58 protein-coding genes (1 of these 58 cut by a window edge) are annotated in these 55,420 nt (G+C 64.9%); 28 read left to right on the top strand and 30 right to left on the bottom strand.

What is annotated here, in order from left to right; genetic code table 11:
- The 3 genes from ACFQQC_RS18530 to ACFQQC_RS18520 form a co-directional block, all read left to right on the top strand.
- On the top strand, window positions 1-1,064 hold the 3' portion of the coding sequence (locus ACFQQC_RS18530; RefSeq protein WP_376864025.1) for an ATP-binding protein. It extends 70 nt beyond the left edge of the window; only the last 1,064 of its 1,134 coding nucleotides appear in the window; its start codon lies off the left edge, out of view; the stop codon is at window positions 1,062-1,064.
- Between the two features lie 573 nt (window positions 1,065-1,637).
- Window positions 1,638-2,357: a hypothetical protein gene (locus tag ACFQQC_RS18525; protein ID WP_376864024.1), complete on the top strand. Its 720-nt coding sequence runs from the start codon at window positions 1,638-1,640 to the stop codon at window positions 2,355-2,357.
- Between the two features lie 507 nt (window positions 2,358-2,864).
- Window positions 2,865-4,889: a response regulator gene (locus ACFQQC_RS18520; protein ID WP_376864022.1), complete on the top strand. Its 2,025-nt coding sequence runs from the start codon at window positions 2,865-2,867 to the stop codon at window positions 4,887-4,889.
- A gap of 26 nt (window positions 4,890-4,915) precedes the next feature.
- Here the strand turns inward: ACFQQC_RS18520 and ACFQQC_RS18515 are convergent, their stop codons facing one another.
- The 4 genes from ACFQQC_RS18515 to ACFQQC_RS18500 all read right to left on the bottom strand — a co-directional run bounded on the left by ACFQQC_RS18515 (window position 4,916) and on the right by ACFQQC_RS18500 (window position 7,525).
- Complete coding sequence (locus ACFQQC_RS18515; RefSeq protein WP_376864021.1) at window positions 4,916-5,269, bottom strand: hypothetical protein; 354 nt, start codon at window positions 5,267-5,269, stop codon at window positions 4,916-4,918.
- An 852-nt stretch (window positions 5,270-6,121) separates the two neighbouring features.
- A complete protein-coding gene (locus tag ACFQQC_RS18510; protein ID WP_376864020.1) occupies window positions 6,122-6,427 on the bottom strand; it encodes a hypothetical protein in 306 nt (101 codons plus the stop codon).
- A gap of 118 nt (window positions 6,428-6,545) precedes the next feature.
- A complete protein-coding gene (locus ACFQQC_RS18505) occupies window positions 6,546-7,055 on the bottom strand; it encodes a hypothetical protein (protein WP_376864019.1) in 510 nt (169 codons plus the stop codon).
- 224 nt (window positions 7,056-7,279) lie between these two features.
- On the bottom strand, window positions 7,280-7,525 hold the full coding sequence (locus ACFQQC_RS18500) for a hypothetical protein (RefSeq protein ID WP_376864018.1): 246 nt from the start codon (window positions 7,523-7,525) through the stop codon (window positions 7,280-7,282).
- A gap of 530 nt (window positions 7,526-8,055) precedes the next feature.
- On the opposite strand from ACFQQC_RS18500, the gene ACFQQC_RS18495 reads away from it, so the two are divergent.
- On the top strand, window positions 8,056-8,376 hold the full coding sequence (locus ACFQQC_RS18495) for a hypothetical protein (RefSeq protein ID WP_376864017.1): 321 nt from the start codon (window positions 8,056-8,058) through the stop codon (window positions 8,374-8,376).
- Between the two features lie 81 nt (window positions 8,377-8,457).
- On the opposite strand, the gene ACFQQC_RS18490 is transcribed toward ACFQQC_RS18495, so the two are convergent.
- Window positions 8,458-9,978, bottom strand: coding sequence for a peptidase S41 (locus ACFQQC_RS18490; RefSeq protein ID WP_376864016.1), 1,521 nt, complete (start codon window positions 9,976-9,978; stop codon window positions 8,458-8,460).
- 830 nt (window positions 9,979-10,808) lie between these two features.
- Here ACFQQC_RS18490 and ACFQQC_RS18485 point away from each other — a divergent pair.
- The 3 genes from ACFQQC_RS18485 to ACFQQC_RS18475 all read left to right on the top strand — a co-directional run bounded on the left by ACFQQC_RS18485 (window position 10,809) and on the right by ACFQQC_RS18475 (window position 11,898).
- On the top strand, window positions 10,809-11,207 hold the full coding sequence (locus ACFQQC_RS18485; RefSeq protein WP_376864015.1) for a hypothetical protein: 399 nt from the start codon (window positions 10,809-10,811) through the stop codon (window positions 11,205-11,207).
- A gap of 15 nt (window positions 11,208-11,222) precedes the next feature.
- The gene (locus tag ACFQQC_RS18480) at window positions 11,223-11,411 is read left to right on the top strand and encodes a hypothetical protein (protein WP_376864014.1); all 189 of its coding nucleotides are present in this window, start codon (window positions 11,223-11,225) and stop codon (window positions 11,409-11,411) included.
- A gap of 283 nt (window positions 11,412-11,694) precedes the next feature.
- Window positions 11,695-11,898: a hypothetical protein gene (locus ACFQQC_RS18475; protein WP_376864013.1), complete on the top strand. Its 204-nt coding sequence runs from the start codon at window positions 11,695-11,697 to the stop codon at window positions 11,896-11,898.
- Here the strand turns inward: ACFQQC_RS18475 and ACFQQC_RS18470 are convergent.
- The 7 genes from ACFQQC_RS18470 to ACFQQC_RS18440 all read right to left on the bottom strand — a co-directional run bounded on the left by ACFQQC_RS18470 (window position 11,895) and on the right by ACFQQC_RS18440 (window position 16,581).
- On the bottom strand, window positions 11,895-12,302 hold the full coding sequence (locus ACFQQC_RS18470) for a DUF805 domain-containing protein (RefSeq protein ID WP_376864012.1): 408 nt from the start codon (window positions 12,300-12,302) through the stop codon (window positions 11,895-11,897). The two genes, ACFQQC_RS18475 and ACFQQC_RS18470, sit on opposite strands and share 4 nt — an antisense overlap.
- Before the next feature lie 89 nt (window positions 12,303-12,391).
- A complete protein-coding gene (locus tag ACFQQC_RS18465; RefSeq protein ID WP_376864010.1) occupies window positions 12,392-13,201 on the bottom strand; it encodes a hypothetical protein in 810 nt (269 codons plus the stop codon).
- Window positions 13,202-13,303: 102 nt separating this feature from the next.
- The gene (locus tag ACFQQC_RS18460) at window positions 13,304-13,945 is read right to left on the bottom strand and encodes a hypothetical protein (RefSeq protein WP_376864009.1); all 642 of its coding nucleotides are present in this window, start codon (window positions 13,943-13,945) and stop codon (window positions 13,304-13,306) included.
- Window positions 13,942-14,571 carry a hypothetical protein gene (locus ACFQQC_RS18455; RefSeq protein WP_376864008.1) on the bottom strand — a complete coding sequence of 210 codons (630 nt, stop codon included), beginning with the start codon at window positions 14,569-14,571 and terminating at the stop codon, window positions 13,942-13,944. Before ACFQQC_RS18455 ends, ACFQQC_RS18460 begins: the two co-directional genes overlap by 4 nt.
- Entirely contained in the window at window positions 14,571-15,269 is a 699-nt protein-coding gene (locus ACFQQC_RS18450) for a hypothetical protein (protein ID WP_376864007.1), read from the bottom strand. The genes ACFQQC_RS18455 and ACFQQC_RS18450 overlap by 1 nt, the downstream gene beginning before the upstream one ends.
- Window positions 15,270-15,429: 160 nt before the next feature.
- Complete coding sequence (locus tag ACFQQC_RS18445) at window positions 15,430-15,945, bottom strand: hypothetical protein (RefSeq protein ID WP_376864006.1); 516 nt, start codon at window positions 15,943-15,945, stop codon at window positions 15,430-15,432.
- Between the two features lie 9 nt (window positions 15,946-15,954).
- Complete coding sequence (locus ACFQQC_RS18440) at window positions 15,955-16,581, bottom strand: TetR/AcrR family transcriptional regulator (RefSeq protein WP_376864005.1); 627 nt, start codon at window positions 16,579-16,581, stop codon at window positions 15,955-15,957.
- 348 nt (window positions 16,582-16,929) lie between these two features.
- Here ACFQQC_RS18440 and ACFQQC_RS18435 point away from each other — a divergent pair, with 348 nt between their 5' ends.
- Window positions 16,930-17,193: a hypothetical protein gene (locus ACFQQC_RS18435; protein ID WP_376864004.1), complete on the top strand. Its 264-nt coding sequence runs from the start codon at window positions 16,930-16,932 to the stop codon at window positions 17,191-17,193.
- A gap of 450 nt (window positions 17,194-17,643) precedes the next feature.
- On the opposite strand, the gene ACFQQC_RS18430 is transcribed toward ACFQQC_RS18435, so the two are convergent.
- Entirely contained in the window at window positions 17,644-18,537 is an 894-nt protein-coding gene (locus tag ACFQQC_RS18430) for a LysR family transcriptional regulator (RefSeq protein ID WP_376864002.1), read from the bottom strand.
- A 99-nt stretch (window positions 18,538-18,636) separates the two neighbouring features.
- Here ACFQQC_RS18430 and ACFQQC_RS18425 point away from each other — a divergent pair, with 99 nt between their 5' ends.
- The 3 genes from ACFQQC_RS18425 (at window position 18,637) to ACFQQC_RS18415 (ending at window position 21,153) form a co-directional block, all read left to right on the top strand.
- Window positions 18,637-19,518, top strand: coding sequence for an SDR family oxidoreductase (locus tag ACFQQC_RS18425; RefSeq protein ID WP_376864001.1), 882 nt, complete (start codon window positions 18,637-18,639; stop codon window positions 19,516-19,518).
- A gap of 32 nt (window positions 19,519-19,550) precedes the next feature.
- Window positions 19,551-20,024, top strand: coding sequence for an AtaL-like protein (locus tag ACFQQC_RS18420; RefSeq protein WP_376864000.1), 474 nt, complete (start codon window positions 19,551-19,553; stop codon window positions 20,022-20,024).
- A 499-nt stretch (window positions 20,025-20,523) separates the two neighbouring features.
- A complete protein-coding gene (locus ACFQQC_RS18415) occupies window positions 20,524-21,153 on the top strand; it encodes a TetR/AcrR family transcriptional regulator (RefSeq protein ID WP_376863999.1) in 630 nt (209 codons plus the stop codon).
- A 46-nt stretch (window positions 21,154-21,199) separates the two neighbouring features.
- On the opposite strand, the gene ACFQQC_RS18410 is transcribed toward ACFQQC_RS18415, so the two are convergent.
- Complete coding sequence (locus ACFQQC_RS18410) at window positions 21,200-21,646, bottom strand: MaoC family dehydratase (RefSeq protein WP_376863998.1); 447 nt, start codon at window positions 21,644-21,646, stop codon at window positions 21,200-21,202.
- 139 nt (window positions 21,647-21,785) lie between these two features.
- Entirely contained in the window at window positions 21,786-22,388 is a 603-nt protein-coding gene (locus ACFQQC_RS18405) for a TetR/AcrR family transcriptional regulator (RefSeq protein WP_376863997.1), read from the bottom strand.
- A gap of 101 nt (window positions 22,389-22,489) precedes the next feature.
- Here ACFQQC_RS18405 and ACFQQC_RS18400 point away from each other — a divergent pair, with 101 nt between their 5' ends.
- From ACFQQC_RS18400 to ACFQQC_RS18370, 7 genes are read left to right on the top strand one after another with little or no spacing between them, the layout of a single operon-like run.
- A complete protein-coding gene (locus ACFQQC_RS18400; protein ID WP_376863996.1) occupies window positions 22,490-23,278 on the top strand; it encodes an SDR family NAD(P)-dependent oxidoreductase in 789 nt (262 codons plus the stop codon).
- Between the two features lie 37 nt (window positions 23,279-23,315).
- Entirely contained in the window at window positions 23,316-24,407 is a 1,092-nt protein-coding gene (locus ACFQQC_RS18395; protein WP_376863995.1) for an alkene reductase, read from the top strand.
- A gap of 34 nt (window positions 24,408-24,441) precedes the next feature.
- Complete coding sequence (locus tag ACFQQC_RS18390; RefSeq protein ID WP_376863994.1) at window positions 24,442-25,455, top strand: NADP-dependent oxidoreductase; 1,014 nt, start codon at window positions 24,442-24,444, stop codon at window positions 25,453-25,455.
- Window positions 25,452-26,321, top strand: coding sequence for an alpha/beta fold hydrolase (locus ACFQQC_RS18385; RefSeq protein WP_376863993.1), 870 nt, complete (start codon window positions 25,452-25,454; stop codon window positions 26,319-26,321). The genes ACFQQC_RS18390 and ACFQQC_RS18385 overlap by 4 nt, the downstream gene beginning before the upstream one ends.
- 43 nt (window positions 26,322-26,364) lie before the next feature.
- The gene (locus tag ACFQQC_RS18380; protein WP_376863992.1) at window positions 26,365-27,210 is read left to right on the top strand and encodes an alpha/beta fold hydrolase; all 846 of its coding nucleotides are present in this window, start codon (window positions 26,365-26,367) and stop codon (window positions 27,208-27,210) included.
- Window positions 27,207-28,427 carry a multidrug effflux MFS transporter gene (locus ACFQQC_RS18375; protein WP_376863991.1) on the top strand — a complete coding sequence of 407 codons (1,221 nt, stop codon included), beginning with the start codon at window positions 27,207-27,209 and terminating at the stop codon, window positions 28,425-28,427. The genes ACFQQC_RS18380 and ACFQQC_RS18375 overlap by 4 nt, the downstream gene beginning before the upstream one ends.
- On the top strand, window positions 28,424-28,888 hold the full coding sequence (locus ACFQQC_RS18370) for a PaaI family thioesterase (RefSeq protein WP_376863990.1): 465 nt from the start codon (window positions 28,424-28,426) through the stop codon (window positions 28,886-28,888). The genes ACFQQC_RS18375 and ACFQQC_RS18370 overlap by 4 nt, the downstream gene beginning before the upstream one ends.
- Before the next feature lie 396 nt (window positions 28,889-29,284).
- Here ACFQQC_RS18370 and ACFQQC_RS18365 read toward each other — a convergent pair whose 3' ends face one another.
- Window positions 29,285-29,527, bottom strand: a complete 243-nt coding sequence (locus tag ACFQQC_RS18365; protein WP_376863989.1) for a response regulator transcription factor — start codon at window positions 29,525-29,527, stop codon at window positions 29,285-29,287.
- Between the two features lie 506 nt (window positions 29,528-30,033).
- Here ACFQQC_RS18365 and ACFQQC_RS18360 point away from each other — a divergent pair.
- The 4 genes from ACFQQC_RS18360 to ACFQQC_RS18345 all read left to right on the top strand — a co-directional run bounded on the left by ACFQQC_RS18360 (window position 30,034) and on the right by ACFQQC_RS18345 (window position 33,426).
- Complete coding sequence (locus ACFQQC_RS18360; RefSeq protein ID WP_376863988.1) at window positions 30,034-30,522, top strand: RNA polymerase sigma factor; 489 nt, start codon at window positions 30,034-30,036, stop codon at window positions 30,520-30,522.
- A gap of 9 nt (window positions 30,523-30,531) precedes the next feature.
- Window positions 30,532-31,524, top strand: coding sequence for a FecR family protein (locus ACFQQC_RS18355; RefSeq protein ID WP_376863987.1), 993 nt, complete (start codon window positions 30,532-30,534; stop codon window positions 31,522-31,524).
- 85 nt (window positions 31,525-31,609) lie between these two features.
- Window positions 31,610-32,851 (top strand): type IV secretory system conjugative DNA transfer family protein, encoded by a 1,242-nt coding sequence (locus tag ACFQQC_RS18350; RefSeq protein WP_376863986.1) that lies wholly within the window; start codon window positions 31,610-31,612, stop codon window positions 32,849-32,851.
- Between the two features lie 101 nt (window positions 32,852-32,952).
- Window positions 32,953-33,426 carry an LPD7 domain-containing protein gene (locus ACFQQC_RS18345; RefSeq protein ID WP_376863985.1) on the top strand — a complete coding sequence of 158 codons (474 nt, stop codon included), beginning with the start codon at window positions 32,953-32,955 and terminating at the stop codon, window positions 33,424-33,426.
- A 336-nt stretch (window positions 33,427-33,762) separates the two neighbouring features.
- Here ACFQQC_RS18345 and ACFQQC_RS18340 read toward each other — a convergent pair whose 3' ends face one another.
- From ACFQQC_RS18340 to ACFQQC_RS18310, 7 genes are all read right to left on the bottom strand, one after another.
- Entirely contained in the window at window positions 33,763-34,779 is a 1,017-nt protein-coding gene (locus ACFQQC_RS18340; protein WP_376863984.1) for a nucleotidyl transferase AbiEii/AbiGii toxin family protein, read from the bottom strand.
- Window positions 34,772-35,365 (bottom strand): DUF6088 family protein, encoded by a 594-nt coding sequence (locus ACFQQC_RS18335; RefSeq protein ID WP_376863983.1) that lies wholly within the window; start codon window positions 35,363-35,365, stop codon window positions 34,772-34,774. The genes ACFQQC_RS18340 and ACFQQC_RS18335 overlap by 8 nt, the downstream gene beginning before the upstream one ends.
- 78 nt (window positions 35,366-35,443) lie before the next feature.
- A complete protein-coding gene (locus tag ACFQQC_RS18330; protein WP_376863982.1) occupies window positions 35,444-36,439 on the bottom strand; it encodes a relaxase/mobilization nuclease domain-containing protein in 996 nt (331 codons plus the stop codon).
- A complete protein-coding gene (gene mobC, locus ACFQQC_RS18325; protein WP_376863981.1) occupies window positions 36,436-36,957 on the bottom strand; it encodes a plasmid mobilization relaxosome protein MobC in 522 nt (173 codons plus the stop codon). The genes ACFQQC_RS18330 and mobC overlap by 4 nt, the downstream gene beginning before the upstream one ends.
- 163 nt (window positions 36,958-37,120) lie before the next feature.
- On the bottom strand, window positions 37,121-37,849 hold the full coding sequence (locus ACFQQC_RS18320; protein ID WP_376863980.1) for a hypothetical protein: 729 nt from the start codon (window positions 37,847-37,849) through the stop codon (window positions 37,121-37,123).
- Window positions 37,850-37,937: 88 nt separating this feature from the next.
- On the bottom strand, window positions 37,938-39,095 hold the full coding sequence (locus ACFQQC_RS18315; protein ID WP_376863979.1) for a hypothetical protein: 1,158 nt from the start codon (window positions 39,093-39,095) through the stop codon (window positions 37,938-37,940).
- Window positions 39,096-39,106: 11 nt separating this feature from the next.
- Complete coding sequence (locus ACFQQC_RS18310) at window positions 39,107-39,322, bottom strand: hypothetical protein (RefSeq protein ID WP_376863978.1); 216 nt, start codon at window positions 39,320-39,322, stop codon at window positions 39,107-39,109.
- 683 nt (window positions 39,323-40,005) lie between these two features.
- Here ACFQQC_RS18310 and ACFQQC_RS18305 point away from each other — a divergent pair.
- Together ACFQQC_RS18305 and ACFQQC_RS18300 are read left to right on the top strand one after the other, a co-directional pair.
- Entirely contained in the window at window positions 40,006-41,415 is a 1,410-nt protein-coding gene (locus tag ACFQQC_RS18305; protein ID WP_376863977.1) for an HlyD family secretion protein, read from the top strand.
- Window positions 41,412-43,493: a peptidase domain-containing ABC transporter gene (locus tag ACFQQC_RS18300; protein WP_376863976.1), complete on the top strand. Its 2,082-nt coding sequence runs from the start codon at window positions 41,412-41,414 to the stop codon at window positions 43,491-43,493. The genes ACFQQC_RS18305 and ACFQQC_RS18300 overlap by 4 nt, the downstream gene beginning before the upstream one ends.
- A 110-nt stretch (window positions 43,494-43,603) precedes the next feature.
- Here ACFQQC_RS18300 and ACFQQC_RS18295 read toward each other — a convergent pair whose 3' ends face one another.
- Complete coding sequence (locus ACFQQC_RS18295; RefSeq protein WP_376863975.1) at window positions 43,604-43,900, bottom strand: DUF736 domain-containing protein; 297 nt, start codon at window positions 43,898-43,900, stop codon at window positions 43,604-43,606.
- A 782-nt stretch (window positions 43,901-44,682) separates the two neighbouring features.
- Here ACFQQC_RS18295 and ACFQQC_RS18290 point away from each other — a divergent pair.
- Window positions 44,683-44,919: a hypothetical protein gene (locus tag ACFQQC_RS18290; RefSeq protein ID WP_376863974.1), complete on the top strand. Its 237-nt coding sequence runs from the start codon at window positions 44,683-44,685 to the stop codon at window positions 44,917-44,919.
- 339 nt (window positions 44,920-45,258) lie between these two features.
- Here the strand turns inward: ACFQQC_RS18290 and ACFQQC_RS18285 are convergent, their stop codons facing one another.
- The 3 genes from ACFQQC_RS18285 to ACFQQC_RS18275 form a co-directional block, all read right to left on the bottom strand.
- Window positions 45,259-45,396, bottom strand: coding sequence for a hypothetical protein (locus tag ACFQQC_RS18285; RefSeq protein ID WP_376863973.1), 138 nt, complete (start codon window positions 45,394-45,396; stop codon window positions 45,259-45,261).
- A gap of 733 nt (window positions 45,397-46,129) precedes the next feature.
- A complete protein-coding gene (locus ACFQQC_RS18280) occupies window positions 46,130-46,855 on the bottom strand; it encodes a hypothetical protein (RefSeq protein WP_376863972.1) in 726 nt (241 codons plus the stop codon).
- Between the two features lie 247 nt (window positions 46,856-47,102).
- Window positions 47,103-47,903 (bottom strand): hypothetical protein, encoded by an 801-nt coding sequence (locus tag ACFQQC_RS18275; RefSeq protein WP_376863971.1) that lies wholly within the window; start codon window positions 47,901-47,903, stop codon window positions 47,103-47,105.
- Window positions 47,904-47,980: 77 nt separating this feature from the next.
- On the opposite strand from ACFQQC_RS18275, the gene ACFQQC_RS18270 reads away from it, so the two are divergent.
- The gene (locus tag ACFQQC_RS18270; protein WP_376863970.1) at window positions 47,981-49,105 is read left to right on the top strand and encodes a helix-turn-helix transcriptional regulator; all 1,125 of its coding nucleotides are present in this window, start codon (window positions 47,981-47,983) and stop codon (window positions 49,103-49,105) included.
- 469 nt (window positions 49,106-49,574) lie between these two features.
- On the opposite strand, the gene ACFQQC_RS18265 is transcribed toward ACFQQC_RS18270, so the two are convergent.
- Window positions 49,575-50,630, bottom strand: coding sequence for a sensor histidine kinase (locus ACFQQC_RS18265; protein WP_376863969.1), 1,056 nt, complete (start codon window positions 50,628-50,630; stop codon window positions 49,575-49,577).
- Window positions 50,631-50,967: 337 nt separating this feature from the next.
- Between ACFQQC_RS18265 and ACFQQC_RS18260 the strand changes: the two genes are divergently transcribed.
- Entirely contained in the window at window positions 50,968-53,445 is a 2,478-nt protein-coding gene (locus tag ACFQQC_RS18260; protein WP_376863968.1) for a PAS domain-containing protein, read from the top strand.
- Between the two features lie 399 nt (window positions 53,446-53,844).
- Here the strand turns inward: ACFQQC_RS18260 and ACFQQC_RS18255 are convergent, their stop codons facing one another.
- Window positions 53,845-54,069: a hypothetical protein gene (locus ACFQQC_RS18255; RefSeq protein WP_376863967.1), complete on the bottom strand. Its 225-nt coding sequence runs from the start codon at window positions 54,067-54,069 to the stop codon at window positions 53,845-53,847.
- Between the two features lie 59 nt (window positions 54,070-54,128).
- Here ACFQQC_RS18255 and ACFQQC_RS18250 point away from each other — a divergent pair, with 59 nt between their 5' ends.
- A complete protein-coding gene (locus ACFQQC_RS18250; protein WP_376863966.1) occupies window positions 54,129-54,917 on the top strand; it encodes a Crp/Fnr family transcriptional regulator in 789 nt (262 codons plus the stop codon).
- A gap of 26 nt (window positions 54,918-54,943) precedes the next feature.
- Here ACFQQC_RS18250 and ACFQQC_RS18245 read toward each other — a convergent pair whose 3' ends face one another.
- Window positions 54,944-55,195: a DUF6894 family protein gene (locus tag ACFQQC_RS18245; protein ID WP_376863965.1), complete on the bottom strand. Its 252-nt coding sequence runs from the start codon at window positions 55,193-55,195 to the stop codon at window positions 54,944-54,946.
- Window positions 55,196-55,420: the final 225 nt, after the last annotated feature.

The following is a 55,420-nucleotide window of genomic DNA, read 5'->3' as shown; positions in this document are numbered from 1 at the left end:
ACACCCTGCAACGGAACCTTCCCGAAGACTCGCCCAGGCTTCAGAGGGCCGCTGGTCATGCGCTCACGGGCGCCCGCCGAGCCGCGACACTTACCCAACGGCTGCTCGCCTTCTCACGTCGCCAGCCCCTGGACCCCAGGCCGACGAACGCCAACACGCTCGTCGGCAATATCTCGGATCTCATCCACCGCACGATCGGCGAGACGATCCATGTCGAGACCGTGCTCGGCGCGGGCTTGTGGAAGGTGGACGTCGACGGCGCCGAACTGGAAGCCGCGGTCCTGAACCTTTCGGTCAATGCGCGTGACGCCATGCCGGACGGGGGCCGACTGACCATCGAAACCGCCAACGCTCACATCGACGAAGCCTACGCCGCGACCCACGCCGAGGTGCTGCCCGGCCAATACGTCGTGCTGTCGGTCTCCGACACCGGCGTAGGGATGGACGAGGCCACCATTGCGCAGGCCTTCGAGCCCTTCTTCACAACCAAGGCGGTCGGCAAGGGGACCGGGCTTGGCCTGAGCCAGGTCTACGGCTTCGTCAAGCAGTCAGGCGGCCATGTGAAAATCTACTCGGAGGTGGGCCAGGGAACGACGGTGAAAATCTATCTCCCACGCTTGAACTCAGAAGCGGACCCGCCCGAGCCCGACGAAACGACCCTCGTTCCGGAAGGGAGCGAGGAAGAGACGATCCTGGTCCTCGAGGATGACGACGACGTGCGGACATATTCGGTGGAGTCGCTGCGCGACCTCGGCTACCGAGTCCTGGAAGCCCATGACGGGCCCTCAGCGCTGCGCTTGCTGGAACGACAGGCCAGGGTCGATCTGCTGTTCAGCGACGTCGTCCTGCCCGGCGGGATGACCGGCGCCCAGGTCGCGGCGAAGGCGCGCGAGCTTCGACCGGAGCTCAGGGTCCTGTTCACCACAGGCTATGCGAGGAACGCGATCATTCATCATGGGCGGCTGGACAAGGGCGTGCAGTTGATCACCAAGCCATTCACCGCGGCGGACCTGGCCGCGCGGGTTCGGGACGTCCTTGACGAGGGGACGGCGAAAATCAGCTGACCCCCTGGCCGCTACCGGCTGCATTCTGGCCGGCCTTGGGCGGCACCCGATCTGACGGACATTAGAAGCCCGCCGCCCTCCAAGGCGCGCCGCGTCGGGCGGCTCTGACGGCGCCCTGTTGGGGAACAGTCGCGGAGATCAGCCGCAACCAAACCGGTCGTGCCACACTTTCGTGGCGGTCAGCGGGACCCTGCGCTCCGTGCCCGTCGGCGCGCAGGCCGACGCCCTTATGCTAGGCCGGTTCATGGCCCGTCAGGCCCAAACCGGCTCTAGCTGGAGCTGAGCGCCAGAACGGCTCCGCCGAGGCGCGCCGCCCCGGCCGGGCTCTTTGGCCCACGACGGCAAGCCGTCATGGCGAGACGCGTGCCCCAGGAACGGCGCCCGAGCCGCCGCCCGCGCGGCAGGCCTGGGGCGCACGCAGAGTCTCGCCCGTCAATTCCGACCTCGAATCTGCGCCCCGGCGCAGCCGCTGGTGCCCGCGCGTCCCTTGTCGTCATTCCGCGGAACCGCTTCGTCGGAACTCTTCGCACGGCAGACCCTTCTCTAGATCTCGCTGTTTTGGAAGGGCAACACATGACCGACTATCTCGACCGAACCCAACACGCTCACCCTCTGCACGTGCTCGTTTCATGGCCCGCCGTTATCGCCGGGGCTGTCGTGGCGGTCGCAGTCGGCGCCATGCTCAACCTGCTCGGGGTCGCGCTCGGGGCCGGCGCGTTCAATCCCTATGATCTCGACGGCGGCGACGCCGAGGGCTTCGCCGCCGCAGCCGGCATGTGGGCGGTGGTCGCCAATTCCATCGCTCTGTTTGTCGGCGGAGCCGTGGCGAGCCGGGCCGCCAAGTACGCTGACCACCACAAGGGCGCGTTGCACGGCCTCAGTGTTTGGGCGGTCGCCTTCCTTCTGGCGATCCTGATCGCGTCAGGCTCGGCGGCGGTGAACAGCGCCGGGGTCGCAGGCGGTGAAGCCACGCGCGCCGCTGCTGGCGAGACCATCGTTGGGGACGCCCTGTCGCCGGATCGCCCGGTGGCCGACGGGGAACTGGTCGTTGCACCGACCCAACGTGCTGAAGCCGAGAACACCGCCGACAGCGCCGCGACGCTGGCGCTGTGGGGCTTCTTGACCATGCTCCTGAGCGGGATCGCCGCCGTTTTGGGCGGCCTCTACGGAACACGCAACCACCGCTGGATGGCCAAGGCGGGCCTGGAAGGGCGAACGGTTCCCGAGGCTGCGCGTGAAGTCTCAGGCGAGCGCGACGAACCTCACAAGGTGTATCCGACACCGCGAAGCTAGGGTGTCGCCGACGTTATCAAGGAAGCGCCGGCCCCTAGCGGGGCCGGCGTTCTGGCGTCGGGTCGCCTTTCGGCGTCGGTCCGGAGCGTGCGATTCCACTGGCCCGGTAGCCGCGAGCGTGGCGGAACTGGCATGCGGTTCGACCGCCGCCGCCGTCGTTGGGGCGGCGCTCCTGCCTGCCTCATTCTAGGCGAGACACTGGTCGCCCGTCCCGTTTGCCCTCGCATGTGGAAAGGCGCGGGCCTCCGCAGCCTCGTGAGCTTCGACCTTCTCATCGGAGCCCGTCCGGGTTGTGAAGGTGGAACACCTAAGTGGACCCTTCATACCTTTGGGGCGAAACCATTGGGGACAGACCGCCAGTCGAGCGGTCTGGGCTCGCTGACGAACATCCAGCTGCAAGCATCGACCGCCGGCTCAACGCGTTCCTCAAGCAATCGCGCTGCTGGTAGGGCCTTGTTATCGAAATATTTTCTGAACCGATGCAGGCTGACCGGGAAGGAGTGTCCAGTGCAGCACTGTATCCCCCCGGAAAGCTATTTCTCGGCCGTGACGCGCGCCAGCCAGGACGTCATGAGGATACTGACCCTCGACGGTCGCGTCGAATATATGAACGCCCGCGGGATCGAGCTTCTGGAGATAGCAGACTTTGAGAGCAACCGGGGAAAGCACTGGTCGGACCTTTGGCCTCTCGAATCTCGCCGCAGCCTTTCACGGGCTCTTTCGCGCGCCAGGGCCGGTACGCCCTCCACCTTCATCGCCGCGTGCCCAACCGCGCGCGGCAAGGCTCGCTGGTGGTCGACTGTGGTTTCTCCTGTCCTAAATAAGGACGGGACGGTCGTCAGACTTCTGGCGACCTCCCGGAACATCACCGCGGAGCGCCGCCGCGAACAGCGCTTGTCCAAGGCCCTTGCCAGGGCCCGCAAGTCCGAGCAGGCCCGCGAGGCCTACCTCAACTATATGCGCGAAGCGATCCACGCTCTTCCCGCCGGGCTGGCGTTCTACGACGCCGAGGATCGGCTTGTCATGTGGAACGCGCAGTACGTCCTGGCGGGAGGCTGCGATGAGGCCAGCAGCCACCTTCGGGTCGGGCGTTCGTTCCGTGATCTTTTGAAGCTCGACCTCGCCGATGGACGGCACCCGGAAGCGAAGGGGCGGGAAGCGGCCTGGCTTGAGGAGCGGCTGGAGGCGCGCCGAACAGCGAGCGGCGCCCACGAACAGAAACTCTCGAACGGCCGCTGGTTCAGGTTTGAAGATCGCCGACTGTCTGACGGGGGCCTCGTCTCGATCGCTTTCGATGTGACCGTCCACAAGCGTCGGGAGTCCACTCTCAGACGAACGGCCCTCCAGCTCGAGCGCGCGAAGCAGTCGGCTGAGAGCGCGAGCCAGGCGAAGACGTCGTTTCTGGCGAACATGAGCCACGAAATCCGGACGCCCTTGAACGGGGTCGTCGGAATGGCGGACCTGTTGTGCCGCAGCGATCTGCAGCCGGCTCACCGCGAGATCGCCCAGATCATCCGCGACTCGGGAAAGACCCTCGAACAGCTCCTCTCTGATATCCTTGATGTCGCGCGGATCGAAGCTGGCGAAATCGCGCTGGAGATGGCCCCCTTCCATCTGGGCGACACCGTTCGCGCGGCAGCGGCCCTGCTTCGTTTGAAAGCGGAGGAAAAAGGCGTCACCCTGGTCGTGGACGTCGAACCGGGAACCGATGGAGTCGTGACAGGCGATCAGGGCCGCGTTCGACAGATCGTGTCCAACCTGATTTCAAATGCCGTCAAGTTCACGGCCTTGGGCCAGGTGACGGTCAGCGTCGGCGCGCGTCCGGATGGCGGGGTCCGCCTCCGGGTCCGCGACACAGGGGTGGGATTCGACGTCCAGGCGGGCAATGTCTTCCGCCGCTTCGAGCAGGCCGATGCGACGATCACCCGGCGCTTCGGCGGCAGCGGGCTCGGTCTCGCCATCTCCCGTGACCTCGCGGAGCTCATGGGCGGCTCGCTCGATTGCTCCAGCATCGTTGGCGTTGGATCGGACTTTTGGGCCGACCTCCCCCTCGTTGTGTCAGCCCCCCAGGAAACGGTCGCCACCAACGCGGCCGAGCCGGAGGATTTCCGGCAGATCAGCATTCTCGCGGCCGACGACCACCCGACAAATCTCAAGGTCGTCCAACTGATCCTCGCCCAGTTCGGCGCGGAGATCACAACCGTGTCGAACGGTGCCGAGGCTGTGGCGGCGTTCAAGGTGAGACCCTATGACCTCGTTCTGATGGACATGCAGATGCCGGTCCTCGATGGACTGAGCGCCGTGCGGCAGATTCGCGCCTGGGAGGCCGATCGCAACGAACCCCGAACGCCGGTGCTCATGCTGACAGCGAACGCCATGGCGGAACATAAGGCGGCGAGCGAGGCGGCGGGGGCGGACGGACATGTCGCCAAACCCGTCACCTCCGAGGCGTTGATCCAGGCGATAGCCTGCGCGTTGGAAATTACCGACGCGCCAAGCGAAGGCGGCTCCGAGCGGATCGTGGTCTTATAAAATCGGCTAGACGGGCGCGCCTCTTGTCAATGGCCCTCGATCTCCCAGACGCTGCAGCGAGCGATCCACTGCTCGAGCTCCTGAAGCAACTGGCTGTAGGAGCGGGTCTCGAACGAATGGACGACCTGCCCGTCCAGGAAGGACAGCGGCTGATCCTTGATGCGCCGACCTCGTTCCGAGCGCGGCCAGGGGCAGTAGACGACGGTGAGCTCGAAGTGGCCCTCGGGATCGAACTCGGGCCGGAAGGCGACGTCGATGGTAAAGCGCCTGCCCTCATTGGTGGCGCTGTAGAGCGTAGAGCCTCCGATGCCCGTGAGGTCGTCCTCCATCTCCGAACAGAGGACGTTCCAGCCGACTCGCCAGCCCGATGGGATGCGCATTGCCGGCATATTGAGAAAAGCCCTGGACCCCGGGAAGCCGTCTTCGATACGGAACGTCATACACCGGAGGATAGCGCGCAGGCTGCATCCTTCAACGGGGTCAACTCATCGATCATCTAGGGCGATCCCTGGAATCTCGGCGTGGACTCGAGGGTTTCCCTCGAACCCCGCGTCCAACCTCTCTGCCCAGCTTTTGGGCCAAGCGTAGGACACAGGACCGCCGTCGTCCGCCTCCCGTTCAAGGTAGACGACCCATTCCTCTCCGACCTGCGGCATTGGGAGGCGTCGGGGACATTCAGTGACTTCACGGTGCCGGAGGATCACACGGCCCGTCTGGGTGAAGCCCTCTATCGTGCTGGTGATCTGCAGGCTGGCGACAAACTCGCGATTGGGTCGGGATGGGTCTGCTGCTTCTACGGACAACACCGTTGCCGCGGCGACGGTGACGAAGTCTCGCGCCATAATCTCTTCGGCGCCAGCGATAGGCCTACGGCAAGCCGAGGCTCCGGCGGCTGAAACCAGCCAGGCGATCAGAGCGAAAAGGAGGAGGCGCATCATCTCCGGCAACTTACTCAGGTTCGCCGGTCGGCGTCCCCTGACGGAAGCTCACCGTTTCTGGGCCACGCGTGCACCACGGCAACTTTTGTTCGCCAGACGAGTTGCTGCCCGGCGCACTTCAGCTCTGAACGCAAGGCGACTGCTCTCCAATCATGGCTTCGGCTTCGCCAGAACGTCCGCAGCCCACCCTTAGGCGAGGTCTGCCTCCGACCCATAGCGCACAGCGCGCGCACTGACGGGTCGCGAAAGTTGGTGCCCTTGAACCCGGTCCGCCAGAGCTATTGCAGAGGCTTGCTACGCCGGTTCGACGCTCAACCGCCGGGCACGGTCCATGTCAGCCGTGGCGACAGCCCGCCAACCAATGGCCCCGTCCGTCGTCCAGCCCGCCAGCGACTCGCAGACGGCGAATATCCGCTTCGGCTTCCGGACGACCATTTCCAGGATGACCGGCTCATCCAAGCCAGCGCAGACGTAGGCGATGTCCATCTTCAGATAGCCGTGAAACGTCGCCAGTGCAGCCACCGACAACGCGCCGCGCGCCCGTTGCGGAATAGAGCCAGAAAACCGGAGATCATCGACGTCATCCCCCAGCTGGCTCACGAAGATGGAGAACGAGTGTTGAAACCCCAGTTGGGGAACGTGGCGGTTCCGTCAGGAGCCGTCGTCGGCTTCCGGCCTATTGGAACACCCTAGCTCCAACGGCGCAGTCTCAGTGCCGTCACCGAACCCAGTGTCGGCCGAAGAGCGGCCTACGGGAAACATCTGGACCTGCAGCGCGCCGCTCGGCCCGAACAGCCTTGTGGATCTGCTCGGCGGCTTCAGCGATCCGACTGTCGCAGAGGTCGACTTGCCATCCTCGCCAGCCCGCCGCCGACATAGCCGCCTTAGCCTGTCGCCAGGCAATGCGCGCGTCTAGCCATTGTTGGGTTTGCGTCAGCGAATAGGCCCTGCACTCGAGGAGAGAGGCCAGCCTTGCCGCCTTGCCCAAGGCTTTGCACAGCGCGATCGCTTCATCCGCACCGAACAACGCCTCCTCGTAACGCTGCATGGCACGGTCGATCTCGACTAGGCCCGTTAGCGCATCGGCGCGCACCTCCAGCGCCCCGGCCGCGTCGGCTAGGCGAGCCGCGCGCAGATACCCGACTCGCGCGACGTCGTAACAGCCGTCTAGGTGATGATCCCGCGCTTCGGCGTAGAGAGCCGTCGCCTCTTCGTCGTCCGAGATCATCCTAATGGCCCACGCTTGTTTTTCCTGTCATTAATGTTGGCAAGCACATTCGTCATAGCAACCAGCAATCAGCTTCCGTCAGCGCGTCTCGGCTCCGGCGCACCGGGCGCGGGCCCTGGGGTATGCCGACCGCAACGGGCTGGCCGCCATTGATCTAGTTTGGTCTCAGTCGAAAAGCACTGAGCCGCCAGGCGTCATGAGGCAACCGTCGCGGAGCGAGAACCTCAGTCGTCTGCCTCTGCTGTATCGATTTCGAAAACTTCGGCCTCGCGGACGTCGACAAGTGTGAGCCCTACATCGACACCGCCCCGAAGCTCTCCGGGTATTAGTTTGTCCATGGGAATGCGCTGCGGGGCGAGGTCGTCATTGACCACGTAAATATGATGGCCGGCCCAACCCATCACCGCCGTCCGCACGTCGGCCTGATGCACGTAGCCCAGGTTGACCTCACCGCGGACCAGCAGTCGCAAAAGGTCCCGGTCAAACTTTAGTCCCCTTACAGGCGCCAGCACATGGAGCTCGAGTCCCGACGGCCATTCTTTGAAAACAGGGGCGCGCCACCCCTCGCCCCAACCGCTCCTGGGCGGGGCTCGATAACGGAATCGCCGAACGAAGCGACGGACTCGTCCCGGACAACATAATACAGGCGCGCTAGCCGCAGCCTTCAGCGGGCACGTCGTCTATCGGCGGGGTCTCCTTATTCGCTACGTCGGCGTCTGGGGGCGAAGGAATGGAAAGCGTCTACGGCGCTTTCTTACGGAGCGGGGAGCCGCCGTCACCATTGTTCGCAGCAGACCAACAGGGGCGCGCATCGCGTCCTTCGAAACGCGCGGGAAGCGTGAGAGAGTAAGAGACATAGCGCCCACGCCCGCCTGATCGGCAAGATCAGTTCCCACCCCCAGCGTAGTCGGCATCGTCTGCTTCCGGGGAGGAAACAGATCGCCGCCCTCGACCCGTTGCTGCCGTACGGAATGTCTGCAATCGTCAGATGATGAGATGGTTGTGGGTCATTTTGCCATTGGTTTTGGCCGCCTGCGGGGACGGTGGGCCACCGGCCATCGCGCAAGACCTGAACCTCGGGATCGGCACCAGCCAGCGATGGCCTGCGAGACTTTCCCAACAGTTTCCGACCGGCACCCCTCAATCCAAGGTCATCAGCACCCTACAGTCGCAGGGTTTTACCGTTGATCAGGGAAAGAGAACGGCCAAGCTGAAGTGGTCCGAGGGCGTCTGCGATCACTCCCTTGAGGCGGCTTGGGAAGTCGATGCGGAAGGCAACATCACAGACATTGATGGCGAGCACTGGCCTGCCTGCCTGTAGGTCGCCTTTCCACCCATAGGCGACGGTCCGCTCCCGACCCATTGCAGACTTTACGATCGTGCCTAACAGCGGAGGCTCCCTCTACCGAGGCGGGATCAAGGTTTGGATCCAGGCCTGCAGCGCCGCCGTATCGTTCATGGCGCCGTCAAATTCGTGGGCCGGACGCTGCGGCTCGTTGTTGCCACGAGCACGGCCGCGATAGACTTTCATCGGCACTCCGATGCCGGCCAAGCCGCTGGGCAGGGCAGCGTTGCGAACTTCCATGTAAACGGTGTCCGCTGCTGTCTCGCGACCGATCTGCACCGCGCCAGCGGCCTTCCAGATATCGACCGCATCCAGACAGGCTGAACCGCACCCGGAATCTGTAAGCACGAAGACCCGGCCCTGCATCGGGTTCACCGGGGCCGGCGCCGTGTGAGCTGGGGCTTCAGGCGTAGCTGTGGGTGCGCCATCATCTTCGCGCCAGTAGTCCTGCCCCGCAGCCTTGGCGGCGCGCATTCCTGTGATCGCCTTGTCACCCCAGGTGATCAGGTCGGCGTCGCCTCCTCCTGCCTTCAACTGGTCGATGAATGAGACGATCTCGGCGATGTTGTCATCCGACGCGCGCCAGTCGACCGCATCGCTGGAGGGCAGGTCATGCGTCCGGCGCCAATCGGAGCCCCAAAGCAGCGTGGCAAGGTGGTCGCTCCAATGTGAAGAGCCGCCGCCGTTACCGCGCAGATCCAGCACGACCCAAGGGGCTTTTCTCAGAACATCTTGTTTCGTCTGGGCCTCGGCGAGCAGGTTGGTAAGGGCGACATAGGCGTCGCTGCCCGGCTCGCTGTCGAAAGAAGGCATTGAGAGCCACAGACCGCCGTCGTCCATCGTCTTCAGACCGAACTCGGAGGACGCGCGTGGGCTCAGCCGTCTGCGGCGGGCCGACAAGTCGGCGGTTTCAATCGACCGCCAGTTCAGAGCGTATGAGCGGGTTTGTCCGTTGCGCTCAAAACGGCATTCGCCCATCTCGGCAATCCAGGGATTTGACCCGTTCAGGAATAGCCAATCACCCAGCTGAGCACGTTGGGACTCCAGGAACCAACGTCCACGGAACTCGCCTATGCGTGTCTCGGCCAGCCGGTCGGCAGCAACGCCGTCGCAGTCTATCAGGCGCGCGCCTAGCGGCGGGGTGGAAGGGTCGTCCGTCAGCCTATCCGCGACAACCTGGTCCGCGCCTCGATAAATCGTCAGGAAACCTGGCCAGCGGGCCGGAAAGCCGTAGGAACCGTCAGTCATACCGACTTGCATATGGCCATCGTCGAAGCTTGCGACATAGGACCTCAACGCCCACCACCACCCTCCGGCGTCGGTCGTCGTTTCTGCTCGGTGCAGCGCCACGGCCAGCCCATTGTCCACCTTTGCGCGAAAACCGGGGTTCAGCGTATCGTGCATTCCCGGATGGTTCTCGGCGATGATATCATGCACGGCCTTAGCGTCTCGCGCCAAGGTGACGGACCAGTCGCGCTCAGCCGACATAGACGGGTTCGCCGCCTCCTGAGCGCGCGCCGGCGCAAAGAAGATCATGCACAATGCAGCGGCCGAAAACACGGTTCGGGTGAGGGCCATTAAGCGGTCTCCTGCTTTCCTGAGCGAAGCTCAGCAAGTGAGCCCCGCCGTCGCCTGCTTCCTACTTACACTTTTGTAATACCGGCTTCGACCCCGCCGCGCCCGGGCTCGGATCCCAGGGATGGCAACACTCTCACGCTCATCCACCTATCTCAAACCAGGGGTCCGGAGGCCATGATGGCTGAGAAACTAGGCTGCATTTTCCGTCCAAGCGGTTGAAGCGGCGATGGTCCGGTTTCTTAGAGAGCACGTGCGTCGGCCGCCGATCACAACGTCGATCAGGCCGGAAAGCGGCGTCAGGCTGCGGTTGGGCGACGTCGCAACGTCTGCTTTCCACCCATTGCGGACGTTTGCCTTGACGATCAAACTGTCACGTATGGCACCGCTTGCGGCTTATTCCTTCCGAGAACGGGCTTTCAGTCCAGAAGGCGATACGCACGTCTGCATCGTTGAACGTGACGCTCTGAAAGCGTTCATGTCGCCAAAGGAAATCTCTGCTGCTTTCAGTGGGCACGTGGTCTATCGGCGAGGCCTTTTCATCAGCTACGTCGGTGTTTGGGGGCGAAGGAACGGCAAGCGGCTTCGACGTTTTCTTTCAGAGCGAGGAGCGAACGTCGCCATTGTGCGAGGCAAGCCCACGGGCGCGCGTATTGCATCTTCGAGACGCGCGCAAGTCGTGAACGGATTAGGGACCTCGATGGTTGAGGCTTATAGCGACAACGTGAGCTTTCCACCGGTGGCTGATAGTCTGCTGGCGACCCGTAGCGGTCATTTTCGAGGTCGGCTACTGTCTGGGATAACGCTGCTTATTCACCTCACAGGAAGGTCACATGAAACGGGTCGCCTGCGCGCTCTTCGCGTTCAGTCTGATTGCTTCGTCCGCCACCGCCCAGACCTCAATCCGGCCGGGCGAGCGTGTCCAAGGCGTCCTCGACGCGACCGATCGAACGCTCGCCGACGGCAGCCGCTACGACTGCTTCACACTGTTAGCCGCTGCGGGCGAGAGCGTCGTCATCACCCTTAAATCAAGCGAGTTCGACGCGTATTTGAGCATCACAGGCGGTACCGACTGCACTAATCCGGTTGCTCTTGGGACCGACGACGACAGCGCGGGCGGCAGCGATGCTCAAATCCGGATGACTTTGGGTCCAGGCGCTCATTCGTTCCGCGCGAACGCCTACCGCGCAGGTCAAGGCGGACGTTACGAGTTGGTGGTCGAGCGGCGCTGAGATTGGTCGCACCGCATGCTTCAACGCGCCCGGTTACGCATTCCGTCAGGCTGGATGATCGGCATCAACGGGCTCTACGAGGGAATGGGCGCGCCGGACCTGCCCGTGCTTCGGTTTTGTTCACTGCGTGGAATGAAGGCCGACGTTTCAGGATTGATGTTGAGTGGCGGCCAGAACTCGACACCGCAGAACGCTTTGTCCTGACGGTGTTCTACCAGCCCTGGCCACGAAGTGAGCGAGGTCGACGGCGCAAGGATATCCCGTTCGCCTTCGACATGAACGAGGAAGTCGTAGGAACGCTCAAGACCGATTCCTACAGTGAACTACTGTCGCAGCTCGAAGATTGGCTGGATCGATGCTCGGTCTGGTGCAGAGAGGGGAACTGACGACTTCAGCGAGATTTGCTGCCGACCCATTGTGGACGTCCACGTCCGAGGGCAGTTGTCGGGCGTCTCTGGAATCGACCGCCGCAGCAAGGAGTGTTGGAGTGGACCATCCCTATTACCGCATCGTTCTTGAATGGCTTGATCCAGAGTTGGGTGTCTGCCAACGGCAAGCAGAGGTTGCCGAGCTTTCGATCGGCAGAGCCGGACGAATGATGTCGACTTTGACTGACGGGGATAGCCTCAACAGTAAGGACTTCACCGGTTTGCGGATCGAGGTGATCCGGCCGGAAGGCTGGGAGGGCTAGCCAAACCGATTGGAGCCTTGGCTGCCGACTCCGATCGCCAGCCAGATAATGAACGCCAGAGCGGCGAACCCGACGACGAGACCGGCGATTGCCATCACCGAGGCGACGGCGAGGAACAGTGCCGGGTTTAGGGCCAGCACGGCGACGAGTGAGCCAGCCGCACCAAGACAGGCGCTGGCGACTGCCATCACAATCGCTAGCGTCCCGCTGCGGTTCATGTCGTGCAGTCGCTTGATGGCGATGACCGTCCACGGCCACAGCATGGCGAGCGACACGATCTGTCCCGCGACAGGGACGACTGCGCAGACGACGCCGAGCAGGAGGAAGCCCGCCGCGGAAACGATGAAGGTCTTGCGGCCGATCCGGCCTGCAGGATTGAAAAGGTGATCGATGATGGGGGCCATGGAGAGCTCCTCCGAAAAGTTGGTTGAAAGGTTCGTGTGCTGAAGAAGGGATGATCCGGGCGTCAGAGACCGCCCGGATCTCCAGGTCGCTAGACCGGACCGCCGGGGCCTTCGGGAACCTCGGTGTCGTCATCGCCGCCCGAACTGCCGAAGGCATTCAGGGTGCGCATCATCGGGTTGAAACGAAGGGCTCCGCCCCTTCGGTCGCGTTCCTTGAGGTCGCCCCCGAAGTTGAAGCGCAGCCCGATCGTCCAAGTATCGATCTCGACCGCTTCCCATTCGAGGCGACTGAAGTCGCCGACCACCGTGAATGCCGTGTTGGGGAGCCAGTATTCGGCGCCGGCCCCGTAGGACCAGGCATCCACGTCTTCGTCTGCCATCTGGACGCCGTTATAGGCTGCGTCGATATGCAGACGCAGTCGCGCCATCGGATAGAAGGCGGCCTCGCCGCCGAGCGTCCAGACATCCATGTCCAGGTCGTCGACCGACGTATAGGCGGTCTGCGCAGTCAGCGTCGCCTTGGAAAGGTATTTCTGAGCCTCCAGGCCACCCAGCCAAGACTGGTCCCCATCGCCTAGGCCATCGGCGCCGACGAAACCGCCCAAGCGGATGTCCGATCCGAAGGTGCGGGTCAGGTGAACGGCTCCACCACCGAATGTGGTGTCGCCGGCATCCGAGTCCGCCTTGTCGACGACGCCATCCAGTGTGACCGTCCAGTCAGAGACGGGGAGAGCCACCGTGCCATCGACCGTCCAGATGTCGGCATCGGTATCACTGTCCTCGATTGCGAGATTGGCGCTGCTGAAGTTGGCGCGGACAGAACCAGCCCGGTCCTGAGCTAGGGCAGGCGTGGCGAGAAGGGCCGCGACCGTGACGGTCGCGAGGTAGAGGGATTTCATAGTTTTTCTCGATGAAGGTGTTGGGCGCGGGAAATCACAGGCTGCGGGGGGGGCACAGCGAGTGTCGTCGGGTCAGCGCGGTCCCGATAAGACTTAGGAGGCTCAGCGGCTCTGGAGGCTCGCCAACCAGGCTCGATCGTGGTCGTACAGACGCTGGTTGTCTGAGGCGTTCCAGACGTAGTCCTGCACTCCGATATGATCCTCGAGATCGTCTCTGATCTTAAGACCATCCAGAAGTGCGATGACGCTCAGGAGCTGCTCATCTTCGGTGACCGGGCCGAGCTTGAAGAAGTCGCGCGCGCCTCCCGGCGCACGTCCGATGTTGAGGCAGTGAAGTCCAAGCCTGACAAAATACGGATCGTCTCCGGGGGGGACTTCGAACGTCTCGGTGATGATCAGCAAGCCGTTCTGCGTCTCGTCGCTGATCGAAACCACGATCAGGCCGGCGGGCAAACTGACTTGGATGGGCTCCGGCGTGGTGTTGGTGAAACTGAGGCAAACGTCGACGTTGACCCCATGGCCAATCTTGAGATCGGTCGCTTCGCCCTCACGTTTGCAGCGATCGCGGTCATGACCGTCAATCGGTTCCTGCAGTACCAGACCGGCGGGCAGCTCGAACGGTTTGCCGACGGGATCCTCGTCTGAGCGACCTACGCCCGGGCGAGGATCGCTTGGGCTCGCCAGCGCCGCGCCAGAGATGGCGACACTAAAAAGTAGAGCCAGCAGTGCCCTTAAGAGCGTCAATGTATGGCCTCCAGGGCATCCCGGTCTCGAGGCAGCAGCCCGTCGCCATCCGTCACTGACCACAGCGCATTCTGCACCGCGGGAATGTGCTCGTCGGCCAGCGCTTTGCCATCAAGCATTCGGATAAGTTGAGTGATGGGTTCGTCCTGCGTGATCGGACCCACATGGTAGGTGTCGCGTGCTCGCCCTGTGCTCCGGCTCGCATTGAGGCACTGGAGGGACAAGCTCACGAAGTATGGGTTCTCACCCGGTGGAACCTCAAAGGCCTCGGTTTGAATGAGCAGACCGTTCTGACTGCGCGTATCGAAGCTGACGAAGATCAATCCGGCGGGGAGGCTAATCGTGACAGGCGTCGGCAGCGTATTCGTAAAGCCAAGGCACAGTTGAATGTTCGCGCCATGCCCTTCCTGCGGCCTTACTTCCTGTTCCTCTGGGAAGCAGTGATCCTCAATGTAGGCCCCGATGGGCTCGCGGACGACAATCCCGTCGGGCAACTCAAGCGGTCGTCCCACAGGCGTCTCTTTGGACCGGCCGATGCCAGCGCGAGTGTCATGTGCAGACGCCGGCTCTGCGAAGGACACGCCGATGGCGAAGATCGCCCCGATGATGAAATATGGAAGCTTCATCAGAACACTTCGTGCCAGGTCTCGGCACCCGAGTAGGCGTCACGCTTGCCCAGGCACACCAGTCCCGGGCGTTCGGTCACGACCGGATTGGGGCCTCGCGTACTGATGCGGTGACGCAGTTGGCGGCACTGGAAACCGCCGACCGGGACTTCGCTCAAGACGGTGATCCGACCATCAACGACCGTACCGCGCCAGTCGATTACGCGACCGACCGTCCAGGGCGCGATCACTTCCGACCACGCGGAGTAGGTGTCCGGAATCGGCTGAAGAGCTCGGCGCCAGGAGTCGATGTCCACCGAACCCTCGCAAGTGTTGCAAGGGAACCGACTTGCATCCGTGAACCGCTGTTTCTGGGCGATCATCTCGGGCGAAAAGGCGAACTGGGTCGGCCGGACGACGGCGCGGTGTCCGGCATTGATCGGCCAAGGCTCCACGCCTTGAGGCGCGGCCGTCACGGCCGGGGCGGCACGATCCTGAGGGGCGGGAGCGGCGGTCCTGCTGTCGGGTCGGCTAGGTGCGTCGCTGTCATCACGTGGACGGGTCAGCTCGTCAGCAGCATTCCGCGCGGCGCGTTCAGCAGTCCGCTCGGCGAGCCTGCCCAGCATGCGGCCGAAATCCTGAGCTGATGCAGGCTGCGCGCCGCAGAGGGACGCGCTGACAACTGCCGCAGCGACGGTGGCGAGGGCGGGGTACTTCATTGGAGGCGCCTTTCAGGCGCGCGCCATCGCTCGCTTGCGAACAAGCGTTGATGGCGCGCCAGTTTTTTAAAGGGAATCTAGCGGAGCTTGATCGAAACGATCGCAAGGCCCGCGGCGGCAAACGCCAACAGCATCAGCCAGAGAGCGGCGGGAAGAGCGCTCATGCTGGCGGCGCCATGTTGAACATCCGCCCCGCGACTTCCGGATTGTAGAAAGCGAGGTAGCGATCCGTGCCCGCCGGGGGCAGCACTTCGACGAGGAAGCGGTTCTCGACCCAGACCTCGACCAAGTCGAACACGCCGCCGCGATCGCAGGCGACGGCTCGCCAACCTTGGGCGCGGGCGACCGTCACGATCTCCTCGCTGGACAGTTGGCTCGTCAGCGCAACGTGAAAACCGCTGGCGTCCTGCGCGGCGCCGTCCTGTCGGATCTGCACTTCCCACGGCATGACTTCCGGCCCGTTGGCCTTACCCGAGGGGTCAGCATCCCCATCACCTTGATTGTGAGCGGACGCTTCGGGCAGCACTTCGATACCGGTCCCGGACCCGTCCTTGGCGATGGCGACCCAGGCGCCGGGAACGACCGGGAACGGCATGGCGACGCCGTCGATGAGGTCAGCGAAAACCGCCGCCACGCTTTGGGGGTCGCGGGCGGGGAGCGAGAAGTGGGCGATCATGGAAGGTCTCTAGGTTTCGTGCGGGGGGAGCAGCGGCGTGGAGCCGCGTTCTTGAAGGTCGTTCACAAGGGTACGCGCCGCCCACTGGACCGCGGCAGAAGCGTCGGTCCCTTCAAGCGCCCACTGCTCGCGCAGTGAGATCCATGCGTAGGCGGAATACAGCAGCTGAAGGACAGCGGCGGCTCGCCGCTGATCTTCGACAGGGAGATCACGAGCACCCTGAGCGACCGCCGCAAGGAAGGCGGCACGCCGGACCTCATCCTGGCTGGCGCGCATCTCGCGGCCAGTCGGCGTGGTGACGGTGCTCGTGATATGAGCAGGGTTGGCGTCGAAGGACGCAAAGAGCTCGGGGAGTCGCTCGATCATCGCCTCGAAGCGGTCGGGGAAACCGCCCGCCACGCCCTGCTTGTCGTTGATGTGACGCCAAAGCGCCTCGTCGAGCACAGCTCGGCTTGGGAAGTGGCGGTACACAGTCATCTCGGTCACGCCGGCTTCTGCGGCGACTTTGCGGTTCGTCATGCCCGCGTCGGCGCCATCGCGCTCGAGGATCCGCGCCGCGGCATCGAGGATTCGTATCCGCGTACCCTCCGCTTGTTCGCGACGAAGACCCGAGTTGTAGGTGCGTGTGCCGGTCATGATGTTATTGGTTATAACATATAAATCGCATTCGCAACATGAATTCTCTCCGGTGCACGATCTGAGCGCATTTTGATCGATCGTCCGACCTCGGCGATCGGTCGTGAAAAGTGCGCCGGCACCCCGCGATGACAGTGATAGCGGGGTTTCTAACCGTCAATCCCCCCCCCGAAGTTAGTTGCACTAACATCACATATTGACGACTTACTTTAATTTGATCACAGCGTCGCTCTCCCCCAATCTTGAAGGAATGAGCGGCCCGATGCCCACCCGACCGAACCCGAGGTCGGGAGTGTGCCGACACCGCGTGCTAGCCGGTGCAATCGCGCCGAGCTCGGCGATGGTCTGGTGCAGGGCATCCGCTTCGACATCGCGGAGGGCCGACCAACCTTCCGGATCGGTGCGGGCCGCGACGAGCGCGCCGAGGCGATTGTCGAGGTCACCGCTGCCGTCGCGCGCGAGCTGAACCTGCTGCGTAGCGACGATCCAGCATACGTGGCGGCAAGAGATCGCGCGATCGCTGAGGGGGGCATGCGGGTCGACGGCGCCCCATCGAAGTTGGGCGGGTGGCTGGACGCAGTGCACGATCCGATCGTCGATCGGACGATCTAGCGCTGGGATGGGGCATCACCGCCAGGCGAAACAAGACCATGGAGCGTTTTTGAAGCGCGTGGCGACACGCCTCGCTGCAGCACTCGTCTTGGGTGGGGCTGCCGCCGCCCCCGGCTCAGCGGGCGAAGACAGTCCGGGCGGCTTCGGCGGATCAGCGATAGACCCTTGATCGCGGCCTGACCGGGTTGTCGCATCTCCACCAGGAACACCCGGGAAACATCCCGTAGTTCCCCGGCGAGGCGCCTGATTTCGAGAATGGAGCTTGCCCCGCGCAGCCAACCGACGCCGTTCGGCGTCGATGCCAGGGCGACCGCGCCGCTGGCGCAGGCTCACCTCTTGCCGGGGACGCCGGGGACTCGCAGATGGGCGAGGTCGAGAACACGCCGACATGTTCGTCCTGCGTGACCTCGCGGCTCCGGGTGGTTTGTCGAGGCGTCGTCCCAGCTATCCTCACACGTCGATAAAAGCGGCCAATTCGTCCGGTTCGCCGGTGGGGAATGCGGACTTGAGGTGATCAAGAAACGCCGAAACCCGGAGGCTGAGCAGGCGACGCGACGGGTACAGGGCCCACAGGGTGATTTCAGGCCCGTCGACGTCGCCCCAATGCACCAGGCGGCCAGCCGCTATGTCGCGACTGACGAGCGACACCGGAAGTCGCGCGACGCCGACCCCTGCCCGAACCGCATCGCGGACCATGATCATCGATGACAGGCCAAGGACCGGGTCGATCAGGATGTCCGAAGGTCCGGCTGGGTTCGCCACCGACCAGACCTGGGTTCCGGACGCCGTGCCGCGCGCGATGGCGGGGACGGCCGATCCGTCTTTGGGCCGGGCAAGATCGGGGCTGGCCACCACGACCAGACGGTCGCGCAGAAAGGCGCGCCCGACGAGGGTCTCGTCTGGATCCGGGTTCACGCGGATCACCACATCATAGCCCTCCTCGACCATGTCGACGGCCCGATCTTCCGTTGTCGCTTCCAGACGGACGTCCGGGAATGCCATGGCGAACCCGGCCGCCAGCCGTCCCATCGCGATCTGCGAGAACAGCAACGGCGCGCTGATCCGCAGCAGACCGCGAGGGGTGCTCCCGCCGGAAACAATCCCCGCCGCGGTCTCATCGAGCTCTGTAAGCAGGGCGGCCGTCCGCTCGTAGAGCGCCCGTCCCTCCTGGGTGAGCTTCAGCGTCCGCCCGCCACGCTCGAACAGACGCAAGCCTAGGCCGGCCTCGAGGTTCGCGACCCTGCGGGACAAGGTCGCCTTGGGGCGCCCGGCGGCGCGGGCGGCGCGGCCGACCCCTCCATGGCGGGCGACCAGATTGAAGTCCGCGAGCGCGAGCAGGTCCATGCGTTCCACCAGTGAGACGTAGCGTCCCAATCTAGGGCCTACCGACCATCATGTGGATCTCTAATTTCCCGGCTGTTCCCTCAAACCCCGGAGATTTCCATGACCATCCTCGTCACCGGCGCCACCGGCCGCATCGGCCGCCAAGTCGTCCAGCAACTCATCAATCGCGGCGCCGACGTGCGCGTCCTGGTTCGCGATCCCTCGAAGGCCGACTTCCCGGCCGGCGTCGATATCGTTCAAGGCGACCTGCTCGATATCGACACGCTGCGAACCGCCTTCGCCGGCGTCAGCACGCTGTTCCTTCTCAACGCGGTGGCGGCAGACGAATTCACCCAGGCGCTCATCACCCTGAACGTCGGCCGGCAGTCCGGCGTCGAGCGGGTTGTCTATCTGTCGGTGATCCACGCCGATCGCTTCGTGAACGTGCCGCACTTCGCAGTGAAGTCCGGCGCCGAGCGGATGATCGAGGACATTGGCTTCAGCGCCACGATCCTACGTCCCGCCTACTTCATCGACAACGAACTGACGATCACGGACGTCATCTTGAACCACGGCGTCTATCCGATGCCGATCGGCGGCAAGGGTCTCGCCATGGTCGATATCCGCGACATCGCCGAGGTTGCGGCCATCGAACTGATCCGCCGCGATCAGGCCCCGGGCAAGCTGCCGATCGAAACCATCAATCTGGTCGGCCCTGATACGCTCACGGGATCGGACGTGGCGGCGGTCTGGTCGGACGCCCTGGGCCGCCCGGTCGTCTATGGCGGCGATGATCCCACCCGATTCGAGCATAACCTGGCGAATTTCGTGCCCGGATGGATGGCCTATGAAATGCGGCTGATGGCCGAGCGCTTCGTCAGCGACGGCATGATCCCGGGGACCGGCGATGTCGAGCGCCTGACCGCCCTCCTCGGCCGCCCGCTCCACACCTACCGCGATTTCGCGGCCCGCATCGCCGCCGACGCAACGTCCGCTGCCTGATCGCAGCCGCAGACCCTCAAGGAATCAGGACCATGATCTATTCAACCGCCACCGTTCCGGTGAACGCCGCCGGACAACCCGAACTGACCCGTGCCCAGGTGTGGGCCGGCCTTGAACTAAAGGCGCGCGACGCACGGCTCTTCCTTCCCGACGGTCTTTGCACCCGCTGCGAGGTGATCGAGGAAGGCGCGACCCATTTCGTGCGGGAAGCCACGATCGCCGGTGCTGAACTGCGCGAAATCATCACCCTCGAACCGGAGCGAAAGGTGACCTTCTTCCAGGCGACCGGCCCTCGCGAAGGGGCCATCGTCAACGAACTGTTCGAGGACCAGAACGGCGACCTGCAGCTTCGTTTCTATTGCTTCCTGGGCCTGCGCGACGGCCTGCCGGGCAGCCCTTTGGAACAGGCCGAGCAGGTCCGGTTTGACAGCGACAAGGGCTACAAAGCCGCCCTCCTGTCGACACTGGCACGGACGCGCGAGTTGATCGCACAGGGAAGGCTCTGATTATGCTTCAGCAGGAGCCGTGAGCTTCGCGGCTCCTGCGAGGTTAGCCGCACCCCAGGCGCGGACAGCCCAAATTGTCGTTTAAGACGACAACCAGGCCCGGATCGGCCCAAGACGTAGAGCAGATCAGTTCTCGCTCGAAGACAAGATCGAGACCGACTTGCCGGGACGAAGGGTGGGTCGGACCGGGAGGCACCGCTCTGGAGGATCCGATAGGCCCTCGGCTGGGAAGCTGACATCGGCGTTTCGCCTCAAGATCGAAAGTCTAAAAAAGTCCGGCCGTCTGGTGCCTGGCCCGAAGCTCTGGTCTGGCCGCCTTCATCCACGGTCCGGTGCGCCCGGAGCCTCGCCCGTTTAGAGTCGGTCTTGGCAAATTGATACTCGTCCCCGATTGACATATAGATGACCATCGTCATATTTGGCGCGCTGGATGATCAGTGTCATTTAAGGTGGGACATAACGCGCGTGTTCGCCCCTCCGTCCCTTCCGATGAGCGGCCATGGCTGGCCCTGACGATTCGGCCAGCGCACTCGCAGGCGAGAAGAAGACTGGCGCAAGAAGGCAGGGCAGGCCGCGGGAATTCGATCGGGATGCCGCCTTGGAGGTGGCGATGCGCCTCTTCTGGCGTCATGGCTACGAGGGCGTTTCGCTCGCCGCTCTGACCCGGGCCATGGGGATTTCCTCTCCGAGCTTCTACGCAGCGTTCGCCAGCAAGTCTGACGTGTTCGACGAGGCCCTGCGCCACTACGAAACGACAATCGGGTCGGTGGATCTCGCAATTCTGACGGCCGCGCCGAATCTGGAGGCCGGGGTCCGAGCCTTCCTCCACGACGCCGCCGGACGGTGGACGAGCCGTCCTCATGAACGGGGCTGCATGATCTGGAACGGCGCCCTGCAAGCCGGCCCGATGTGCGACCCGATCGTCCAGCGGCTTAGAGACAGTCGAAACAACCTGCGCAGTCGGTTGTCCGCCAGCCTGGAACGCTTCGTCGACCCTCAAACTGCGGCGCAACTCTCGCTCTATATAAGCGGCCTGCTCGCCGGGCTGTCGAGCCAGGCGCGCGACGGGATGACAGGAGAGCAGATCGGCTCCGTCATTGACCTCGCTGTGAATCGGCGCCGGCTTTAGGCCGCGAGGCGGTCCGCGAGCGGAGCGCCTCGAGACTCGCCCGTGTTCAGGCCGGCCGGGCCTGCATCATCATATTGGCGATGAACGTCATGACGGCGACGTCGTCCTGATTGAAGACCGTGACGGACGTCTTGATCAGACCCATGGACGGGCGGCTTTGCGACCGTCGCGTCTCGACCACTTCTGTCTCGCAGCGAAGCGTGTCCCCGGGGTAGACCGGTTTGAGCCAGCGCAGGGTGTCAATGCCAGGCGAGCCGAGAAGCGCCTGCTTGCGCTCCTGGCCATAGGCGACGGTCATCGCCATGGTCATGGCGCAGGTGTGCCAACCGCTCGCCGCCAGCCGTTTGAACGGCGTTTCCGCGGCCGCCTCGTCGGACAGGTGGAAGGGCTGCGGATCGAACTTTTCGGCGAAGGCGATGACCTCCCCACGTTCGACGGCATAGGCCCCGAAACGGGCCGTGTCACCGATCACAACGTCCTCGAAATACTCCATCATCGCCTCCTGTTGGCCAAACTGTCTCCGTGATCGCCTCTGTGACCCGGCCCGATCGGGCCGCGGTGTCGCACCGAGCCGTCGAAACGAGTCCGCGGCGCGCGGCCCGGACCTCCGTGGGCTCCGATCGAGCCGCGACCTATCGTCGAACTCGAGCCGGAGACGCCACCAGGGCGTCATCGCCCTCGCGGACTGAATCTGTCGCGTCGCGGAGCCAGTTCCGCGTTTCCCGCAGGATTTCGTCGGACAAGGCGGCGTCATCAATGGTGCGCGCCAGCACGAGGGCGCCGACCATTGACGTCCACGCGCCGATCGCCGCCCGTCTGGCCTGGACCGGCTCGGTCTTCGCCATCGCCAGGGCGATGCGATCGACCTGGGCCTTGAAGCCCGCCGTCATGGCGAGACGCGCTGCCGGCTTCTGACGCCGGACGTCGGCGACCAAGGCTGCGGTCGGGCAGCCTTGCGCAACCCTGTCGCGGTGTTGTGGGGCGAGGTAGGCGTCCAGCATGCCGGCTAGGTCTTCGGGACCCTGCGGATCCCCGCTGAAGATGTGAGCAATCGCCTGGGCGATCAGATCGTCCTTGGATTCGAAGTGGCCGTAGAAGCCGCCGTGCGTCAGCCCCGCCGCCTTCATCACCTCGGCCACGCTGACGGCCTCGAACCCCTTCTCTCGAAACAGGCGACCGGCGGCGTCCAGAATCCGGATCCGGTTGGCCTGCATCTGCTCGCGCGTCACTCTCATTTCCAAACTCTCCAACTCTCTGTTGACTTATACATGACAGACATCATATTTGGCAACAGATGACGCCCATCATGAATAAAGCCCGCAAGGAGTTCCATCCCATGCCTGATCTTCCCTCCGTTCTGATTACCGGCGCTTCCAGCGGCATCGGCGCCGTCTACGCCGATCGCTTCGCGCGTCGAGGCCATGATCTGGTGCTCGTCGCCCGGGACGCCCAGCGAATGGAAACCCTCGCTTCGACCCTGCGCGCCGAGACCGGCGTGTCGATCGACGTCGTGAAGGCCGACTTGACAGATGCTTCGGATCTGGACGCGGTGTCCCGTCGTCTGCGTGAGGACGACCGCATCGGCGTCCTCATCAACAATGCCGGCGCCAGTCTCGGCGGCGGTTTCGCCAAACAGTCTGGTGCTGACGTCCAGAACCTGATCGCCCTGAACATTTCGGCGGTCGCCGGCCTCGCCAACGCGATCGCTCCCCGTCTGGCCCGGGCCGGAACCGGCGCGATCGTGAACATCGGCTCCGTCGTCGGCCTCGCCCCCGAGTTCGGATTGACGCTCTACGGCGCGACCAAGGCGTTCGTCCTCTATCTCTCCCAGGGCCTCGCGCTCGAACTCGGTCCCAAGGGCGTCTACGTCCAGGCCGTGCTGCCCGCGGGCACACGCACCGAAATCTGGGGGCGTTCGGGCGCCGACCTCGACACCCTGCCGCCTTTGATGGAGGCCGCCGATCTCGTCGACGCCGCCCTGGTTGGTTTCGATCGTCGCGAGCCCGTCACCATCCCTCCCCTCCACGACGCCGCCCAGTGGGACGCCTTCCAGGGCGCCCGCCAGGCCATGCTGCCCGGGTTCGGGACCACGGTTCCCGCCAAGCGCTACCGCGATCCGGCCTGACACGACTTTTCCCCCAGACCAAACCACGAGAACTCGCATGACCGACGCCAACCTGTTCGAGCCCTACGCCCTCGGCCCTGTCACCCTGTCCAATCGCATCGTGATGGCCCCGCTGACGCGCAACCGGGCGGGACCGGGCTTCGTCCCTGGCGACCTCGCCGTGGAATACTATCGCCAGCGCGCAACGGCCGGTCTGATCATCACCGAGGCGACGCAGATCTCGCAACAGGGCCAAGGCTATCAGGACACCCCTGGCATCTACAGCCCTGCCCAGATCGAGGGTTGGCGCCGAGTGACCGAGGCCGTTCACGAAGCGGGCGGTCGCATTGTCCTGCAGCTCTGGCACGTCGGCCGCATCTCGCACGTCGACCTTCAGCCGGGCGGCGCAGCGCCGGTCGCCCCCTCGGCGATCCGGGCCGAAACCAAGACCTTCGTCAACAACGGCTTCGTCGACGTGTCCGAGCCGCGCGCCCTTGAGTTGGAAGAGCTTCCCGGCATCGTCCAGGACTTCCGAAACGCCGCCGCGAACGCGATCTCGGCCGGTTTCGACGGCGTCGAGATTCACGGCGCCAACGGCTATCTGCTGGACCAATTCGCCAAGGACGGCGCCAATGTCCGCACAGACGCCTACGGGGGATCGGTCGAGAACCGCGCAAGGCTGATGCTGGAGGTCGCCGCAGGCGTCGCCGAGGAAATCGGCGCTGACCGCACAGGGATCCGGCTTTCGCCTGCGTCGCCTGCCAACGCGATCGCGTCCAGTGACCCGCAATCCCAGTTCGACCATATCGTCGACGGACTGAACGCGCTGGGGCTGGTCTATATCCACGTCGTCGAGGGTGCGACCGGCGGACCGCGCGACAACGCCGACTTCGACTATGGATCGCTGCGCCGCCGCTTCAAGAACACCTACATCGCCAACAACGGCTACGACCGCGCGCTCGCCGCGGCGCGACTGGAGGAAGGTGCGGCGGACCTGTTCGCCTTCGGCCGAAGCTTCATCTCCAATCCCGATCTCGTGGAACGGCTGAAGACCGGCGCAGCCTTGGCCGACCTCAATCCGGCGACCCTCTATGGCGGCGGCGCCGAGGGCTACACCGACTATCCCTCGCTCGACGCCGCCCAAGCCTGATGCGCCGGCTGCCGGGCAGCGAAGGAAACCTCGAATGAAAGCCTATGTTCTCGACCGCTACGCCAAGAAGAGCGCCTTGCGTCCGGGCGAGCGTCCCGACCCGGCCCTGCGCGACACGGACGTCCTGATCGAAGTGCATGCGGCCGGCCTCAACCAGCTCGACACCAAGATCCGCGACGGCGAGTTCAAACCCATCCTGCCCTATCGCCTTCCCCTCGTGCTCGGCCACGATGTTGCTGGCAGGGTCGTCCGTGTCGGACCGAACGCCAGACGGTTCAAGGTCGGCGACGCCGTTTACGCCCGCCCTCGTGACGGTCGGATAGGAACCTTCGCCGAGTTCATCGCCGTCGATGAAGCCGATGTCGCGCCGAAGCCCGCCAAGCTGACGATGGTGGAGGCGGCCTCCATTCCCCTTGTCGCCTTGACCGCCTGGCAGGTTCTGGTCGAGCGCGCCAGGCTGAGCCCAGGCCAGAAGGTGCTGATCCATGCCGGTTCGGGCGGGGTCGGCATCTTCGCCATCCAGCTGGCCAAACATCTTGGCGCGCAGGTCGCCACCACGGCCAGCGCGGCCAACGCCGACCTGGTCCGGAGCCTTGGGGCGGATGTCGTCATCGACTACAGGACCCAGGACTTCGCCGCCCTGCTATCGGGATACGACGCCGTTCTTAACAGCCTGGATGCGGACACGCTCGAACGCTCGCTGGACGTTCTAAAGCCCGGCGGCAAGCTGATCTCGATCTCCGGTCCGCCCGACCCCGGCTTCGCCAGGGCTCAGGGTCTGAACCCGATCCTGAAGCTGGTCCTGCGCCTGTTGAGCCGCAAGATCAGGCGCAAGGCCGCCGCCAAGGGCATCGACTATTCCTTCCTGTTCATGCGCGCAGACGGCGACCAGTTGCGACGGATCACGGCCCTGATCGAGGCCGGCGACATCCGCCCGGTGCTGGATCGCACCTTCGCCTTCGCCGATCTCAACGCCGCCCTCGCCTACATCGAAACCGGCCGGGCGAAGGGGAAGGTCGTCGTCACGATCAGGGAGGATGCACAGTGAACGCCGCCCTTTCGAACGCCTCGGCCTCGGTCGCAGAGACCTGGAGCACCACCCCCAGCCGGACGGTCGAGGCGGCGGGAACCACCTTCGCCTATCGTCGCCTCGGATCGGGCGGCGGCCTGCCTCTGGTGATGTTGAATCATTGGGGCGCGACGCTGGACAATTTCGACCCCCGCATCCTCGATGGCTTGGCGCAGAACCGCACCCTTTTCGCCCTCGACTATCGAGGCGTCGGCGCCTCCGGCGGAGACGCCCCTCTGACAGTGGCCGAGACGGCGACCGATGTGCTGGCCGTCCTCAAGGCCCTGGGGCTTGCCCGGATCGATCTGATGGGCTTTTCGCTGGGCGGCTTCGTCGCGCAGGACATGCTGCGCCAGGCGCCCGATCTGGCGCGCAAGGTCATCCTCACCGGCACGGGCCCGGCGGGCGGCCCGGGCATCAACAAGGTCGGGGCCGTATCCGGCCCGCTGATCCTCAAGGGCATGCTGACCCTGAAGGACCCGAAGACCTATCTGTTCTTCACCTCCAGCAAGGTCGGCCGCGGCGCCGCCAAGGCCTTCCTGCAGCGATTGAAGGAACGCCGCCGCGATCGGGACAAGCCGATCACCATCGCCGCCTTCCGTCGCCAGCTGCGGGCCATCGAGGCCTGGGGCAACCTACCGCCCCAGGATCTGGGCGCGATCCAGCAGCCCGTCCTGGTCGCCAACGGCGATCACGACATCATGGTCCCCAGCGCCAACTCCATCGACATGGCGAACCGCCTGTCGAACGCGGAACTCGTCCTCTACCCCGACGCCGGGCACGGCGGCATCTTCCAGTATCATGAGGTCTTCGTGCCCAAGGCCCTGAAGTTCCTCGACAACTGAGTCGTCCTCCCACGCCAGCCTCCCTCCTTCAAGGAAGCCGACCATGTCCAACACCCATCTGACCGCCCCGACCCGCCATATCGACATCGATGGCGACCGCTTCGCCTATCGCCGTTGGGGCGCGTCCGGCACGGGCCAGCCGCCCCTGCTTTTCTTCCAGCACTTCCGCGGCGGAATGGACCACTGGGATCCGCTGATGACGGACGGCCTCGCCGCCGGCCGCGAGGTCATGCTCTACGACTATCGGGGCTGCGCCTCCTCCTCCGGGGCTCCCCGCACCACGATCGAGGACATGGCCGACGACGCCGCCAAGGTGATAGCCGCCCTCGGGCTGGCGCAGGTCGATGTGGTCGGCTTCTCGCTGGGCGGGATGGTCGCTCAGGAAATCACCCGCCGCCACCCGGACCGGGTGCGCAAGCTGATGCTTCTGGGCACCCAGCCGCGCGGCGGCGATCCCGACCCCAACCCCAGGATTTTCGAGGTCGCACCGCGACCCGTTCCGACCGTAGAAGACTTCCTGTTCCTGTTCTTCGGCCCGTCCGAAGCCGCCAAACAGGCCGGTCGAGCGTTCTGGGACCGTCGCCACCAGCGGGTGGATCAGGATCCGCCGAGTTCACCTGAACTGATGATGGGTCAGATCGAGGCCAACACCGCCTTCGTCACCCCGCTGGATCCGGAACGACCGTTCGCCCACCTGGCCGAAATCACCCAACCCACCCTGATCGTGAACGGCGTCAGCGACGTCATGATCGCCACGATCAACTCCTGGCACATGGTCCAGAACATCCCGAACGCCCAGTTGATCGTCTACCCGGACGCCGGCCATGGGGCTCATTTCCAGTATCCCGAGCGCTTCCTCAAACACGCGATTCAGTTCCTCGAAGAATGACCGGACGGGTCCCGCCGATGTCGGAGCGTGTCAGCGCCAGCCGCCTGGCCTTGTTGGCCGGGTTGGCTGCGCTGGGCGCCCTGGCCACCAACATCATGCTGCCCGCCTTCCCGGACATGGCGAAGGCGCTCGACGTCGGCCCGCGTGATCTGGCCTGGACCCTGAGCAGCTTCTTCATCGCCTTTGCCTTGGGGCAGTTGATCGTCGGACCGGTTACGGACGCCATCGGCCGCTCGACGCCGGTCCTGGTCGGTCTGGGCGTCTTCGCGGTCGGCAGTCTGGTCTGCGCCCTGGCGCCGACCTTGCCCGTTCTCATCGTCGGAAGGGTCATCCAGGCCTTGGGCGCGTGTGCGACGGCGGTCCTGGCGCGGGCCATCGCGCGGGACCTCTATGCGGGACCGGCCCTGACCCACGCCCTGTCGCTGGTCATGATCGCCATGGCCGCCGCGCCCGGATTCTCGCCCATGCTCGGCGCCGCTACGACCTTCTGGTTCGGCTGGCGCGCGACCTTCGTTCTGGTGCTCGGCGCGGCTCTGCTGCTGGCGGCTCACTTTCTCCTGCGGTCCGGCGAAACCCTGCCGCAGGATCTCCGGCGGCCCCTTCGTCCAGGGCATATCGTCCGCACCTATCGCGCGCTTCTCGGCGACCGCCGTTTCATCGCCCCGGCCCTGACCGTCAGCCTGATGATCGGCTGCCTCTACACCTTCTTCGGTGCGGCGCCGGCTATTCTGATGGCGGAGGTGGGGCTCAGCGCTGCCGGCCTCAGTGTCTTCTTCGCCGCCACCGTCTTCTTGGTGTTCGGCAGCGGTCTGGCGGGTCCGCGCCTGGCGCGTCGCTGGGGCGCGGCCAAGGCGGGGATGGCCGGGGTGGTCATCGCCTTGGCGGGCGGCCTCGGCCTTCTCGCCGGCGCGGAAGCGATGTCTCCGCTTCCCTTCATGGGCGCCGTGACGATCTTCCTGCTCGGCATGGGCCTGATCAATCCGATCGGGACTGCGATCACGCTGGAACCGTTCGGAGCCCACGCGGGCATGGCGTCCGCACTGCTGGGTTTCTTGCAGATGGCCTGCGCGGCCGTCGGCACCGCCCTCATCGGCCTTCTTCCGTTTGGACCTGTCACCGGGTGTGCGATCGTGATCGCCGGCGGCTGCGCCCTGGCCACCCTCATGTTCGCCCCCGTCGTGCTCGACGGATTGAAATCCACAGGAACGACCCATTGACCCTGATCGCCAGCGACCTTCTCGGCCAGGATGGCCTGGCTCAAATGCAGGCCATCCTTAATGGGGACCTCCACGCCCCGATCGGGCGGACATTGGATTTCGACCTCATCACCGTCGAACGGGGTCGTGTAGAGTTCGAAGGCCGCATCAGCCGTGCGGTTTTCAATCCGCTCGGAACCGTGCACGGCGGCTACGCCGCGACCATCCTGGACACCGCATGCGGCGGCGCGGCCCATTCCTGCCTCGAGGCCGGACAGGGCTTCACGACGCTCGAACTGAAGGTCGCCTATCATCGCGCCCTGACCGAGGCCAGCGGCCCGGTCCGCTGCGAGGGCAAGCTTGTTTCTCTGGGGCGTCGCGTCGCCTACACCGAAGGACGTCTGATCGACCGCCAAGGACGGCTGTGCGCGACAGCGACCTCGACCTTGCTGATCTTCCCACTCGAACCGGCCGCCTCATGAGGGCGAAGGCTTCACAGCCTACGCCACCCAGTCCAGGCTTGGTGGCCCCGTAACTGCGCGTCGGCGTTTCACCGCATGACGCCCGCATCTGCACCGATCCACTTCGAGTTCATTAAATATCATTGACCGTCATTCTTGCAGAAGACGGACTACCAAGAGCCTTGGTGCTTCCGCAGATTCCAACAAGCCAACGGACGGACCTCGCGAGCGCAATCGACAACCAGGCTAACGACCGACAAGATGAGGTCGGCGGGTTCCGGAACGGATAGGCGCTGGTCTTGAGCCAGGGGACGCAATGCGTCGGCGGCGATCAGGGCCGAAACTTCCGGGCTTCTGTACAGAAGTTCCAGACCCGCCCCCTCCCCTTCACGAGCCGGCCAGACAGTTCCCCCGGGCTCAGCCGTCTTCGGGGTCGATGAGGCCAGTGCGAACTCCGACCGCGACCGCCTCAATCCGCGTTCGTACACCCAATTTGGCACAGGCCTTCTCGATGTAGCTGTCGACGGTTCGCGGGGAGAGCCCAACGATCTGCCCGATGTCAGCAGAGCTTTTCCCGCGGCTGACCCAGAGCAGACACTCGGCCTCGCGTCCGCTCAGAAGGATGGCAGGGCGGCGTTCCGCGTGACGATTGGGCTCCATGTTGGGCTCGGCTTTTGTTGATCCTGATGCACGGTGAGCGGGAATCAGCAGCCGGGCAACGACAGTGAATTGCGGGACGCCCGCCAGTTTTTTGCGGTCGGCGCCGCCTGCTCCGTAGGGCGAATTGACGCGCTTGCCGTCGAGTAGACGCCCTAATAGACCGCCCAGGTCGGGCGCCGTGAGATAGGCGCACAGCTTGAGCCGGGGTCTGTCCTAGCGACAGGGGCGCCGCTGTGATCCGAAGCAGCGGGCCTCGCGATCGCAGAGGATTCCAACGCCCGACCCCTCCGGCTTGCGCCGGGATTCCGTTTGATTCATGCTGGCGAGGCCGACGCTTGCGTTGGTGGGGCCTGGAATCCCCTGTGCGATATCAAATCATCGACGGCGTCGCGCATCGCGCGTTTGCCCGTTCCCAACGCCTGACGGTGCGCGCCTGCGCGCCTGTCCCGGGCCGTGTGGACGCGTCTGGGTTCCGGACCCTCTCGTCGAGAGGCCGGAGAACCGTCGTGACCGATACGAAGCAGCTTGGGACGGAGGCGCAGGACGGTATCAACCGTCTCTATCGGCGCTATGCCGCCTGGCTGGATCGGCGCCTCAGAGCCCATGTCGACGCCGAGGCGGCGGCCGACGTCGTCCAGGAGACCTACATCCGCGCCGCGCCCTATGCGCTGGATGACATCCGCCACCCGAAGGCGTTTCTGCTCAAGATCGCCCTGAACCTGGTCCGTGACGAGAGCCGGAAAGAAGGACGGCGACGGCGAGATCGGGCGTTTCAACGACCGACCGAAGCCGAGGCCGCGCCCCAGTTCGATCAGGTTCTGCTGGAACAGGTGATCCGGTCCATGCCGCAACTCTACCGCGACGTCTTCGTCTTAAGCCGCTTTGGCGGTATGACTTATCCGGAGATCGCCCAGTCGTTTGGGATCAGCGTAAAAGCGGTGGAATGGCGAATGTCCAAGGCGCTCGAGTACTGCGCGTCTCGGCTGGACCTGTAGGCAAGACGGATGACGATCGAGGCTGAAGCCGAAATCAGGCGCACGGAAGCGGCGGAATGGTTCAGCAAGTTGAACCAGCGCCAAGTCACGACCGCCGACATCAAGGAATTCAGCGACTGGCGGCGGGATCCCGAGAACGCCCGCGCCTTCAGTCGACTCGAGGCGATGTGGGAAGCGGCCGGAACGCTCGCCGAAAGCCCCGCAATGGCGGGTCTCGCCGATGAGGCCCTCGGCCGGGCCGAACGGGCGCGCCCCCGTGGCCGGACAGGCGACACCCGTCGCCTGATCCCGCTCGGGATCGCGGGTGCGCTGGCCTTGGCGATTGGAGGCGGGAGCCTGACCTGGTGGTCCGTCCAGCGGCCCCACGCCTACGATACGGCCATCGGCGAGCAGCGCACCGTACGCTTGGAGGACGGCTCCCGCGTCGTCCTGGACACGGATTCCCGGATCACGGTTCGCTTCACCGACGCCCGTCGCCTGGTCACGCTCACCTCCGGACGCGCCATGTTCGAGGTCGAAGGTGACGCCGGGCGGCCTTTCCTCGTGCAGGCGGGTGACACCGAAGTCACCGCCGTCGGGACCCGGTTTGACGTTCGGCGATCGGGCTCGGGGGCGCGTGTCGTCCTGGTCGAAGGGCGTGTTGATGTCCACAAGTCCTCTTCGACCGATGCGCAGTGGACCCTTGCGCCCGGCCAGGAAGTTACGACGTCGGCGTCGACGCCCCGGGTCGTTGCGGTCAATGTCCCTGCCGAGACCAGTTGGACGGTCGGACGGCTCACCTTCGAGAACACGCCAATCGCCGCAGCCGTGGCGGAGGTGAACCGCTACAGTTCCAAGCCGATCGAGCTTCGCGATCAACGCATCTCGTCGATCCGCGTCAGCGGCGTGTTCAACGCCGGCGACGTCGATGGCTTCGTCGCCGCCCTGCGCGATCTCTATCACCTCGAGGCCGTGACCTCAGCCGACGGTCACGTGATCCTCTCCGCGCCGGCTCGAAAATAATCTGCGTCCGGACTTAGGGGACGCCCCGCGACCCAACGTCTCCTCCCCGCCCCGCAAAGCCGCGGGTAGAAAAGAGGGGGAGATCATGGGCTACAGATTCACTTCAACCGCGCTCGTCGCGCTCATGCTGGGTGTCGCGACGCCGGTCATCGCGCAATCGACCGCGGCCGCGCGGACGTTCAGCATCGGAGCCGGTCCGCTTGGGCGCAGCCTGCCTGTGTTCGCCCAGCAGAGCGGCCTTCAGATCCTCTATCCGAGCGCACTCGTCACCGGCCGCCAGGCTCGGGCCCTCACCGGCGACTACACCCCGGAGGCCGCGCTCGCGGAGCTCTTGCGCGGGACCGGCCTGAGCTATCGCCAGAGCCATCCGACGGTCTTCGTGCTCGTTGATCCCTCGGCCCGCGCCGAACTCGAACCGGAAGCGACGCAGCTTGAGGAAGTCGTCGTCACGGGCACTTATCTGCGGGGGGCGGAGAGCCCGTCGCCGGTCACTGTGATCACCCAGGACGACGTGGCGCGGCAGGGTCGCGCGACGGTCGCCGAGACGCTCGCCGCCTTGCCGCAGAACTTCACCGGAGCCGCCTATGAGGGCTCGGCCGGCACGGGGGCCGACCGCACAAGCCGCAACTCCGCCTATGCGACCGGGGTTAACCTGCGGGGTCTCCGGGCGGACGCGACCCTCGTTCTGGTCAACGGCCGGCGGATCGCGGGCACCGGAAGCGCCGGCGACTTTTCGGACATCTCCAATCTTCCCAGCAGCGCAATCGCCCGCGCGGACGTGCTGCTCGATGGCGCATCGGCCCTCTACGGCCCGGACGTCGCCGAGGAGGTGATGACCAACTGCGGGGTCGAGATCGTCTTCGCGCCCAAGGAGCTCAAGATCGCCCAGGAGCTCAGCGATCGGCTCGGCGCCTATACGACCGAGGGCCGCAGCCGCAGCCGGCCGACGGGGCTCAGCCCGGGCCGGCGCAGCACGACGGTCTCAGATCAGCGCCGGGCGTTGATGCTGCCCCAGGAGCTGATGCAGCTCCGTCAGACGGCCCTGATCGTGCTGAAGGCCGGCCTGCCCCCGATCCGGGGCCGGAAGATCGCCTATTTCCGGGAGCGCGTCTTTCAGCGCCGACTGCGGCCCGCGCCCGATCTGGCTCCGGTCGCCACACCGGCGCCGCCCCCTGCTCTGGAGGAGGATCCCATGGATTTCGACGTCATCGCGCGCGCCTTCGCCGCCGAAGGCCTGCCGCCTCCTCCGCCGGGGGCGGATGAAGACGCCGTGGGCGCCTGGCTGGACCGCGTCGTCGATACGGCCGTGCTGGAGCGCGAGCCGTGAAGACGCCTGACGCAGCCCCGCCGTCCAACCGCCTCGGACCCGCGCCGGGCCCGGCCGGGTCGCGCCGCTCCACCGCCAAGGGCGACGTGCCCGATACGGTGATGGACCGCTATCTGGTCGAGCGCGACCTGCGGGGACGGCCCGAACGCTTCTTTCGCGATCATCGCGCGGCCGAGCCGATGTTCCGCGATCGCGGCCGCTCGCTCGTCTCAAATCAGGCCTATCCGGACGCCGTCATCGACATGCTCAAGATCGCTCGCCATCGCGGCTGGGACCAAATTCGGGTGTCCGGCGATCCCGCCTTCCGACGCGAGGTCTGGATCCAGGCCCAGGCCCTGGGGATGGAGGTGCAGGGCCATCGACCGCGCGAGCGCGATCGGCAGGCCGCCGGCGAGCCGCGCCGCCAGGCCTCGCCAGACCTCGGCGCGCGGCTCGACCGCGCCGCCGTCGTGGTGCGCGCGCTCATCGCCGATCCGGCCGCGCAAGCCCGGCTGATGGCCCGCGCCGTGGCCCGGGCCGCCGAGCGGGCTCCCCAACCGGAGCAGGTCCGCGAGCAGCGAACCCGAACCCGGTGACCGAACGACAGATCTGTTGATATCGGACAATGCCGATTGACCGGACTCAATGTTCGTTCTTTGTTCTTATCATGCCTGTCCGAAAGAAAGTCCTCGTCGAGTGGCAAACAGCGGGGCCGCGCCGGTCCTACTTCGTGCGGCCCGGATCCCGTTCGAGACCCTGGATCTGGTTCAAGGACGGTCACATGCCCCATTTCGACGAACCGGAGGCCTGGTTCATCGTGGAGAAGCGCAGGGGCCATTGGGTCGCGGTCGAACGGGTCGATCTACCCTGAAGGCTCTGGCCCAAACGGCCTTAAAGGATCGGCTCTTGCTCGACCCTGGCGTAGTTGAACGTCAGGCCGCCGCCCCGGCGTTGGCGCGTCGGGCGAGATCCGCGCAGGCCGCCATCAAGGCCTCGAACGGCTCGGCGTCCGCCTCAAGCAGGCCGTCCTCGACCATCCGGCGATAGTCGTCTCCGAGGGCCTCCAGGGACGCGCCTTCCGGTTTCAGCCGCAAGCCGCCGGCGATCGCCCGACCGTAGTCGATCTCCTCGCCGTCGGCGGTCGCGCGGAAGAACATGGCCTTGTGCCGCGCGACCGCCTCGGCCACGGCGCGATCCGCGATCGCGGTCTCGGCGAAGCCGGCGGCGTCCAGACGGGCCAGGTCATGCCAATGGCGAGAGAAACGGTCTCCCCGCAGTCGGCCCTGCGCGCAGTAGACGTGGGCGGCGGTGGCCTTCTCCCAGAAGGTTCGCTCGGCCGCCATCACGCGCGGCATGGCGGTCGGGAACTCGACGCCTGCCAGATGGGCGGCCGCATCGCAGACCACCGGGCGCGGCGCGCTCGGCTCGCCCGTCGCGCGGGCGCCGAACTCAAGCATGACGCTGGGCGAGACATAGCCTGTTCCCGTGCTCGTCGGGGCATAGTCGATGAAGGCCTTGGCGCCCTCGATCCGGATCGCGGCGGCGACGCCGTCCGCGGCCAGACGCGCTTCGAGCATCGGCCGAACCTCGCCCTCGACCCACAGCGGCAACAGCCGCTCGACCTCGCGGGTCCAACGCCGCTCCTCGGCGCGCGTCTCCGGAACAGGGTCCTCGGCCGCGCCCGCCAAGTCCGGGAGAAGCCGGCGGATGTCGTAGGTCAGGTCGATGTCTTCGGAGAACCGCTGAATGACGTCATACGCCTTGGACAGGGAGGTGCCGCCCTTGAACACGAGCCCTTCGCCCAGCGGCACCTCGAACAGGGCCCGAAGCGCCCAGACGACCCAGACGTCCTTCTCCAGCAGATGGGCGGGACGTCCGGACTCGGCCGCCGCCGTCGCGAGGGCGTCGACCCGGTCCTCAGCGGAGAGGTGCAGGAAGACGTCAAACATGCGCCGCCTGGCTGACCGAGCGCGCCAGCCAGCTCGGCAGACGCGGTCCGACGGACACGAGTTCGCCGAACGCCGAAGGCCCCAGCTTTCGCTTCAGGGTTTCGAGCGCCATTCCGGCCTTCTCCGGCCCCAGCCAGGCCAGGGCGCGAACCGCCTCGCCGGCCGGACGATCGGCCAGGAGGAGCTGCCATGCGGGGGCGTGCTGGAACTCCACCATCTGCTTGCCGACGCTGAAGGTGCGGCTTCTCCCGTTGGTCAGATAGACCATCCGGATCGGCACCTGGGTGGTCAGGCCCAGGGCGTTGGCCGCCGCAGCGCCATTGGAGGCGACGACCTCGCCGCGCTGCTCGCTCACGGCGCGCACCACGGTCTCGACAGACGGGGCGCGGGAGCCGAACCGGCTTTCGAGCGGGCGCATATAGACGCCGCGACCCGCGCGCATGAGCCGGCCCCGGCGAACCAGCCGCGACAAGGCCTGGTCCACCGCCGCGCGGGTGCCCAGGTGCAACAGCGACTTGGCGGCGATCGGCGCGCCCTCCGGCAGCGTCGAGGCGCGCTCCATGATCTGATCGGCGAGTACTTGCATGATAACCTCAGTGTCAGAAATATAGGACGACTTCTGACACTTCGCAAACACGACGGCGCGACTTCGATGAAGGCGTACCTAGCGGTCACGGGTCCGACCGGGGTCCCGCTGAGTCTCGCCTCTCTGTCGCAGCGCCTGATCCCGCGTCATCGGCGCCGGTCGCTCCCGCACGAACCGCTCCACCAGCGCGGCGAGGGCGCGATCCCCGGCCCGCTCCGACCGCGACAGACGCAGGGCCTCGGCTACCAGGACACGCCGGATGGCCAGTTCACGCGTCCGGATCGCCTCCAGCCAAGGCGCTTCGCCTCCGCCCGTGGAGAGCGCCGCCCGATAGGCGGCGGCGAGCACCTCGGGCAACGGCCCCTGCCCCGCCGCGAACCGCTCACGCATCTTGCGCACCGGGAGGCGTTCGGCCTTGTGGGTCACGCCCCGCGTCCGCCGTGACGTCGCCTCGGCCTCGACGGATCGGTCACGAAGAGCGCGGGCGTACCCTTCTCGCCAGGCCTGCAGGTCCGCCTTGCGCGGATTCAGCCGCTCGCCGTCCCGCCCGAGCCGTCGCACCGTCAGATGGACATGCGGGTGCCGGCCCTCGTCATGCAGGGCGAAGACATAGGGAAAGCGTTCGCCGAATGTCTCGGCCGCGAAGGCTCTCGCCGCGTCATGCAGGCGGACGGCGTCGGTTCCGGCCGGCATGCTCAGCACAATCGACAGGCTGATCGAAGCGTCCCGTCTGCGCCCCGGCTCGAGCGCAAACTCCTCGGCCCAGTCGCGCGCCAGATTCCGCACCTGTCCAAGGCCTTCCAGCCGTTCCCCATCGGGACCCTCCAGCACCAGGGCGCCGTTGCGGCTGATGTAGTCCAGATGCGCTTTCAGATGGACGCCGTTCCGGGTCCGGCCGGTGATCTTCACCATCACCTCGGGCGCTCGCCGCGCCACCCGCGCGAACCGGGCGGATGGGTCGCCGCCGCTCCCTCGAGCCGGCCGCAGCACCGCGGGCGTGATCCGGGCGCGACGGATATCGACGGGCGGCCGCAGCACCTCCTCGAACCCGCGTGATGACCGGAAGTCCGTCACGAGGCCGGCGCCCAGTAGGCGAGATTGCCCTCGAAGGCCTCGCCGAGCGCGTCGACCCAAGCCGAGATTTCCGCCTGGAAGGCGCCGAGTTGAGCCAGCTCCAGATCCAGCACCGCGCCGTCCATCACGGCGGTGTTCAGGGCCCGTGCAATCTGGTTGACGTTCACGCCTATCCGCCTGAGCTCGCGACGCACCTCGATCAGAGCCAGAGCTTCGGGCCGGCTGAACTGCGGCCGATCGTGCAGCCGGCGGCGAATGAGCGCCACACTCCATTGGGTTCGGGACAGGCCCGTCGCGGCCGCCTCGACCTCCAGGAGACGCAGGTCGGCCTCGTCCAGGCGCAGGGTCAGCTTGCCCGACCTGGCCATGGGCGGCCCTTCCTCCGGCGCCGGCCGGGGCGCTTGGGCGGCGCCTTCCATGAGCCGCCGCAACAGCCGCGAGCGTCCGCCCTGACCGGCCGCGGCGGCGTCGAACCGGCGGGTCAGATCGGGCGAGAGGCGAAGGGTGATGCGGTCCATCGGAGAGCGGGTCTGTCAGACATTGCCGGCGCAAAGCCTATCCTGCCCTAGACCGTCATCACCTTCGCCCCGTAGGCCTTCGGTGCCGCCCGCCCTCCCCTCGGCGACCAAAGCCGGCCGCTCGCCCGCCGCCCTGAAGGGCGCCCCAGCTAGGCGGCGTGCCTTATCGATCCGCGGGATTTTCCCCGACTTCAGGTCTGGACGCGGTGAAGGGACGGCCGACGGAATAGCGACCGTCGAACAAGGAGTCGCCCGGCGTCAGCTCGATGCGTCGCGGTCCGGGTTCACCGGGGCGAAGCGGCCAGGCCTGACAGACCGGCGCTTCGCTTCCGGGCGTCCCCCGGCAGTTCCAGGCCTCGCCGAAATACCCGACGGTGTTGATGGTGATCGTGTTGGCGGCAGGCAGGAAGGCCGCCATCGGCCTCAAGTCGGGCATCCGGGGATTGGGCGCCTTCATGGCGTGGACGTTCCCCACGAGCACGAGGTTGAGATCGTCCGGATGGGCCTGTGAGGCGGCCTGCAGCAGGGCCGCCATCGCGACTTCCTGACCGCCGGCCTCGACCTCGGACGGCTGGATCGCACTGACCCGGATCGTCCGTCCCTCGGCGCGAAGTCCGCGCAAGCCGTCAGCCAGGTCGAGCATGGCGATGCTCATGCGGCCATCGGTCGAGGCCCCCAGGGCCGACACCAGGGCAAGGCGATCCTGCTGCGCTCCAGCGGAGGCGAGGTAGGTTTCGATCGCGGAGGTGGCGGTCGCCGGCCACTCCAGGACGGCGTTCACCGAGCGACCTTCCTCGAGCGCCGCGCAGATCAGATCGGCGAAGAAGACCGGGATTTCCGAGGTGCCGTGGTAGTCGCCAACGATCAGATACTGGACCGACCTGTCAGACACCAGGGCGCTCGCGCCCTCGATGGGCGTGCAGGGCCGGGCGACCGCAGACTGGGTGAGAAGCAGCCAGGCGAAAAGGGCGCCGGCGAGGCTAGGCCATGACAGAGCGCGCTTCCTGGACATCCGCGGACCAGTCGTCGTCAGAGTAGGTGAAGCAGCCATTATTCTCCGCCCGGTGGTCATCATACGACGCAAAGATCTCGGCGAAGCGCGGCGTCACGCGCGCGTCGCTGAATCGGAAGGCGTCCCGGGGCGCGGGGCCAGCCTCGAAATGGGGGTCGCCCGCCTCCAGAAAGTCGCAGAAGGCGCTCAGGAGCGGCGGAACGCTCGGCTCCTTTTCGAGCCAGAGAAACTGGCCCATCGGATTGACCTCGAGGAACATGTAGCGGCCGTCGCGGCCGACGCAGAAGTCGAAGCTTCCAAAGACCAGGCCGATGCGATCCATGAACGCCAGCGCCCGGTCATAAACCTCGGCGGGGAGTTGCACCGGCCGCAATTTCAACCCCCGACCATCGGTGTAGCAGAGCCGCCAGTCGGTGACTTCCTCGGATGTCCCCGAGGCCACCTCCACCGCGTAGCAGGTTCGCCCCATGAACACCGCGCGCACCTCGGCGGCCTTGGCGACATAGTGCTGGAAGATCGCCGGAGTCAGCGCGAGGCTCTCCAGATGCTCGGCGACCAGCGCCTCTGAAATCTTGGCGGTGAAGGTCAGCCGGGTCTGCCGGGCTGTATTCCAGGCCGCTGGCTGGAGCGGCTTGGAGATGACTTCGCCAGGCGCATCCTTCACGAATGCGAGGATCGCCGCCGGATCATTGGAGATCAGGGTTTCGGGAACATCGAACCCGACATCGACCGCACACTTCAATTGGAGGGGTTTGCTGGCGTAGGTCCCGGCGCCCGCGACCGGATTGACCCACCATCCGCTCGTGTCGATGAAGGCGTTCAGGGCGGCGTCGACGATCCGGGCCTGACGCAGGGCGAACAGGCGATCTATGTCGGCGATGCTCGAGGAGATCGTGGGACCGCGATGGCGGCGCATGACGCCGGCGTCATAGCCTCTCAAAGGCCCGGCCGAGACCGCCGGCGCCCAAGCCTCGCAACCGTCCTTCCCGGCGCGCAGCGAGATCGACTGCGACGCCGGGAAGTCGGATCGGAACAGGAAGTCCACCGAATGCCCCCGCTGCTCAAGCAGCCACCGGATGGCGGCTGCGTGTTCATCGAAGGGTATGGTGTCGATGAGGACTTTCACGTCCGGCGGACTCAGACGTCCAATTCATCCCACCAAGCGGGCCCGTTGGGACCCGCGGAGGCCGACTGGGTGTAGGTGCTGCAGCCGTCGGAATCGTACATGATGACGTGGTCGTTGCCGCCGCCGATGGCGCGGACTTCGTCGGGCGTCAGTTCCGGAAGCGGCGCTCGCACATCCTGAACGCCAGGAGCGATATGCCAGGCGAATACGCGACTCAGAGCACTCATAACAAGGTCCCTCCAAGGCTGTAAAAACGCCGTGACGCTACCATCGCGATCTGTCGAAAGATACCAAGCTCACGCGAATGTAACCGCAACCTGAGGGATGCAGGCGTCGCGACCCGGATCAGTCGCCGACGGGCCCACGTCGGGTCGCTTCCGGTTTCGGATCAACGGGATCGCCGCTGTCTTCTTGAACCGCGTCGGGCGCGGGAGGTCGGCGGTCGGGAGACGGAGCCGTCGGCACCGCGGGAGCTGCGGCGTCTGGTCGCGTCCCCGTGTCGGGCGCCGGTTCAGGGGGCGGCAGGAGGTCCTCCGGGCCGCTGACGTAGATTTCGGGCGGCCGCATTACTGGACGTCGTTCCGGTACGGGAGCCGGCACCGGTTCATGAGGCTCCGGTTCATGAGGCTCCGGTTCATGAGGCGGCAGGAGGTCCTCCGGGCCGTTGACATAGATCTCGGGCGGCCGCATCACCGGACGTCGTTCTGGCATGACGGGCCTCACTTGAAGCGATCGGACGGGAGCCGGCGGCTCGGTCCCGGGAGGTTCCAGACCTCCAACGCCGGCGATCAGGACCAACGTGATGATCATTGCAGAAATCCTCGGCCCAGCCGTTGTAGATTAACACGCGCGACACCGCGCCGCCAATGTGCTCGGGTGGCGAGCATCGGTCCACACCAGAGGCCGGAGGTTGAACGCCTTCGCGCAGCGAGACTATCGTGAGGTGGTCCGGGAGACACCGACCACAGGGGTAAGGCTTGGCTCAACCACGCTCGCCGTCTTCAACGCCGCCTCGTCGCAGCGACAAGGCCCCGTTCGTCGCGGGATCGACGTGAGCCTCGCTTCGCCCAGAGAGCCGCCCAAAGGTCATGAGACGGCCCGCCAGTCGGCACAGCCGTGGCTTGGAGAAATTGTCCTCGCCCGCCCCCCGGGTCTGCGCACCTACGGAACCATTCTGGGTCTGGGTATCGCGGTCGCGGTTTTCTCGCTCGTCTTCGTGTCTCTGGACACCACCGTGCGCCTTGAGGGCAAGGTGGTCCCCGCCGGAGGCGAGATCGAACTGGCCAGCCGCAGCTCTGGAGTCGTCACGCAAGTCCATGTCCGCAACGGTCAGAGCGTTCGCCCCGGTCAGGTTTTGCTTGAGGTGTCCGGCGATCGGAGCACTTCGACAGGCGAGAGTCTCGCCGGCGTTCTTGGGCAGGCGCTGGATCAACAACTCGCTTCGCTCACGCTCCGAAAGGATCGACTGGAGGCGGCTTTCGAGGGCCGGCGCGCCGAGGCGCAAGCGGCCACCGCAGCGGCTCGGCTCGAGGTCGCGAGCGCCGAGCGACTTCGCGCCCTGGCGCTGCAGCGTCGGGAGTTGGTGGAGAACCAGGTCGCCCAGATCCAGTCCCTGGTGGAGCGCGGCTATTCCTCCCGTCTTGAGCTCAACCGGCGCAACGAAATGTTGCTTCTGGCGGCGCAGGAGTTCGAAACGGCCGAGGCGCGGCTGGCCGCCGCGACGTCGTCGGTGATGCGCGCGGCTGCTCAGGCATCCGCCATAGAGGCCGAAGCCGAAGGCGAACTGGCGCTGATCGATGCCACGCTCTCGGAACTGAGAGGCCGGCTGACCCAGGCGGGGGTCGAGGGCGAGGAGTCCCTTCGCGCGCCGATCAGCGGCGTCGTGTCCCACGTGGCCGCGCGCGTCGGCGCCCAGGTCGACGCGCAGGCGCCATTGGTCTTTCTGAGCACGGGCGCGTCGGCGTTCGAACTGGAGATCTACCTGACCCCGCAAGCGAGACGGCACGTCTCCGTCGGCACGCCCGTCGAGGTCCGGTTCGCCGACTTCCCGCGTCAGCGATACGGACAGGTCCTTGGGACCGTGAGCGCTGTCAGCGGCGCGCCGGTGCCTGACCCTCGTCCAGGCGACGGCGGCCGGGACCGCGTCTACGTCGCGACGGTGCGCCTCACGCGGTCACGGGCCGATCTCGCCGCGCGCGGCGTCGCCCTCAACCCCGGCATGGAAGCGGCCGCCATCGTCCGGACCGAACGGGCGCCGCTTTGGAGACTGGTTCTGCAGGCGCTCGACGGTTCCGCAGGGACGTCCGGAGGCGCGCGATGATCCGGTCCTCCCGCCCTCTTCCGGTCGTTCTTCAAGCGGCGGGATCGGAATGCGGCCTAGCCTGCCTGACCATGATCGCGAGCTACCATGGTCACGATGTGAATCTGGCCGGGATGCGCGGCCGGTTCCCGGTGTCCATGGCGGGCTCCCGGCTCTCTGATCTGATCGAGTTCGCGGGCGAACTTGGACTGCAGACCAGGGCTGTGCGGGCGCCCCCCGAGGATATCGGTTACCTGAAGACGCCCGCAATACTGCACTGGAACGCGCGCCACTTCGTGGTGCTCAAGAGGGTCGCTGGACGACACGCGATCATCCACGATCCGGTCTCGGGCGTGCGTCGCATTCCCCTCGCCGCGCTCGGCGGATCCTACGACGGCGTCGCCCTTGAGTTGGAGCCGCGCGAGGATTTCGCACCGCAGTCCACGACTGCGCATGTCTCTTTGCGCGACGCCTGGGGACCCATCCGAGGCGGCGGAGCCGCGGTCGCCCAGGTGATCGGCCTGTCCTTGCTCGTTCAGGTCCTGGCCTTGGCCGCGCCCCTGTTCCTCCAGATCGCTGTCGACCGCGCGACGGGACAAGGGGACAATGGCGTTCTGTTCGCCCTGGCGATGGCGTTCGGGGGCGTCTTCCTGATCAAGGCGTTCGCCGAAGCCGCACGCGGATGGACGCTGCTCTACTACAGCAACCTCCTAAACTTTCAGATGCTCAAACGGCTCTTCAGCCGACTGCTGAGGCTGCCTCCGGCCTATTTCGAGACCCGGCATGTCGGCGACATCATGAGCCGAATGGGGTCGGCCCGCACGCTGCAGGCCACGATGACCGAAGGGTTCGCGTCCGGGCTGATCGACGTCGGGCTCGGCCTCATCCTGATCGTGACCATCGCTGTCTACAGCCTTCCGGCCTGCGCCGTGATCCTGATCGCCTCGGGTCTGCTGTTCGCGATCAACCTTGTCGTGTCCGGGCGCATGCGCGTGGTTCAGGAGGAAGCGATCGCCGCGACGGCCTCCGAGCAGTCGCACATGATGGAGTCCATCCGCTCCGCCTCGACCATCAAGCTCTTTGCCAAGGAAGCGGACCGGGTCGGCGCCTGGGAAGGGCGCTACGTCAACGTCGTCAACCAGTCTATCCGGTTGGGCCGCTATTCGCTGTCTTTGCGCTTCGTCCAGGAAGTGATCATGGCGGTCCAGGGGCTGGCGGTGATCCTGATCGGCGTGCAGGAGGTCCTCGGAGGCCGACTGACCGTGGGCGCGATCGCCGCCCTCGTCGCCTACAGCCAGATTCTGACAGGTCATCTCAACGGCTTCTTCGTCCAGTTCGTCCAGTTTCGTCTGCTCAGGGTCCACCTCGGCCGCCTGGCGGATATCATTCATTCGCCCCTCGATGTGGGTTGGGACGGGCCGGCGGCCGCTCCGGTCGGCTCCCATTCCATCGCCTTGCGGCAGGTCTCTTTCCGCTATGGCGCCGGGGAGCCCGATGTCCTGCGCGAGGCGGATCTGGTCATCGAGGACGGGAGCTTCGTGGCGCTGACCGGCCGGTCCGGGTCGGGAAAGTCCACCATCGTCCGCATCATCCTGGGCCTCCTCCAGCCGACGGGCGGCGATGTCCTAGTCGGCGGCCGGCCGCTGTCGGGACCGATCGTAAGCGCGTGGCGGGCCGACGCGGCGGCCGTCATGCAGAACGACCGCCTGTTCTCCGGCACCTTGAGCGAGAACATCGCCTTCTTCGACCGTTCGGCTGATTTTGAACGCGTCCGCGAGGCGGCCCGGGCCGCCGACATCGACGACCACATCATGAGCCTGCCCATGGGATATCGGACCTCGGTCGGCGATATGGGCTCGACCCTGTCGGCGGGGCAGCACCAGCGGTTGCTGCTCGCCCGAGCGCTCTATCGCCGACCCAAGGTGTTGATCCTGGACGAAGGGACGGCGAACCTGGATCCCGAGTCGGAGGCTCGGATCGTGAAAGTTATCCAGGCCCTGCCGGTGACGCGCATCATCGTGGCCCATCGTCCCGCGCTCATCGACGCCGCCGACAGCGTCTACACGATGTCCGACGGGCAACCGGTCCGGCTCCGGTAAGCCTCGTCATCATCGTACGACGCGAGTTCCCCAGCGGGCGGCGGTCGACATGCATAAAATCCGAATGAAGGAAGAAGGGGCGGCGCGGTCTCCGCGCCGCCACAGCCCTGTCAGCGGGACCAGATGAGACTGTGTCCGCCCTCCATCTCGACCAAGGAGGCGTAGATCGGCGCGGGGAAGCTGGGATCGTCGAGCTTGACCGACAGGTACTCGCGGTTCTGCTGGCTGGTCTTCTTCCAGGCGGCGCCGAACTCGGTCTGGCCGGAGAAGATGCGGAAGTCGGGAGCCTTGTCGTCGGTCTTCTCGTTGGCCCGCAGCTGGGCCGCCTTGACGTTGAGGGTCAGGGTCTTGATCGAACCGTTGTAGCTGCCGTCCGCTTGCTGGGTGAAGGTGCCGATGGTGGCCATGGTCGTCTCTCCTTGCTGATCTCGGGCCACGCCTGCCGCGGCCTCGATGGCGATCGGCGGACCGGGAGACGGGCGACCCGCAGGTCGGAGCGCCGCAGGCGGGAGGGACCCCGAAGCGCACGCGAAGGACCGGACGGAGCGCGTTTCTTGGCTTGCGCGAGGAGGCCGACAGGCCGGGGAAGAAACTCGCTCCGCCCGGTTGCGGAAGGCGACCGGCTTTCGGTCAGATCAAGCCCATTGAGAGGCCGCGCAAGGCTGAGCCCGATACAGGAGAGCCGCCCCCTCGGCGCCTCGGTCATCCGGCAACGGGCGGCTGTCCGGTGATCGACATCCTGCCTTCGCCCAAAGCATGCCGCCCTCTATGCCTAGACTCAGAGAAGAATCGGCCGGCGATCCTCGCGGCCGCGATGACCGCCACGATTTCAACCGGCTGGTCCAGACGTAGAGCACCGCCAACGACGCGCCGAAGATCCGGTCCAGCAATCACCAGCGCGTCCTGCCTACGCTGGATCATCCGCTCTGCGGACGAACCTCACCGCCTCTGATTTCAGATCAACTTCGGCCTCGAAATGCGCCGAGAACCAAGCCTGCTTCTGCGGCGCGGTTTCGGTTTCGGCGTCGCCCGATGTCTGGGACCATACTTGCCCATGTCGCCATCTCGGCAACGGGATGAGCTGTCGTCAAGCCGATGGCGCAGGGTCATTGTTTGAACCTGCCCCGAGAAGTCGATAGATTGATGTTGACCGTCCGCGCTCTCGGGCGGCGAGGGAAGGAGAAATCCCTTGGCGACACATCCTGAAACCATCCAATTCACGGTGATCCGCGGCGACGGCGATTGGCGCGTCCTTCGCGACGGGCAGAGCTTCGGCCAGTTCGATTACAGCGTCGACGCGATCGAATCCGCGCTCGTTCGGGCGACGACGCTGATCGACAAAGGCGCACGGGTTGAAGTGTTCGTCCAGGACGCGGCCGGTCAGTTGCGGCAGGTCGATCCAATGGGCGGTGAGGTGCTTCACTAAGGCTGCAAGGCGACTACTTCGCACTGGTGGCGTTCGTTCCAGCCCCAGACATGGCGGCAGAGCAGGCGTTTAAGCCGGATCAGCATACCGTCTTCTATTCATTCAGCGACAACACCGCTGCGACAGCCAAAGAGCAGGATGCCCAAAGCAGTCGAGGACGCGGGTTCGCTTCCAGCGTCGGACGGGGATATCGCCCAGGACACGGGCCGACGATGTCGACACGGTCCCGCTCGTTGCATCGCGCTGGAGTTCGGCGCTCTCGGAAGGTGTTCAGGCGATTGAGGTCAGCGGACGCCAAACCAATTTCAAGCAGCCAGAGCCAGCGGCGTGGGGACGCAGTCAGCCGATCCGGTTCCAGGTTCCATCCGGGCTATAGGTCCAACTCACGCCCTCGATGTCCAGCCATTCGCCAATCGGCTCGTCCGTCGCGTCAGACCCAAAGCGGATGACGTTGCCGTCGTGATCTTCGACGTGCAACTCGCGCGCGCCCCAAGGATAGTTGTTAGGTCCGCCATCGTCCGACGAATGAAGGCCTCGATATCCGCCGCCGCCTGATCGTCCGAACCGGCGTGGGCGAATGGGGAACCTACGGCCCACACAACGGCGGTGAGCAGGGGGAGGATCTTCATAGCGATTTTCCGAATAGGTGCCGTCCCGTTGCGACGACCTTGGCCGTAAGAGGCGTCTACCCCCGGGTTCGGATGCGCTCCGCGAATGTTTTTACGGACATGGTGGCGGTAGGCTCCGTCCGCCCCGGACCATCGCGAATCCGCCTTGTTTAAGCAGGCTCACCGCTCAGGAGGCGGTTTGTCAGAACCCAGTTCTCTCGCTGGCTTGAATGCGCCAGGAGCGGACTTTCTGCGCCAGGCGGAAAGCAGGCGTTCCTCCCACAAGGCCGAGGTCCGCTCTCGATCCATTGCCGACCTAACCTCAAGAGGCAACACGGCCGTGTAATGAGCATCACGCCCGCGATTCTGAGCGTACGATCAAGGAAGCTTGTTCTCGACCTCCGACAGTGGCCCGAACGCGGCACCGGATCACGGCGATTATTGGTCAATGTTCATAGCACCGCCGCTGGTACCCCGACCACGACCAAACCAAAGTCGGTCCGACGCCTGCGCACCCGGTTTCGCGCGCGCAACTTCCTGAAGTCTCCGTGGATGCGGTGATCCACGTTGGCGAACGGCATGGCGTTGTCGCTTCGGTTAGCCTATCGCGCCCGCGCCGAGGCGCGCACCTCGGCGGCCGGGCACCACCGCATCGTCTCGACGCCGGTATTGGGATCGCCAACGGTGATCCTGTCCGCCCCCTGCACGTGCAGGGTTTCACCCGTCGTGGCATCGACCACCCAATCCGCACCGCGCCGTCGCGCGCTTGCGACCGACTCCATGCGGTTCGCGTTGAAAGGCGACAGGTCGATCCATCCCGCGCGGCGGCCGTCGTAGTAGAAGATCATCTCGCTCGTCGTGCCGCAGGCGGCTTGAACCGGCACGTAGTGGCCGGGACGGATACTGAATGGGGCAACAGGGGGTGGAAGGGATGCCGGAGCGCCAACGCGGCTGGCAGCGGCTGTTCCCTCTGCCAGTTGTGGCCGCTGCGATCGAACGGCTACCTGCATGTTGGCGGATAGCTGCGTGAAGCTGCATTTCTGATAGGGGACTTCATCATAGGAGGTGATGGAATTGCCGCCCATCACAAGCCGCACAAACATTCCAGGCCCGGCAGGGCGCAGGGCGATGGTCGGAAAATCCCCCATGTCGCCGTCGGCGCTCCACCCCAACGTGAAGCCACGGCTGGCGGCCGCAAAATCTCGATCGGGCGCTCGCCGGGGAGGTCCGACGCGGGCGATGAGATCGGCGCCCGAACTGGGGCCATCATTACCGTCCCACTCCTCGTTGGTCTGAATCTCGCCAACGCTCGCCCCGTCGTAGAACATAACCTCCGTGGCGCGCCCGCAGCCCCGTGATGCTTCAGCGTAGACACCTCGCTCGATCGGCAAAACGGGACCTGCGGTTGCCGTTTGCGCCCTTGGTGCGGGCTGAATGGATGCGACGTTGGCCGATGTTTCGGCTGCATCGCGTTCGGCCGATGCGGCCGACGTTTCCGATCCGCAGGCTGTCGCCGCCAAGGCGGCGATTATGACGATCGCGGCAGGGGCACGGTCTCGCCGCGTCTTGACTGCTTTATGCCGCACGGCTGGCCTCTTTCGTGCTTCTGATTGCAGTGGCGACTGCTGCATTCAGTTTTTCGAGGATGGCTGCACGCAGTCGGCTCGCGGCCCAATACCGCCAGGCGAGCACACCGCCGCCAATGACAAAGCCGTAGATGATGGGCCGCCATGAGAGCACGTTGAAACCGAAGGCGGCGATCACCCAGAGCGCGACAGGGAGCGACAGGAGCATGGCGAAGCGCAGGAAGCCGGATGGCCGTCTGTAGAGCCAATCAACACGGCGCGGGAAAATCTCGTGCCGACCGGTGTCATGGTTGATCAGCGCGACGGGGGCGCCGGTCTCGCCTATGCGACCGGCGCAAACGAGGGTGAGACGCTGGCCTTCGCGCACGCCGAACGACACGTCGGGCAGCTCGACGTCGAACTCGCTGCCATCGTCTTCCCGCACGAAGAACCGCTGGAGGTGGGTCGAGGAAGTTTGGACATGGGCGGTGGCAGGGGTCACGCTCGTGACACGCCCGCCAAAGTTCGTGTTCACGCTGCCCGATGAATACTGCGTGGTCGTCGACTGCACGGTACGGCCCTGCACGGCAGTCACCGTTCCTGATTTGGTAAAGACGTTGAGCTGCGCAGCATCCGCCACTTCGTAGTTGCTGCCCGTCCTGCCAATAGCTCCGAGCAGGGCCCCTACCGGACCCATCGCGGCCATCGCGATCCCACGACTGTTCGACATCGCTCCTCCGCTTCGACGGTCATGCAGTCCGGCCAGGGAGCTGCCGAAGGAAGTGATGAAAGCTTCGCCGATCGATGTCATATGCAAGATTAGGTATATGCCCGCTTGACCAGAGCAGCGTCTTTCAGGGTCGGCGCTGACCGCTCAGGAGTGATCAAGTGTATCGAGCCAGTGGCCTGTCTGACCGTCTCAACAATGCCTTCGAGGCCATTGACGCCGCGGGAGCGGGATTTGAGTCCTGGCCCACCGCGCTGACGCTGGTGCGGGACCTCACCGGGTCAAAGGTCAGCCAGCTGGTTGGCATCGGAGCAACCAGCCAAGCCTCCCCATATTGGACCACGGTTGCTGACGCGGAGGAGGCGCAGGAGCTCGTCGAGGCTGGCGTTGCCGATCTTCGCGTCAACTCGCGCCGCCGTGCGTGCGCGACCATGCCGGTCATGACGCTGCTGGACGAAAATGATTTCGATACCGAGGGCGACAGCCTGAGCCATCCTGCTTACGGGGATTTTCTTCGCCGCCGTGATTATTCTTATATCTGCGCGATCCCGCTGGTCCGCTCGCCTGATCTGACAGTCACGCTCAGCGTCACACGGGGCGCGTCGGCGGGCGGGCTGAGCGCGGAAGGCAAGCGACTGTTCACGGCCTTGGGGCAGCGCGTTCGGCTCGCGATGAAGATGCAGGAGATGCTGAGATCGAATGCACTCGATCGGCTCATCTCTACGCTGGACCAGATGACGCAAACGGCCTTCGCCTGCGGCCCGGACGGAAAGGTGCTCACCTGCTCACCGCAGGGCGAAAACTTGCTGGTTGCCGGTGACAGGCTGATGCTGACTTCTGGCCGCCTGACGGCGCGCACGCGAAAAGCCGCAATCGGCTTGTCCGAAGCGATAAGGCGCGCCTGTGCTGGCGGCGGCGCGGATGCAGCGCATCCAATCATCGTGCACGACCCTCGGGGCGAGCGTCCTATGGTCGTCGAGACCATCCCGGTTCCTCCGGCCGCTTCAGACCTCTGGGGTGGTTCAGTAGCCCTGGTGGTGGCGCGTGAGCTTGACGCGACCCGAGGGGCCGCGCGTCTGGCGCGGCTGGGCGCGCAGGTCATGGATTTTACACCGGCGGAAGAAGCGGTCACGAGAGACCTCCTCGCTGGCCTGTCGCCCAAGGAAACGGCAGAGCGTCTGGGGATCGCGGTCGGCACGGTTCGGGTCCACGTGCGGAACGTCTACGCCAAGACCGGCGTGCGCAATCAGCTTTCCTTTGCCGCCTTCATGGGCGCATTAAGATGAAGACTGGAGTTATTTCCATAGCTCGCAACCGCCGCGCCTGACGGGTCGGACGTTCAGGCTGGCGTCGCCAGGGCAATTGCGCGCTAGGAGCGGACATTTGCTTGTCGCCGAATGCGGACGGTCCGACGCCCTGCCCAGATGTGCTTCGGCTTCAGCGGGGCTTTGGGCCCGATGAGAACCCGCGTTCCAAGGTCGCCTAGGTATGATGAAAAGGTCAGACTGGCGCATGGCTAACCTCCCAGGAGATGGCCTCCCTGCCCTGCTGATTTTACTCCCGTCGCGTCAGGCCTGCGCCAGGATCAGACATTGGCGGCACGCCGAAAACGCGACATTCAGACGGGCTGGGAAGGTCTGTTTTTGGGCCCTATGCGGAAGACCATGTCCGACCCATACAGGACGTTCGAGATCCTGGGGGCGGTAGCGCCTCGGATGCCTCTGGTGAAAGCCGCGGGTTCTTGAACAGACCGGCTTATTGAGGCGGGGGCGGGAGGACGACACTGAACCTAGCGCCGTTGCTCTCGTCGTGACCTGAGGCTTGGACTTGGCCGCCTAGCTGGCTAACGAGACCGGTCACAACACGCATCCCCAAACTCTGTGTCGCAGCTTCGATTTCGAATCCCTTGGGAAGTCCGGGGCCATCGTCAGTCACCGTCAACGCGATATTCCCTCCCGCAGGGCGGCAATCCACTTGAACGATACCCGCCCCATGTTTGGCAGCGTTGGTGACGAGCTCATTGATGATCAGGCCAATCGGCTGGACCCAGTCTTCGGGGACCGACGTTTCCTCTCCGGATACTCGAACGGGCGTATCCAACACATCAGACAGGTCCGAACAGAGGCGCTGCAGAAAGGCCAGGCAAGCACCACTGGTGCCCTCTCTCGAATAGAAATGTCGATGGACCTGAGCGACGGCTTCGATCCGTTGAGCTGCGATTTTCAGTTCGCTCGCCACGTCCGTGATCACGACGGACTTGCTTTGCATTTTTAGCAGGGTGGAAACGAACTGTAGGCTGTTCATAACGCGGTGATCTATCTCACGCGCCATCAGCCCTGCTTGTTGGATCGCCTTCCGGGCCGACAATCGAAGTTCGAGTTGATCCATCACAATCGACGCAAGTTCAGTCAGATCGTCGAGCTGGCTTTGCTCCACCGGCCGCGCTTCGAAATCGATTACGCACAAGGTCCCGAGATTGTAACCGTCTGAAGTGGTGAGAGGCACGCCGGCGTAAAATCTCAGGCCGAAGTCACCTGCCACCAATGGATTGGCCAGTGTGCGGGGATCAACGCTAGCATCGGTGACCACATGGGCCGCGTTGCCCAAGACAGCAGAGGCGCACAGCCCCGGCTTCCGATCAATCTGGCTGATCCGCAAGCCGTGGTGCGACTTAAACCAGATACGGTCTTCGTCGACGATACTGACGATTGAGATGGGAACGGCGAACCGCCGGGCAGCCATCGCGGTGATCCGGTCGAACGCTCCGTCCGGCGGGGTGTCGAGAATATCGTAACGGCGCACGGCGGCCATGCGCTGCGGTTCATTTTCTCTGATCAAATCCGATATTGGGGCGTTCACGTAGAAGCTTTCGGTTACCGGAAGTCCGATTATTGCTCAGCCTAAATGAGATGCCCGGCTTTAGATAGTCAGTGCTATCTGCGCGCCTTATCGGCAGCGTCCAGCAGTCGCAACCCCGAGATCTCGGCGGCATCTGCCGTCAACTCGACCGCCAGTGGCCGCGGGTCGCTAATGAACTGGATGGGACACTGCTGTGAGGAACCGAGTGCGTGAAGCTGCGCTGTGGTCGAGGCGTCGGGTTCCGTGCGAACCAAACGCAATGAAGCGGGTCAGGAGCCTTGGGGGATTGATGTCTACGCACTCGATGGAACAGAGCTTCCGGCATGGCGGAGAGGCCGGCGCGTTGATGGACCGCTTTGATTGGTCCACATCGTCGGTCGGCGTTCCAGACGCCTGGCCGCAACAGCTCCAGACGTTGGTCAGCATCGTTCTGGGTTCAATTCAGCCGATGTTCGTGGTGTGGGGCCCGGACGGCGCCCTCATTTACAACGACGCCTACAGCGAGATCCTTGCCGCAAAGCATCCGGCTGCGATGGGTCGGCCGTTCCTCGAAGTGTGGTCCGAGATCAAATCAGACCTCATCCCGATAGTGCAGCGAGCCTACGCCGGGCAACCGGTTCACATGGCTGATATTGAGCTTCACATGCTCCGGCGTGGATACCTCGAGGAGGCTCACTTCGCATTCTCCTACACGCCGATCCGGGATACCGAAGGTCTTGTCGCCGGTTTCTTCTGCGCCTGCACGGAAACGACCGCTCAAGTCCTCTCTGATCGCAAAGAGGCCGAGCTGATCGCACGGCAGCGACGGCTCTTCCAGCAGGCTCCTGGCTTCATTACCATCCTGCGTGAGCCAGACCACGTGTTCGAGTTCGTGAACGACGCATACGTGAAGTTGTTCGGCGACCGTTCCTACATCGGCAAGACTGTCCGGGAGGCCTTCCCGGATCTGATCGGACAAGACTTTTTTGATTGGCTGGACCGAGTCTACGCGACCGGCGAACGTTACATTGCCAGCGGTGTATCAGCCCGGTTCAGACTTCATCCGGATCACCCCGAGACAGAGCGGACTCTGGACTTCATCTACGAACCTGTACTCGACGAAGCGGGGCGGGTGACGGGCATCTTCTGCGAGGGCCACGATGTCACGGAGATCCGGACAGCGCAGCTGGCTCTGGAAGAGAATGACAGGCGCCTCCGCGAACTGAACGTGACGCTCGAGAGCCGTGTGGCCGAAGCGTTGGCTGAGCGACGCGTGCTGGCGGAAGTGTTCGATACCACCGATGCCTTCATTCAAGTGGCTGATCTCGACTATCGCTGGCTCGCCATCAACCAAGCCAGCGCCGCCGAATTTGAGCGGATTTTCGGAGTCCGGCCGTCGGCAGGCATGTCGATGCTTGAGATACTGGCCGACCGCCCGGATGAACAAGCCGCCGTCAAGGCGGTCTGGGCCCGGGCACTGGCAGGCGAGGGCTTCACCCTGATCGACGAGTTTGGGGATCACGAGCGGGATCGTCGGTACTACGAAATGAAGTTCAACGTGCTGCGGGACGCAGAAGGTCAAACCATAGGCGCCTACCAGTTCGTCTACGACGTCACCGAGCGGCTGACGCGTGAGTCCGAGTTGCTACATGCGCGCGAGGCATTGCGGCAAAGCCAGAAGATGGATGCCATGGGGCAGCTCACGGGAGGCGTCGCTCACGATTTCAACAACCTGCTGACGCCCATTATCGGCAGCTTGGACATGATCCAGCGCCGCGGTCTGGGGGATGCCCGCGCCCACCGGATGATCGACGGAGCGCTTCAGTCGGCAGAGCGGGCCAAGACGTTGGTGCAGCGCCTGCTAGCCTTCGCCCGACGCCAGCCCCTCCAGCCTCAACCGGTCGATGTGAGCACCTTGGTGCGGGGGATTGAGGAACTCCTAGCGACCACCCTGGGTCCCCGGGTGAGAACCGTCCTCGATGTGCCCGCTGACCTTCCCCCGGCAGTCGCAGACCACAATCAGCTGGAAATGGCGCTGCTCAATCTGGCGGTCAACGCGCGCGACGCGATGCCCGACGGGGGAACCCTGACCATTGCATTGTCGGGTGATGCGGTGCCCTCAGGCAACCCCGACGGCCTAAAACCCGGAACCTATCTGCGCCTCTGTGTGACCGACACGGGGACCGGCATGGACGAAGAAACGCTGATGCAAGCGACGGAGCCCTTCTTTTCCACCAAGGGGGTGGGGCGCGGCACCGGCCTCGGTTTGTCGATGGTCCACGGCCTCGCCGCCCAACTCGGCGGCGCGCTCCGTATACAAAGCACAGTCGGCACCGGCACGACGATCAAGGTCTGGTTGCCTGTGTCGGCCGGAGAGGCGGGGGTGCCCAAGGATAGCCTTCCACCGTCGACCGCTCGCGGATCAGGTCTTGTGCTGCTTGTTGACGATGAAGCACTCGTGCGCGCCACCACAGCGGACATGCTGACTGACCTGAACTATCAGGTCATCGAGGCGGCCTCCGCCCATGAGGCGCTCAGACTGCTCGAGCAGCAGCCTGGAATCGACGCGATTGTGTCGGATCACCTCATGCCTGTGATGACGGGCACCGAACTCGCTCACGAGGCGCGCCAGCGGAGGCCGGATCTGGCGGTGCTGCTGATCTCCGGCTACGCAGACGCGGAAGGGGTCGACCCAAACCTCGCACGCCTGACGAAGCCATTTCGACAGTCCGAGTTGGCAGCAAAGCTATCGGAGCTCGTGCGGAAACCTGAAGGCGCTCCCACCTGACCTGGGCGGCAGATCGCCGTCAACTGAAGGTAGGCCAATAGCTTGGCAAGTGCGACGAGAAAGGTCGACGAGACTTCTGAATGTGGCCGGCAAATAGCCAGATTGCCGAAGACCGATGTCGCATTACTCGCCGGTCGAGCGCTACCGCCTCAGCGACAGCCCGCTTCACTCCTGCCCAGTCCTTGATGCCGGTGCACATGCCGCAATCATCGCGCGCCGTTCGGCACGCAGCGTCCGCGTTCCACCGGCAGGCGACTGTCGCCTGTCGACCCATGGCGGACATTCCCTTCCAATCCTCTGTCGTCCGGCACTAGGTACTCTATGGGCCTTCCCTCCTCGTGGCGTCATCGCGAGGTCGCTCCCGCAGCAGGATCTTCCAGACGCACCTCGAGCGGCTGATCAGTCAAAGGGCGGCTGTTTTGAACGCTCCAGCCCGCAGGCGTCACCTTGGCGGATACTCGCCACGCGCTTGTCATCCTTGAATATATGGGCCGCAAACCCGCTGGCGTGCTGCTCTAGCAACGCTTTGGCCTCCAGCTTCGCCTCTTCCAGGCTGCAAGCCGCCAACGGCTCCATGTGGGGGACTGAAAGAATTTCGGACTCAACGAAACAGAAGTAGGTCATACGCGCTACGCCTTCTCGCAACATATGTTGTTCACTACGAGGCGGCTAACGAGTCCTGAATGGCCACGGTTCCTCCTTCCAGCGCTGAACGTCACCCCCTGAGACTATTCCTGCGTCAGCTCGAACTTCACTCAAAGCTAGGCGCGGAGGCGAAAGACGCAGTCTTGGCGCTACCCTTTCATACGGTCGCCGTGGAGGCCGGGAACTACATCCTTCGCGAAGACGACACGCCGGTCGCCTGCGCGGTTCTGGTCGATGGTTTTGCCTACCGCCAGAAAGAGACGGTCACAGGCAAGCGTCAGATCGTCTCCCTTCACAATCCGGGCGAAGCGCTTGACCTTCAGCAGCTAGCGCTGGTGACGGCTGATCACAGCCTAAGGATGCTCACGGATGGAGAGGTCGCTTACATAGACCATAAACACCTACAGCGCTTGATGACGGCCCACTCTGACCTGGCGGAAGCAATTTTTCGGGCTACGTTGATCGAGGCTTCGATCTTCAGGGAGTGGGTGTTGAATGTTGGTCGGCGTGACGCCCGCACCAGGATCGCCCACCTCCTCTGCGAGTTTGCGATGAGACTGGATCGGTCCGGACTGACGCGGCCGGAGGGGTATTTGCTCCCCATGTCCCAGGAACAACTCGCGGACACCACGGGCCTGACCACGGTCCATATCAACCGCATCCTGAAGGTTCTCGCCGCGGAGGGCCTGATTGTTCGAAAGGTGCGAGGTATCGCCTTCGAGTCGTGGACACGCCTCAAAGAAATCGGCGGATTCGACGGGCGTTATCTCCACATCGACCATCAGACGCCCCGTGCCAGGGAGCGAGGGGCGAGAGAGTCAGCATGATATAGGTTTGGCGCCTGGAAGCCGGCTTAGGGCCGGGCTCCTTGCAGCGCAGAAGCCTCTTGGGCGTAGAAGTGCAGGACGAAGAGGATAAGCCCCTTGTTGTCCTTCACCGTGCAGCTCCAGTCGCCCACGCTCCAGAACCTGTCCGGGTAGCTGTTGAGCAGCTCGCCTGAGAGGCGCACCGCCTCGATTCGGGCCGCGTTCAGCCCCTCAAGCACGACACCCTCTTCGTCGATGTAATCAGGACCGTCGGCGATATCGAAGAAGAAGCGGGGCATATTGGGCTCTAGACTCGGAGCTAGATGCTGCAAGCGTGATGGTCCCTGCCACAAAACGCCGCTATGCCGTGACAACATGGATCAATTTTCGGGAATTTCTGACTCGACCTTCGGCGCGGTAGCCACCCGCCGCACCTTGTCCTCAAAGGCGTCTGGGTCGCAGGTTTGATGTCCGCTTTCCACCCTTAGGCGAACTTCGTCTCCCGACCATTTGCGGACTCACTC

It is taken from the genome of Brevundimonas sp. GCM10030266 (assembly GCF_042666595.1).
Classification (GTDB): domain Bacteria; phylum Pseudomonadota; class Alphaproteobacteria; order Caulobacterales; family Caulobacteraceae; genus Brevundimonas.
Note: the sequence above shows the minus strand (reverse complement) of the source record. Positions and strands in the feature narration are given on the sequence as shown.

Excerpts from the sequence above, each read along its gene's own strand:
- ACFQQC_RS18265 (WP_376863969.1), bottom strand. The coding sequence starts at position 50,630 with ATGGCCGCCGTGCGCCGTTACGATATTCTCGACACCCCGCCGGACGGA.
- ACFQQC_RS18485 (WP_376864015.1), top strand. The coding sequence starts at position 10,809 with ATGAAACGGGTCGCCTGCGCGCTCTTCGCGTTCAGTCTGATTGCTTCG.
- ACFQQC_RS18345 (WP_376863985.1), top strand. The coding sequence starts at position 32,953 with ATGGACCGCTATCTGGTCGAGCGCGACCTGCGGGGACGGCCCGAACGC.
- ACFQQC_RS18295 (WP_376863975.1), bottom strand. The coding sequence starts at position 43,900 with ATGGCCACCATCGGCACCTTCACCCAGCAAGCGGACGGCAGCTACAAC.
- ACFQQC_RS18390 (WP_376863994.1), top strand. The coding sequence starts at position 24,442 with ATGAAAGCCTATGTTCTCGACCGCTACGCCAAGAAGAGCGCCTTGCGT.
- ACFQQC_RS18335 (WP_376863983.1), bottom strand. The coding sequence starts at position 35,365 with ATGCAAGTACTCGCCGATCAGATCATGGAGCGCGCCTCGACGCTGCCG.
- ACFQQC_RS18450 (WP_376864007.1), bottom strand. The coding sequence starts at position 15,269 with ATGAAGTACCCCGCCCTCGCCACCGTCGCTGCGGCAGTTGTCAGCGCG.
- ACFQQC_RS18440 (WP_376864005.1), bottom strand. The coding sequence starts at position 16,581 with ATGACCGGCACACGCACCTACAACTCGGGTCTTCGTCGCGAACAAGCG.
- ACFQQC_RS18490 (WP_376864016.1), bottom strand. The coding sequence starts at position 9,978 with ATGGCCCTCACCCGAACCGTGTTTTCGGCCGCTGCATTGTGCATGATC.
- mobC (WP_376863981.1), bottom strand. The coding sequence starts at position 36,957 with ATGGACCGCATCACCCTTCGCCTCTCGCCCGATCTGACCCGCCGGTTC.
- ACFQQC_RS18280 (WP_376863972.1), bottom strand. The coding sequence starts at position 46,855 with ATGTTCTACGACGGGGCGAGCGTTGGCGAGATTCAGACCAACGAGGAG.
- ACFQQC_RS18375 (WP_376863991.1), top strand. The coding sequence starts at position 27,207 with ATGACCGGACGGGTCCCGCCGATGTCGGAGCGTGTCAGCGCCAGCCGC.
- ACFQQC_RS18400 (WP_376863996.1), top strand. The coding sequence starts at position 22,490 with ATGCCTGATCTTCCCTCCGTTCTGATTACCGGCGCTTCCAGCGGCATC.
- ACFQQC_RS18465 (WP_376864010.1), bottom strand. The coding sequence starts at position 13,201 with ATGAAATCCCTCTACCTCGCGACCGTCACGGTCGCGGCCCTTCTCGCC.
- ACFQQC_RS18395 (WP_376863995.1), top strand. The coding sequence starts at position 23,316 with ATGACCGACGCCAACCTGTTCGAGCCCTACGCCCTCGGCCCTGTCACC.
- ACFQQC_RS18445 (WP_376864006.1), bottom strand. The coding sequence starts at position 15,945 with ATGATCGCCCACTTCTCGCTCCCCGCCCGCGACCCCCAAAGCGTGGCG.
- ACFQQC_RS18525 (WP_376864024.1), top strand. The coding sequence starts at position 1,638 with ATGACCGACTATCTCGACCGAACCCAACACGCTCACCCTCTGCACGTG.
- ACFQQC_RS18340 (WP_376863984.1), bottom strand. The coding sequence starts at position 34,779 with ATGTTTGACGTCTTCCTGCACCTCTCCGCTGAGGACCGGGTCGACGCC.
- ACFQQC_RS18350 (WP_376863986.1), top strand. The coding sequence starts at position 31,610 with ATGGGCTACAGATTCACTTCAACCGCGCTCGTCGCGCTCATGCTGGGT.
- ACFQQC_RS18420 (WP_376864000.1), top strand. The coding sequence starts at position 19,551 with ATGATCTATTCAACCGCCACCGTTCCGGTGAACGCCGCCGGACAACCC.
- ACFQQC_RS18470 (WP_376864012.1), bottom strand. The coding sequence starts at position 12,302 with ATGGCCCCCATCATCGATCACCTTTTCAATCCTGCAGGCCGGATCGGC.
- ACFQQC_RS18255 (WP_376863967.1), bottom strand. The coding sequence starts at position 54,069 with ATGACCTACTTCTGTTTCGTTGAGTCCGAAATTCTTTCAGTCCCCCAC.
- ACFQQC_RS18365 (WP_376863989.1), bottom strand. The coding sequence starts at position 29,527 with ATGGAGCCCAATCGTCACGCGGAACGCCGCCCTGCCATCCTTCTGAGC.
- ACFQQC_RS18405 (WP_376863997.1), bottom strand. The coding sequence starts at position 22,388 with ATGAGAGTGACGCGCGAGCAGATGCAGGCCAACCGGATCCGGATTCTG.
- ACFQQC_RS18380 (WP_376863992.1), top strand. The coding sequence starts at position 26,365 with ATGTCCAACACCCATCTGACCGCCCCGACCCGCCATATCGACATCGAT.
- ACFQQC_RS18515 (WP_376864021.1), bottom strand. The coding sequence starts at position 5,269 with ATGCGCATCCCATCGGGCTGGCGAGTCGGCTGGAACGTCCTCTGTTCG.
- ACFQQC_RS18425 (WP_376864001.1), top strand. The coding sequence starts at position 18,637 with ATGACCATCCTCGTCACCGGCGCCACCGGCCGCATCGGCCGCCAAGTC.
- ACFQQC_RS18245 (WP_376863965.1), bottom strand. The coding sequence starts at position 55,195 with ATGCCCCGCTTCTTCTTCGATATCGCCGACGGTCCTGATTACATCGAC.
- ACFQQC_RS18505 (WP_376864019.1), bottom strand. The coding sequence starts at position 7,055 with ATGATCTCGGACGACGAAGAGGCGACGGCTCTCTACGCCGAAGCGCGG.
- ACFQQC_RS18480 (WP_376864014.1), top strand. The coding sequence starts at position 11,223 with ATGCTTCAACGCGCCCGGTTACGCATTCCGTCAGGCTGGATGATCGGC.
- ACFQQC_RS18355 (WP_376863987.1), top strand. The coding sequence starts at position 30,532 with ATGACGATCGAGGCTGAAGCCGAAATCAGGCGCACGGAAGCGGCGGAA.
- ACFQQC_RS18250 (WP_376863966.1), top strand. The coding sequence starts at position 54,129 with ATGGCCACGGTTCCTCCTTCCAGCGCTGAACGTCACCCCCTGAGACTA.
- ACFQQC_RS18300 (WP_376863976.1), top strand. The coding sequence starts at position 41,412 with ATGATCCGGTCCTCCCGCCCTCTTCCGGTCGTTCTTCAAGCGGCGGGA.
- ACFQQC_RS18275 (WP_376863971.1), bottom strand. The coding sequence starts at position 47,903 with ATGACATCGATCGGCGAAGCTTTCATCACTTCCTTCGGCAGCTCCCTG.
- ACFQQC_RS18415 (WP_376863999.1), top strand. The coding sequence starts at position 20,524 with ATGGCTGGCCCTGACGATTCGGCCAGCGCACTCGCAGGCGAGAAGAAG.
- ACFQQC_RS18410 (WP_376863998.1), bottom strand. The coding sequence starts at position 21,646 with ATGGAGTATTTCGAGGACGTTGTGATCGGTGACACGGCCCGTTTCGGG.
- ACFQQC_RS18260 (WP_376863968.1), top strand. The coding sequence starts at position 50,968 with ATGTCTACGCACTCGATGGAACAGAGCTTCCGGCATGGCGGAGAGGCC.
- ACFQQC_RS18430 (WP_376864002.1), bottom strand. The coding sequence starts at position 18,537 with ATGGACCTGCTCGCGCTCGCGGACTTCAATCTGGTCGCCCGCCATGGA.
- ACFQQC_RS18455 (WP_376864008.1), bottom strand. The coding sequence starts at position 14,571 with ATGAAGCTTCCATATTTCATCATCGGGGCGATCTTCGCCATCGGCGTG.
- ACFQQC_RS18310 (WP_376863978.1), bottom strand. The coding sequence starts at position 39,322 with ATGAGTGCTCTGAGTCGCGTATTCGCCTGGCATATCGCTCCTGGCGTT.